Genomic DNA, 56,732 nt, shown 5'->3' with positions numbered 1-56,732 from the left:
GAGCAGTCCGCCGACTTCGGCGCGCTGCTCGACTCCACCGGCGCGCGGATCGCCGTGATCTGCACCCCGATCCCCACCCACACCGACCTGGCCCTGACCGCGGCGGCCAAGGGCGTGCACCTGCTCCTGGAGAAGCCCCCGGCCCCGTCGTACGCCGAGTTCCGGCGGATGGCGGACGGGGTCGCCGCGGCGGGCGTGGCCTGCCAGATCGGCTTCCAGTCGCTCGGCTCGCACGCTGTGCCCGCGATCCGGCGGCTCCTCGACGAGGGGGCGATCGGCGAGGTCGTCGGGGTCGGCGGGGCCGGCGCCTGGGCCCGCGCGGAGACCTACTTCCGGCGCGCGCCCTGGGCCGGCAAGCGGCGGCTGAACGGCGTCGACGTCATCGACGGCGCCCTCACCAACCCGCTCGCGCACGCCGTCGCCACCGCCCTCGCCCTGGCCGGCGCCACCCGTGCCGAGGACGTCGCCCGTATCGAGACCGAGCTGGCGCACGCCAACGCCATCGAGTCCGACGACACCTCCTGCGTCCGCGTCACCACCGCCGGCGACCTGCCCCTCGTCGTCGCGGCCACCCTGTGCGCCGAGGACCCCGACGACCCGTACGTCCTCGTCCACGGCACCAGCGGCCGGATCACCTACTGGTACAAGCAGGACCGCGTCCTGGTCCAGCGCGCCGGCCACGGCCCCGAGGAGATCGAGCACGGCCGCACCGACCTGCTGGAGAACCTCGTCGACCATCTCACCGACGGCGCCGGGCTGCTCGTCCCGCCGGCCGCGACCGAGGCGTTCATGCGGGTCGTCGAGGCGATCCGCGTCGCCCCCGACCCGGTGCGGCTGCCCGACGACGCCTGGCGTCCGGTGCCCGGCGAGGGCCGCCGGGCCGTCCCCGGCGTCGACGGGCTGGTCGCGGCCGCCGCCGACACCCTCGCGCTGTTCTCCGAGCTCGGCGCCCCCTGGGCGCGCACCACCACGTACCCGCCCGCGCATCCCGAAGAGGTGAGCACTTGATGACGGCACCCGACGCACCGGTCGTCCTGCGCGTCGCGGGCCGCCCCGTCGGCCGGTACGTCACCCGGCCGGAGCTGCCCGCACGGCTCTCCCCGCGCCCCTATCTGCACCCCGTGACCACCCTGGCCGGCACGGCGGTCACCGAGCTGAGCCCCGCCGACCACACCCACCACCTCGGCGTCGGTGTCGCCGTTCCCGACGTCGAGGGGTTCAACTTCTGGGGCGGACGCACCTACGTCCGCGACCAGGGCCCCACCGAGCTCGACAACCACGGCTCCCAGCGGCACACCGCGTTCCAGCTGTGCGACCCCGACGGGCTGGTGGAGGAGCTGCGCTGGGTCGCCGCCGGGGCCGAGCTGCTGCGCGAGCGCCGCACGGTCGCCGCCGGGGAGCTCACCGGCTCCGCCTGGGCACTGGACTTCACCTTCTCCCTCACCAACGTCACCTCCGGCCCGGTCACCATCGGCAGTCCCGCCACCAACGGACGCCCCGGCGCCGCCTACGGCGGCTTCTTCTGGCGCGCCCGCAAGGAGGCCACGGCGCCCGAGGTGTTCACCGCGGCGGCCGACGGCGAGACGGCCGTCCACGGTGAGCGCGCCGACTGGCTGGCCCTGACCGGCGCGGACTGGACCCTCGTCTTCGCGGGCGCCACCGACGCCACCCGCCGCGACCCCTGGTTCGTGCGCACCGCCGAGTACCCGGGCGTCGGCTCCTCCCTGGCCGGCGAGCGGCGGCTCGCGATCGCGCCCGGCGAGACGGCCGTCCGGCGGCTCGTCACCGTAGTCGCCGACGGCCGCCTGGACCGCGACGAGGCGGCCTCCCTCGTGCGGAAGGCGGTCAGCCAGTGAGCGGCGGGACGTACACCAACCCGGTGCTGAACGCCGACTGGTCCGACCCGGACGTCGTGCGCGTCGGCGGCGACTACTACCTCACCGCCTCCAGCTTCGGCCGCGCCCCCGGCCTGCCCCTGCTGCACTCGCGCGACCTGGTCAACTGGACGCTGATCGGCCACGCCCTCGAACGCCTGCAACCCGCCCGCGAGTTCGCCTCCCCGCGGCCCGACTGCGGCGTCTGGGCGCCCTCCCTGCGGTACCACGACGAACGCTTCTGGATCTTCTGGGGCGACCCGGACCAGGGCGTCTTCCAGATCAACGCGCCCGGGATCAGGGGCCCTTGGACCCGGCCGCACCTGGTGAAGAAGGGCAAGGGACTGATCGACCCCTGCCCCCTGTGGGACGAGGAGAGCGGCGAGGCGTACCTCGTGCACGCCTGGGCCAGGTCCCGCTCCGGCGTGAAGAACCGCCTCACCGGCCGCCGGATGCACCCCGACGGGACGTCCTTGCTCGACGAGGGCAAGGTCGTCGTCGACGGCGACCGCATCCCCGGCTGGTTCACCCTCGAAGGCCCCAAGCTCTACCGGCGCGACGGCTGGTACTGGATCCTCGCGCCCGCCGGGGGAGTGGAGACCGGCTGGCAGGGAGCCTTACGCTCCCGGGACTTCTTCGGCCCCTACGAGCACCGGATCGTCCTGGAGCAGAAGGACACCGGCGTCAACGGCCCCCACCAGGGCGGCTGGGTGCGCACCCAGGCCGGCGAGGACTGGTTCCTGCACTTCCAGCAGCGTGGCGCGTACGGCAGGGTCGTCCACCTCCAGCCGATGCGCTGGGGCCCCGGCGGGGAGTGGCCGGTGATCGGCGACGAGGGCGCGCCCGTCGCCGTCCACCGGCGGCCCGACCTGCCCCCGCAGCCGCCCGCCGCGCCCGCCGCCGACGACGACTTCCCCGGCGGACGCTTCGGCCGCCAGTGGAGCTGGACGGCCAACCCCCGCGACGGCTGGGCCACCCACCACTCGGGGGACGGGCTGCGGCTGACCTGTGTGAGCGCGCCCACCGTGCACGACCTGCGCACCCTGCCGCACGTCCTCACCCAGCGGCTGCCCGGCGACCCCTGCGCCGTGGAGGTCGAACTCACCCTGCACGCCGAGGAGTCCGGCGCACGGGCCGGACTCGCGGTCCTCGGCGACGCCTTCTCGTGGATCGGGCTGCAACGGGGGACCGACGGGACGGTCCACCTCGTGCACCGGTTCGCCGAGGCCGTCGCCGACCGGGAGCGGGACGCCGGCCATCCGCGGCCGGTGCCGCGGCAGGCGGCGCCCGACGGGCGGGCCCGGCTGCGCGTCGAGATCGGCGAGGGCGCGCGCTGCCGCTTCTTCTCCGACGTCGGCGACGGCATGCGCCCCTCCGGGCCCGTCTTCGCCGCCACCCCCTGGCGCTGGGTCGGAGCGCTGCTCGGCCTGTTCGCCGCCGCCCCGGACCGGCCGGGACACGCCGGGGCCGCCGTCTTCTCGCGCTTCCGGATCAGCCCCCTCTGACGCACCGCCGCCCCCCACGCCCGGCCCCCCACACCTTCACAGAAACCCTCGTTGGATCCCAAAGAAGAGAGCCGACCAATGAAGATCAGCGTTCACAGAAGCAGGCGTGCCGCCGTGGCCGTCGCGCTCGGATCCGTCCTCGCCCTGACCGCCACCGCCTGCGGTGACGACGGAAGTGGCAGCGGCGGCGACAAGGGATCCGACGGCAGCGGCAAGGGCAAGATCGTCTTCTGGGACAACAACGGCGGTGTCCGCACCGACATCTGGAAGGAGGTCATCGCCGACTTCGAGAAGCAGAACCCGGACATCGAGGTCGAGTACGTCGGCATCGCCTCCACCGAGTACCAGTCCAAGGTCGACACCGCCATCCAGGGCGGCGGCCTGCCGGACGTCGGCGGCGTCGGCGCCGCGATGCTCGCCGGGTTCGCCGCGCAGAACGTGCTGGAGCCGCTGGACGACCGGGTCGGCAAGTCCTCCCTCAACGGCAGGCTCAACGAGGACATGGTCAAGGTCCTCAAGGCGTCCGGCGGCGGCGACGGCACCCTGTACTCGGTGCCGACCTCCGCCAACAACGGCGTCCTGTACTACCGCACCGACCTGTTCAAGGCGGCCGGCCTGGAGGCGCCGACGACCTGGGACAAGTTCTTCGCCGCGGCGGAGAAGCTCACCGACGCGGGCAAGAACAGGTTCGGGTACACCATCCGCGGCGGCAAGGGCTCCATCGCCCAGGCGCTGGACGCGATGTACGGCCAGAGCGGGATCACCTCGTTCTGGAACGGTGACAAGACCACCGTCAACGACCCGAAGAACGTCGCGGCGCTGGAGAAGTACGCGGCGCTCTACAAGAAGGTCACCCCCGCGGCCGACCTGAACAACGACTTCACCAAGATGGTCGCGCAGTGGGACTCCGGCACCATCGGCATGCTGAACCACAACCTGGGCTCGTACCAGGACCATGTGAAGGCGCTCGGCGTCGAGAAGTTCCGGGGCATCCCGCAGCCGGCGGGCGCCGACGGCAAGCGGGTCCAGGTGTCCAACCCGGTCGACGGGCTCGGCCTGTTCAAGAGCTCGAAGAACAAGGACGCGGCGTGGAAGTTCATCGAGTTCGCCACCTCCAAGGCGGAGAACTCGAAGTTCAACGAGTCGGCGGGGCAGGTGCCCGCCAACAACGACGCGGCGAAGGACGCGTGGATCTCCAAGGCCGAGCCGACGAAGCTGGCCGCGCAGGCGCTGACGGACGGCTCGACGACGATCGTCCAGCTGCCGTACTACCTGCCGGACTGGAACACCATCTCCAAGTCGGACAACGAGCCGAACTTCCAGAAGGTGCTGCTCGGCAAGACCAGCGCGAAGGACTTCCTGGACACGCTGGCCGACCAGCTGAACAAGGCTCAGACCGAGTGGAAGAAGCAGCAGAAGAGCTGACGCCGCACGGGGCGGCCCGTGGTCCCGCGGGCCGTCCCCGGCTTTCGCGCCCACGCGACGGAGCCGCACATCGATACGGCCCCTGGCCCCTGAGGAAACCGCACCCCCTCTGTTGAAAGGTGCACCATCGTGTCCCTTACGCGCAGACAGGCCGCCGCTGCCGCCCTCTCCGTCCCCCTCGTCTTCGCGGGCGCCGGCGCCGCGCACGCCGGGCCCCGCCGGGGGAGGACCCTCTACATCGCCGGCGACTCCACCGCCGCCCAGAAGTACGCCGACGCCGCGCCCGAGACCGGGTGGGGGACGGCGCTGCCCTTCTTCCTGCGCGAGTCGGTGGCCGTCGCCAACCAGGCCGTCAACGGCCGGAGTTCGAAGAGCTTCGTCGACGAAGGGCGGCTCGACGCGATCCTTGCCGTGATCCGGCCCGGCGACGTACTGCTCGTGCAGTTCGCGCACAACGACGAGAAGGCGACCGACCCCACCCGGTACACCGAGCCCTGGACGACCTACCGGGACTTCTTACGGAGGTACGTCGACGGGGCCCGGGCGCGCGGGGCGCGGCCGGTGCTGCTGACGCCCGTGGAGCGGCGGCGGTTCGACGCGGCGGGCGACGCCGTGCCGACCCACGGCGAGTATCCGGCGGCGATGCGCGCGCTGGCGCGGGAGGAGGGCGTCCCCCTGCTCGACCTCCAGGCGCAGTCGCTCGCGCTGTGGCAGGAGCTCGGGGTGGAGGGGACGAAGACCTACTTCAACTGGACCGGGTCCGAGCAGGACAACACGCACTTCAATCCGCCCGGCGCGATCGCCCTGGCCCGGCTCGTCGCCGCGGGTCTGGCGTGCGACCGGGTGCTCGCGCGCCGGGACGTACGCCGGCTGGACGCGGAGATCCCGGTCTCCTGGATCACCTGGCCGCCGGCCGCTTCCTGAGAGTCATCCCCTTCGACGCCGAAAGAGAGCCGCACCGTGAACGCACAGAGATGGCATGGGCATGCCGTAAACATGGCCGTGGTCGGCTGCACCGCCCTCGCGCTGACCGCCACCGCCCCCACCGCCCAGGCGCAGCCCTTCCGCGACCCCGCCCGGCAGACCCTCCCGGCGGGCGACGGATGGGCGTCGTACGGCACAGGGACCACCGGCGGGGCCGCCGCCGACGCCCAGCACGTCTACACCGTCACCACCTGGGCCGAGTTCAAGGCCGCCCTCGCCGCCGGCGGCAGCGCGCCCAAGATCATCAAGGTGAAGGGCACGATCGACGCCGTGTCGCAGGGGTGCGACTCGCTCGCCGCCCCCGGCTACGACTTCGACGCCTACCTCGCGAAGTACGCGCCGGAGAAGTGGGGCCTGGACACCGACCTGAGCGCCGAGCCCGACGACAGCCCCGAAGGGCTGCGCCGCGTCTCCGCCGCCAACCAGGACCAGCGGATCAAGGCGAGCGTCCCCGCCAACACCACCGTCATCGGCGTCGGCCGCAACGCCGGGTTCAAGGGCGCCAGCCTGCAGATCAGGGCCGTCGACAACGTCATCGTCCGCAACCTCGCCTTCGAGAGCCCCGTCGACTGCTTCCCCCAGTGGGACCCCACCGACGGCTCCAAGGGCAACTGGAACTCCGAGTACGACACCGCCGTCGTCCATGGCTCCACCCACGTCTGGCTGGACCACAACACCTTCACCGACGGCTCCCACCCCGACAGCGCCGCGCCCACGTACTTCGGGATGCTCTACCAGCAGCACGACGGCGAACTGGACATCGTCCGCGGCTCCGACCACGTCACCGCCTCCTGGAACGTCTTCACCGAGCACGACAAGACGATCCTGATCGGCAACAGCGACAGCGAGTCCACCGCGGCGGGCGACCGGGGCAAGCTCAAGGTCACCTTCCACCACAACCTGTTCTCCCACCTGGTCGAGCGGGCGCCCCGGGTGCGGTTCGGGCAGGTCGACTCCTACAACAACCACTTCGTCGCCGACTCCTCCTACTCCTACAGCTTCGGCATCGGCAAGGAGTCCCGACTCGTCGCCCAGCACAACGCGTTCACCCTGCCCAGCGGGGTCAGCGCGGCCAAGGCGCTGAAGCGGTGGAACGACTCGCCGGTCACCGCCGACGACAACCACGTCAACGGCAAGCCCGTCGACCTGATCGCCGTGCACAACGCCGAGATCCCCGGCGAGACGCTCCGCTCCGGCGCGGGCTGGACGCCGACCCTGCGCACCAGGGTCGACCCGCCCGGGGCCGTCCCCGGGATCGTCCGCGCCGGAGCCGGCGCCGGGAAGCTCTGCTGACCCGACGCCGTCACGACGGGCCGGGACCCCGCGGTCCCGGCCCGCTCCCCTCGACCCGAGCCGCACGCGAAGGAGGACCCGCATGCCCTCGCCCCGTCCCCGGCCGCTCCCGTCCCGCAGGAGCATCCTGACCCTCGCCACCGGCGCGCCCGCCGGTACCTGACCGGCCCGACGCCCTCCCGCGCGTCCCGTCCTCGCGGCCCCGGCTGCCTCAGTCGTCGTCCTGGGCCGCGAAACCGCCGCCCACAAAGAGGTCGGCGGAGCCCGCCCTCGCGGTGACGGCGTAGTCGTCGTCCTTGGCGTCCCGGCCGCCGCGCTCGTGGCTGTACTGCCCCGCGAACACCCACTCGCCCTCGGGGACCGTACGGCCCTCCTTGAGCACCCAGGTGTAGACGAGACAGCCGTCCCGCTCGGCGACCGAGAACGTGAAGTCGGCTTCCGCCAGGGAGCGCCAGGCCCCGGCCGGGGACACGCCGCCGGTCTGCGCCACCTTCAACGTCACGGTGAGCGAGGTCAGTTGCTCGGCGGCCTTGAGGGTGATGTTGCTCTGCCCCCAGAAGGCGTTGCTGTGCGGGTCGACCGAGCCGTCCGACCACAGCGGGCCGTCCTCGGCGCCGCGGGAGGGCGGCGGAGTCGTGGTGACGGGCGGCGGGGCCGGGGCCGAGGGGGTGGACCGGGCGCTGTGCGACGGGGAGGCGCTCGGCTCGACCGGCTCCCGCCTCTCGTGCCCGGAACTCGGCGCCGGCTTCGGGGAGGCGGGCGGACGGCTGGTGGCCTCGGGGGAGGGGACCGGCGGCGAGGACACCGCCACCGTCTGCTGCTGCGGCGGGGTGTCGCCGCGTACGGCCGCCGCCACCGCGTAGCCGCCGACCGCGAGCATGCCCGCGACGGCCGCCGTGGCCCCCACGATCCGCGTCCAGCTCCACAAGGGCGGCCGGGCGTCCCGGCGTGCGGCCCGCTCCTCGCCGGCCATGCCGCGCTCGATCCGGGCGAGGATCCGCTCGCGGTTCGGCTCGTGCGCCCCGGCCGCCTCCCGCAGCCGGGCGCGCAGCTCGTCGTGCACGTCCCGCCGCATCGTCATCGGTTCCTTCCTCCGGCCTGGCCGGTGCGGACCGTGAGCACGGCGTGCTGCACCTTGCGCGGAGCGCCTTGTGGGCCGAGCAGCTTCTGCAACTCGGCCATTCCCTTGGAGGTCTGGCTCTTCACCGTACCCACCGAGACCCCGAGCGCGAGCGCGGTGTCCTTCTCCGAGAGGTCGAAGGCGTGCCGCAGCACCACACAGGCCCGCTTGCGGAACGGGAGTCTACGCAGCGCCGACTGGACGTCCACCACGCCCGCCACGTCGGGGTTCTCCGTCTTCTCCTCGCGCTGCGACCAGAACAGGGTGATCCTGCGGCGCTCGCGCACGGCGCTGCGGATCCGGGTGCGGGCGAGGTTGGCGACGACTCCGCGCGCGTACGCCACCGGGTGGTCGGCCGAGCGGACCCGGTCCCAGCGGTGCCACAGCGCCAGCAGCGCGTCCGCCGCCAGATCGTCGGCGGCGTCCGCCTCCCCGGTCAACAGATGGGCGAGCCGGGACAGTTCGGCGTAGTGGCGTTCGAAGAAGTCGTGGAACTCCACCGAGGCGGCGTCGTCGACGACTGTGCCCACGGGTGACCTCTTCTCGCTGCGGACTGCCGGCGTCCCGGCCGGGGGCGCGTGCATGTCATGTGAATGACATGAGGATGCCCCGGGGAGGACGTCGGGACGAGATCCGGAAGCGTAGCAGTGATCATCAGATCGGCCTGGCGCAGGGGTTCGAGTTGGCTCGAACGATGCGACGCGTTCTCACACGCCTTGGCGCCCTGAGTGCTCGACGGCCCCTCAGTCCTTCAGGGCCGCCTTCATCGCGGCCCTGGCGACCGGGGCGGCCAGGCCGTTGCCGCTGACCTCCGAGCGCTGCGCGTTCGACTGCTCCACCACCACCGCCACGGCGACCGCCTTGCCGCCGGCCTTCCCGTACGAGGTGAACCAGGCGTACGGCGTCTGGCTGTTGTTCTCGCCGTGCTGGGCGGTGCCCGTCTTCCCGCCGACGGCGACCCCGTCGATCCGGGCGTTGGTGCCGGTGCCCTGTTCCACGACCGTCCGCATCGCCGACTGCAGCTGCTCGGCCGTGCCGGCGCTGACGACCCGCGTCGTCGACGGCTTGTCGTACTCCTCCAGCGCGTCGCCGCCACCGTCGGTGATCTCCGAGACCATGTGCGGCTCGACGAGCACCCCGTCGTTGGCTATGGCGGCCGACACCATGGCCATCTGGAGCGGGGTCGCGGTCACGTCGTACTGGCCGATGCCGCTCAGCGCGGTCGACGACGCGTTCATGCCGGACGGGTACACGCTCGGGTAGGCCCGCACGGGCACGTCCTGCGACGTGTCGTCGAAGCCGAACTTCTCCGCCATGGCCCGCACCTTGTCCTGCCCCAGCTGGACGGCCATGTGGCCGAAGACGGTGTTGCACGAGTACTGGAGCGCCACCCGGATCGAGGCGTTCGCGCACGGGGCGGAGGCGTTCTCGTTGCGCAGGACCGTCCTCGTGCCCGGCAGCGGATAGGGGTCCGGGCTGTCCGTCGGCTGGTCCACCGACGTGTACAGGCCGCTCTCCAGCGCCGCCGCCGCGACGACCAGCTTGAACGTGGAGCCCGGCGGCAGCGGCTGCCGCAGCGCCCGGTTGGTGAGCGGCTTGTCCGGGTCGGCGGTGAGCTTCTTCCACGCGGCCCCGGCGGTGTCGGCGGCGGTCAGCGAGGACGGGTCGTACGACGGCGTCGACACGACCGCCAGCAGCTTCCCGGTGGCCGGGTCGACGGCGACGGCCGCGCCCTTCTTGTCGCCGAGCGCGTCGTAGGCGGCCTTCTGCACGGCCGGGTCGATCGTGGTGACCACGTCACCCGGAGCGGCCCGGGTGTCGGTGACCGCGTCCATCACCGTCCGCAGCCTCGGGTCGGTGCCGTTGAGCAGATCGGCGTAGACCCCCTCCAGCTGTGTGGGGGCGTAGCTCTGCGAGGCGTAGCCCGTCACCGCCGCGTAGAGCTTGCCGTCCGTGTACGTGCGCCGGTATCTGAGGTCGTCGCCCGCCGTGGCCGCCGAGCCGGTGATCGCCTTGCCGGCCACGACGATGTTGCCCAGCGGCGCCGAGTACGTCTCGATCGCGTTCCGCCGGTTGTCCTGGTCGTCCGCCAGCGCCCGGCCCTCGTAGAACTGCACCCAGGTCGCCCGGAGCAGCAGGGCGAGGGTCAGCAGCAGCGTGAAGAGCGAGGCGCGCCTGATCGTCTTGTTCATCGCACCCGGAAAGACGAACCGGCGGAAGGGGATCGTTCCCTTCCGCCGGTTTTCTCATCAAGCGCTCATGTTTCTTACCTGTTCACGCTTTTTCTCACCTGAGGCCTCTGCTCACCCCGGTTCACGCTTCCAGCCTCAGGACGACCTCCGGCGTCTCCTCGCCGCGCGCGTTGGCGAAGCCCGAGGCGTGGGCGGTGACGCGGAAGCCGCACTTCTCCAGCACCCTCAGGGAACCGGCGTTGTCGGCCGCCGCCCGGGCATACAGCGGACGCTCGGGAACCTCGGCGAGGAGCGCCCGCAGCGCGGCCGTCGCGATGCCCCGGCCCCAGTGGGAGCGGTCCACCCAGTACGTCACCTCGCGCTCGCCCGGCTCCCCGTACACCGCCGCATGACCGACGACGTCCCCGTCGGTCAGCACCGTGCGCACCAGGGCGCCGGACCTCACCCGTTTCCAGTGCTCCTCGAACTGGGACCGGTCGGACGGGTCCGGCGGGGTGAACGCGGCCATCCGCAGGGCCTCGGGGTCGTTCATCTGCCGGTAGAAGACCGGCAGATCGCTGTCATGGACGGGACGCAGGTCGATCTGCATGCCCCCGAGGCTACCGCCGCGTGTTCACAGCCGGCGGGTCGCCAGCGTCAGCCGGTCCCGCGCGTCGAACAGCGCGTCCTTGACCAGTTGCTCGTGCGCGGGCGTGAGCCTCGCCACCGGCACGGAGCAGCTGATCGCGTCCCGCGCGGGCGTGCGGTAGGGGATGGCGACGCCGAAGCAGCGCAGGCCGAGCGTGTTCTCCTCCCGGTCCACCGCGAAGCCCTGCTCGCGGATCTGGCGCAGCTCCTCGATGAGCTTCTCGCGGTCCGTGATGGTGTGTTCGGTCAGCGCGGGCAGCGCCTCGGGGAGCATCTTGCGGACCTGCTCGTCGCTGTAGGTGCTCAGCAGCGCCTTGCCCAGGGAGGTCGAGTGGGCGGGCAGACGGCGGCCCACGCGCGTGAAGGGGCGCAGGTAGTGCTGGGACTGGCGGGTCGCGAGGTAGACCACGTTGGTGCCGTCGAGGCGGGCCAGGTGGATGGTCTCGGTGGTGTCGTCCGAGAGCCGGTCCAGCGTCGGCCGGGCCGCCGCCACGACCTCGTCGCCGTCGATGTAGGAGGTGCCGACCAGCAGCGCCCGCACGCCGATGCCGTAGCGCGTGCCGGTGGCGTCGGTCTCGACCCAGCCCAGCTCCACCAGGGTGCGCAGCAGCATGTAGAGGCTCGACTTGGGATACCCGACGGCCTCCTGGACCGATGCGAGGGAGTGCATACCGGGGCGGCCGGCGAAGTATTCCAGCAGTTCAACCGTCCGCACCGCGGACTTGACCTGCGCTCCGCCCCCCGTCTCGCCAGCCGACATCGCCCTTGACCCCTTCGTTCGACGGGAAATAATCTCCATCGTATTCACCATCAGAGACGACGTTCAGTATATCGAACGCCTTCGAGGCAGAGCACGTGGAGGACCCGCGGTGGCAGCAGCACCAGTCTGGAGTGTCGACCCCCGAACCGGGAAGCAGCGCGAACAGGTTGCGGTGGAGGCCACGCCCCAGGAGGTGGACGCAGTGGTCCGCGCCGCGCACGCCACTCGCGACGCCCTCGCCGACCGCGGCGTCCGCGCGGCCTTCCTGCGCACCGCCGCCGACCGCCTGGAGGGGGCCAGGGACCACCTCGTCGAGGTCGCCGACGCCGAGACCGCGCTCGGCCCGGTCCGGCTGACCGGCGAACTCGCCCGCACCTGCTACCAGTTGCGCGCGTTCGCCGACATCGTCGACGAGGGCGCCTTCCTCGACGTCGTCGTCAACCACCCCGACGACACCGCCACCCCGCCGGTGCCGGACCTGCGCCGCTACAAGGTGCCGCTGGGCGTCGTCGCCGTCTACTCGGCGTCCAACTTCCCCTTCGCCTTCTCCGTCGCCGGCGGCGACACCGCGAGCGCGCTCGCCGCGGGCTGCCCGGTCGTCGTCAAGTCCCACCCGGACCACCCGGCCCTGTCCGAGCTGGTCGCCAGCCTGCTGCGGACGGCCGCCGCCGAACACGGCGTCGACAAGGGCGTCGTGGGCCTGGTCCACGGCTTCGAGGCGGGCGTCGAGCTGATCAAGCACCCGCTGGTCGCCGCGGCCGGCTTCACCGGCTCCGTGCGCGGCGGCCGCGCCCTGTTCGACGCGGCGGCGGCACGGCCCACACCGATCCCCTTCCACGGTGAACTGGGCTCGCTGAACCCGGTCGTGGTGACCGAGGCGGCGGCCGCCGAACGCGCGGAGACCATCGGCACCGGGCTCGCCGGCTCCATGACCCTGGGCGTCGGCCAGTTCTGCGTGAAGCCCGGACTCGTGCTGGTGCCGTCCGGCTCCGCCGGCGACGGCCTGCTGAAGTCGCTCACGGACGCCGTCAGCGACACCGACGCGGGCGTGCTCCTCGACCACCGGATGCGGGACAACTTCATCGCCGGGGTCGCCGAGCGGACCGCGCTGCCCGAGGTGGAGTCCCCGGTGACGCCGGGAGCGGGCGGCGAGCACACCGTCAGCGCCGGGTTCCTGACCGTGCCGGCCGCGCGCCTGGCGGCCCGGGGCGAGCACGACCTGCTGCTGGAGGAGTGCTTCGGGCCGGTCACCGTCGTGGCCCGCTACGACTCCGAGGACGAGGTGAAGGCCGTCCTGACCCGGCTGCCCGGCAACCTCACGGCGACGGTCCAGCTGTCCTCCGAGGAGGCGGCCGGCCAGGGGCGCGGCGCGGAGATCCTCGCCGAGCTGACGCCGCTCGCCGGACGCGTGCTGGTCAACGGCTGGCCGACCGGCGTCGCCGTCGCACCGGCCCAGCACCACGGCGGGCCCTACCCCGCGACCACGTCCACGTCCACGTCGGTGGGCGGGACCGCGATCGAGCGGTGGCTGCGGCCGGTCGCCTACCAGGGCGCACCCGAGGCGCTGCTGCCGCCGGAACTCCGCGACGACAACCCGCTCGGCCTGCCGCGGCGGTTCAACGGACGGCTGGAACGCTAGGCCCTGTCTGACAAACCCCCGCCTGCTCTGCGGGCGGACGATGATGGAGCCATGGACATCGAACTTCCCCAACTCCCCTTCCCCTTGCGGACCTACGGGCCCGAGGGGAACTGGTCCTACGAGGACGGTGTGCTCACCGGGTGGGCCGGCCCCCGGCAGGACCGGTTCGTGCCGCCCACGGGCGAGGCGCTCGACCCCGCCTCCGACGCGCCCCGGCTGCTCGGCGCGCCCGAGGGGGACTTCCAGCTCATCGCCCGTGTCACGGTCGGGTTCAACGGGGCCTTCGACGCGGGGGTGTTGTACGTCCACGTCGGCGAGCGGGCCTGGGCCAAGCTCTGCCTGGAGTACTCCCCGGACGTGCCCACCGTCTGCACGGTGGTCACCCGGGGACACTCCGACGACGCCAACTCCTTCACTGTGGACGGCAGTTCGGTCTGGCTGCGGGTGAGCCGGACCGGGCGGGCCTTCGCCTTCCACGCCTCCCGGGACGGCGAACACTGGACCTTCGTCCGGCTGTTCACGCTCGGCGGCGAGAAGGAGACCGGCGCGGCCCTGGTCGGCTTCCTGGCGCAGGCGCCGATGGGGGAGGGGTGCGTGGTCACCTACGACCACATCGAGTTTCGCCCCGGATGGCCCGACGACCTGCGTGACGGAAGCTGAGGCGTACAGATGACCCACACGATCCGCGAGGCCGTACCCGCCGACGTGGAGGCCGTGACCGCGCTGCACGGGCGGGCACGGGCCACGTACTACCCGGACGGGATCCCGCGGGACGGCAGCGACTGGCTCGCCAACTGGCGCACGGCGATCGAGCGGCCCGACGGACAGGTGCTGTGCGCCGTCGAGGGCGACCGGATCGTCGCCGTCGCCTCCTTCCGCACCCCGCCGGACGCGCCCGCCGACACGGTCAAGCTGTTCCAGTTCCACGTCGACCCCGACCGCTGGCGCGGCGGCATCGGCACGGCCCTGCACACGGAGTGCGTCGAGCGGTGGCGCGCCGAGGGCAGGGCCGCCGCCGTCCTCGACGTGCACGTCGACAACCGGCGCGCCCAGGCCTTCTACGCCCGCCGGGGCTGGGTGCCGGACCCCGAGAACCCGCCCGCCGAGGACGACCACCACCTCTTCCTGCGCTTCTTCGTGAAAGGCGAATGACAGGGGCGGGAATGCGCCGCGGCGCTTGAACGTTCACGTATCGGCGGGAGGACGTCTCCGCGGCCGACACGACGACCTGGAGAGAGCCGAGACATGCGCGTCGAGATCTGGAGCGACATCGCCTGCCCCTGGTGCTACGTGGGCAAGGCCCGCTTCGAGAAGGCGCTCGCGGCCTTCCCGCACCGCGACCAGGTCGAGGTCGTCCACCGCTCCTTCGAGCTGGACCCCGGCCGCGCCAAGGGCGACGTCCAGCCCGTGCTGACGATGCTGACCAGGAAGTACGGCATGAGCGAGGCGCAGGCCCAGGCCGGTGAGGACAACCTCGGCGCGCAGGCCGCCGCCGAGGGCCTCGACTACCGCACCCGGGACCGCGACCACGGCAACACCTTCGACCTGCACCGCCTGCTGCACCTCGCCAAGGAGCGGGGCCGGCAGGACGAGCTGATCCAGATCCTGTACCGGGCGAACTTCGCCGAGGAGCGCTCCTTGTTCAGCGAGGGCGACGAGCGGCTCGTGGAGCTGGCCGTGGAGGCCGGTCTGGACGCCGGCGCCGTCCGCGAGGTGCTCGCCGACCCGGCCGCCTACGCCGACGAGGTCCGCGCCGACGAACGCGAGGCGGCCGAACTCGGCGCGAACGGCGTGCCGTTCTACGTCCTCGACCGCGCCTACGGCGTCTCCGGGGCCCAGCCCGCCGAGGTCTTCGCCCAGGCGCTGACCCGGGCGTGGGGCGACCGCTCCCCGCTCACGCTGATCGACGAGGGCGGAGCCGAGGCCTGCGGCCCCGACGGATGCGCGGTACCGCAGAACTGAGACGGCCGGCGGCGGTGGCGGCCCGGCGCGATCTATAAGCGTTGCTTGGCACAACCGCTTAGAGACGCGCGATGGACGTGGACTTGCCCTGGCCCCACAGTGGAGTCATGGAGACCACGGAGACCTTCCAAGCCCTCGTCCGCTCCGAGTTCGCCCCGAAGGGCGTCTACCTCAACACCGCGAGCAACGGCCTGCTCCCGGCCCGTACGGTCGCCGCCCTGCACGAGGCGGCGCTGCTGCGGGCCGAGGGCCGGCCCACGACCCCGCTGTACGAGGACGTGGAGGCCTGCCGGGCCGCCTACGCCCGGCTCGCCGGCGTCCCCGTCACCCGGGTGGCGGTCGGCGCGACGGTCACCGCGCACACCGGGGTCGTCGCCGCCTCGCTGCCGGCCGGGGCCGAGGTGCTCACCGCCGAGGGCGACTTCACCTCCGTGCTGAACCCGTTCCATGTGCGGGGCGACCTCAAGGTCCGCTCGGTGCCGCTGGAGCGGATCGCCGAGTCCGTCCGCCCGGACACCGCGCTCGTCGCGGTCAGCGCGGTCCAGTCGGCGGACGGGCGGATCGCCGACCTGCCCGCCCTGCGCGAGGCCGCGCGCGCCCACGACGCCCGCACCTACGTCGACTTCTCCCAGTCGGCGGGCTGGCTGGCGATGGACGCCGGCGCCTACGACTTCACCGCCGCCGTCTCCTACAAATGGCTCCTCGGCCCGCACGGGGCCGCGTTCTTCACCGTCCCGGAGGACTTCGGCGCTCTGACGCCGGTGCTCGCAGGATGGGTCGCCGCTGAGCGGCCCTGGGACAGCTGCTACGGCCCCGTGGCCGAACTCGCCCACTCGGCGAGGCGGTTCGACCTGAGCCCCGCGCTGTTCGCGCTCGCGGGACTGCGGCCCGCGCTCGACCTGATCGAGGAACTCGGCGTGGCCGCCGTGCACGCCCACGACATCGCGCTCGCCGACCGGTTCCGGGACGGGCTCACGGAGCTCGGCCACGAGCCGGTGCCCGCCCCCGGCTCGGCGATCGTCGCGGTGCCCGGACTGGGCGTGCGCCAGCCGGAGTTGAGCCGCGCGGGCGTCGAGGTCTCCGACCGGGCCGGCAACCTGCGCGCGAGCTTCCACCTCAACAACACCCCGGCCGACGTGGACCGCCTGCTCGACGTCCTGTCCGGCTGAGCGCACAGGACCGGGCCGGGTCCCCCGTCCCACACGAGGGGGCCCGGCCCGGTGTCCCTGAGGGTGGTGCCTACCTCACCGGGGTGAAGTCGCGGGCGCCGATGAACTCGGGCCGCCTGACGGGCGCCGAGAACGGCTCGACGGCCTCGTTCTCCACGCTGTTGAACACGATGAAGACGTTGCTGCGCGGGAACGGCGTGATGTTGTCGCCGGAACCGTGCATGGCGTTGCAGTCGAACCAGGTCGCCGAACCGGCGCGGCCCGTGAACAGCTTGATGCCGTACTCGGAGGCCATCGCGGTCAGCGCCTCGTCGGACGGTGTGCCCGCGTCCTGCATCTGCAGCGACTTCTTGTAGTTGTCCTTGGGCGTGGCGCCGGCACAGCCCAGGAACGTCTTGTGCGAGCCCGGCATGATCATCAGGCCGCCGTTGGTGTCGTAGTTCTCGGTCAGCGCGACCGAGACGGACACCGTCCGCATCCGGGGCAGACCGTCCTCGGCGTGCCAGGTCTCGAAGTCGGAGTGCCAGTAGAAGCCGGAGGCGCCGAAGCCCGGCTTGACGTTGATCCGCGACTGGTGGACGTACACGTCGGAGCCGAGGATCTGGCGGGCCCGGCCGACGATCCGCTCGTCGCGCACGAGACGGGCGAAGACCTCGCTGATCCGGTGCACCTCGAACACGGACCGGATCTCCTGGGACTGCGGCTCGACGATGGACCGCTCGTCGGCCCGGATCGTCGGGTCGGTCACCAGCCGGTCCAGCTCCTGCCGGTAGACGCCGACCTCGTCGTCGGTGAGCAGCTGGTCGACCGCGACGAAACCGTCACGTTCGAACGACTGCAGGTCCAGCGGCTCGAACGGGCCGGGCGCGTCCGGTGCGCCCCAGACGACCGGGTCCTGGCGCGGCGTGATCACCTCGGTGGCGCCGCGGCTCGGGTAGAGGTCGGGGACGGTGGCGGCCGGGGTCTGGGCCGGGCTGGTCAGGTGAGTGGTCATGGGGTCTCACACCTCCTCGGGCTCGGTGAGCAGCGGGTAGACGCCGTTCTCGTCGTGGTCCTCCCGTCCCGTGACGGGCGGGTTGAACACGCAGAGGCAGCGGAAGTCCTCCTTGACGCGCAGCGTGTGCCGCTCGTGGCCGTCGAGGAGGTACATGGTCCCGGGCGTGATCGAGTACGTCCGGCCGGTCTCGTGGTCGGTCAGCTCGGCCTCGCCCTCGACGCAGACGACGGCTTCGATGTGGTTCGCGTACCACATCGACGTCTCGGTGCCGGCGTACAGGACCGTCTCGTGGAGGGAGAAGCCGACCTTTTCCTTGGCCAGCACGATGCGTTTGCTCTCCCACGTCCCGGACGCCGCCTTGACGTGCCGGTCGGTGCCTTCGATGTCCTTGAACGAACGGACGATCACGGTGGTGCGATGCCTCCTAGGTGGATGGTGTCTCTGACGGAGCGGGCCGCTCGGGCGGTCGGCCGGCCGGCGGGGGAGCCGGACGGCCGGGCTGCCGGGAAGCCGGGATGTCAGACGGTCTCCCGGACGGCGCGGGCGAGGATGCGCAGGCCCTCGTCCAGCTCCTCCGGGGTGATGGTGAGGGCGGGCAGCAGCTTGACGACCTCGCTCTCGGGACCGGACGTCTCGATGAGCAGCCCGAGCTCGAAGGCGCGCTTCGCGACCCGGCCCGCGCGCTCCTTGTCGTGGAACTCCAGGCCCCAGACCAGGCCGCGGCCGCGGTACTCGCGGACGTCGGCGAGGTTCTCCTCGGTGATCGAGATCAGCGCCTGCTCGACCTGCTCGCCGCGCTTGCGGGTCTGCTTCTCCATGGCCGAGCCGTCGGCCCAGTACGTCTCCAGCGCGGCGGTGGCGGTGACGAAGGCCGGGTTGTTGCCGCGGAAGGTGCCGTTGTGCTCGCCCGGCTCCCACACGTCCAGCTCGGGCTTGAACAGGCACAGCGACATCGGCAGGCCGTAACCGCTGATGGACTTGGACACGGTGACGATGTCCGGCGTGACGCCCGCCTCCTCGAAGGAGAAGAACGCGCCGGTGCGGCCGCAGCCCATCTGGATGTCGTCGACGATCAGGAGCATGTCCTGGCGCCGGCACAGCTCGCTGAGGGCGCGCAGCCACTCCGGACGGGCGACGTTGATGCCGCCCTCGCCCTGCACGGTCTCGACGATCACGGCGGCGGGCTTGTTGAGGCCCGAGCCCTGGTCCTCCAGGAGCCGCTCGAACCACAGGAAGTCCTGGACGGTGCCGTCGAAGTAGTTGTCGAACGGCATCGGCGTGCCGTGCACCAGCGGGATGCCGGCCCCGGCCCGCTTGAAGGCGTTGCCGGTGACGGCGAGCGAGCCCAGCGACATGCCGTGGAAGGCGTTGGTGAAGGACACGATCGCCTCGCGCCCCTTCACCTTGCGGGCCAGCTTCAGCGCGGACTCGACGGCGTTGGTGCCCGTCGGGCCCGGGAACATGACCTTGTACGGCAGGTCGCGCGGCCGCAGCACCAGGTCCTGGAAGGTCTGGAGGAAGGACCGCTTGGCGACGGTGGACATGTCGAGGCCGTGGGTGACGCCGTCACGCGACAGGTAGTCGATCAGCGCCCGTTTCAGCACCGGGTTGTTGTGGCCGTAGTTGAGCGAGCCGGCGCCGGCGAAGAAGTCGAGGTACTGGTGGCCGTCCTCGTCGAACATACGGCTGCCCTGCGCCCGGTCGAAGACGACGGGCCAGCCACGGCAGTAGCTGCGAACCTCGGATTCGACGGTCTCGAAGACGCTGAGGTCGGGCTGAGTGATGGTCACGCGAAACGCTCCTCGTTGCGGGGTGTGGGGGATGTGCCCGGGGCGGGGCGGAAGCTTGGGGCGTACCGGCTGTCAGGGCCGGGCGGCGAGGGGGCCGATCCGGTACAGGACCTCCGGGTCGTGCGGGCCGTCGGGGAACTGGTCCGCACCGAACAGCACCTCGCGGGTGACACGGGCCCCGTGCCGGGAGGCGAAGGACGTGAACAGCCGCTCGGAGGCGGTGTTGCCGGGGGAGATCGTCGTCTCCACGGCGGTGACGGGGCGTTCGTCGGTGACCCGGGCGATCAGCCCGTCGAGCAGGGCCGCGGCCAGTCCGCGGCCGCGGTACGCGGCGTCGACCGCCACCTGCCAGACCAGAAGGGTGTGCGGGTCCTCGGGGCGCGCGTATCCGGTGATGAACCCGACGGGGGTGCCGTCCTCGGCACGCGCCACCGCCGAGGTGCCGGCGAAGTCACGGCACCACAGCAGGTAGCTGTAGGACGAGTTCAGGTCGAGGGTTCCGGAATCCTTGGCGATACGCCAGAGCGCGGCCCCGTCCGCCACCGTGGGGCGGTCGATCTGCAGGTCTGCTTGCGTGGCAGTCATGCGGATTGAATTTACCGAGTGAAATCAAAAAATGCGTGGAGAGGCGGCGTCGGTTTGGTGATGCACTCGTGGCTGGAGGTGACTGTGTCCCGATTTGCACCGGTCAAATCAGGACAAAGGTAAACCTCTGTGCAATGCGTCACCCGAAGGTAATCAGCTCGAAATTTGCCTGTGTTTAGAGCTGGGAAACCGGGGCAGAAGAACCTGGGAAAGCTATCTGTATAAGGAATCAAGGAATTCCTGAATCCCTTGAATTCAGACTCCCGTCATCTCGCCCTCACGCTCGCGGGAAACGGGCGTCAGATCCAGGCCTCGTCCGCCGCCCGGAGAGCCGACGCCAGGTCCACCTCGCGGCCGTGCGCGGTGAGGGCGGAGGCCAGGGCCGTCAGGGCGCCACGCACCGTGCCCGGGGCCGCCGCCGGGCCGTAGTGGTTCACGCGGATCATCTCGCCCGCCGGCGCGCCGCCGCCCGCCGCCAGCGGCAGCGTCGGGTCGCTCGCCAGGGCCCGGGCCACCAGCTCCGAGGCCACCGTGCCCGACGGTGCGCGCAGGGTCGTGGCGACCGGCGCCGCCTCCCGGGCCTCGTGCACGTACGGCTCCAGACCGCCGCCCAGCGCCGCCGCGCCCGCACGGGTCGCCGCGGCGGCCGACGCGTGGCGGGCCATCACCGTCTCCAGGCCCTCCGCCTCGATCCGTTCCACGCACGCCTCCAGCGCCAGCATCTCCAGCTGCGCCGGCGCGTGCAGCAGCGCCTTGCGGCCGCCGTCCACCCAGCGCTCCTTCCAGTCGAGCAGCGACAGGTACGAGCGGCGCGGCGCCCTCGGGTTCGCCGCCATCAGCGCCCACGCCCGCTCGCTCACCGACACCGCCGACACGCCTGCCGGGCCGCCCATCGCCTTCTGCGCCCCGATCACGCACAGGTCCACGCCCCACGCGTCCGGCAGCACCGGCTCCGCCGCCACCGAGGCGACCGCGTCCAGGTAGAACAGCGCGCCGTGCTCGCGCACCACCGCGCCGATCTCCGCGACCGGGTTGGTGTTGCCGGTGGCGGCCTCGGCGTGCACCAGGGAGACGAAGTCGATCTCCGGGTGCTCGGCGAACGCCGCCCGGACCTGCTCGGCGGTGACCGCCGTGTGGAAGGGCACCGCCAGGTCGATCACCGTGGCGCCGCAGTCCCTCAGCCAGTCCCCGAACGTCTGCCCGTACGGCCCGGTGACGATGTTCAGCGCGGTGGTGCCGGGCCCCGCCGTGCCGCGGATCGCGCCCTCCAGCGGAAGCAGCGCCTCGCCCTGCATGATCACGACGTCCTGCCGGGTGTTCAGCAGCCGCGCCACCCGGTCCTCGATCGACGCGAAGCGGGAGGCACTCAGCGGGGCAAGGTCCAGGAACGGGTGTGTCACAGCGGTGCTCTTTCGGCTCATGGGGGTAGAGGTGACGAGAGTAACCGGCGGCCGTCCCACCCCCTCGAAACGCCCATCGGCCCGCCCCGAGGGCCGACTTCGCAGGTCGCGCGGCCCTGTGGCCATCGGTTTGGTTTGAGTACCTCAAACCCATCCTTATAATCTGAACGACGATCGCGTACCACCCCACGACCCCCTGCACAGGAAGGCCCGCCGTGACCACGCTTCCCGGGCGCCGGACCCCCCGCATCCTGGCCGCCGCCACCGTGACGGCCGGCCTGCTGTTCATGACCGCCTGCACGAAGACCGACGACTCGGGCGGCGCCAAGACCGCCGGCGGCGTCCAGCTCGTCAAGGCCGGACAGCTCACCACCTGCACCCACCTGCCGTACCCGCCGTTCCAGTCGGAGATCGACGGCAAGGTGCAGGGCTTCGACGTCTCCCTCATCGACCTGGTCGCCAAGAACCTGGGCGTGAAGCAGGCGATCCTCGACACCCCGTTCGAGAACTTCAAGACCGGCGCGTTCCTCAACTCCGGCGAGTGCGACCTGGCCGCCGCCGGCATGACCATCACCGAGGAGCGCAAGAAGAACGTCGACTTCTCCGACCCCTACTTCGACGCCACCCAGGCCGTCCTCGTCGACAAGAGCGCCGGCGTCGCATCCCTCGCCGACATCAAGGCCAAGAAGGTCAAGCTCGGCGCCCAGGCGCAGACCACCGGCGAGGACTACGTCAAGAAGCAGGGCTTCGACCCGGTCTCCTTCGAGTCCTCCGACGCCGTCCTCAACGGCCTGCGCACCGGCCAGGTCAAGGCCGTCGTCATCGACTACCCCGTCGTCCAGGGCTGGCTGAAGGACAAGGCCAACGCGAACGCCTTCAAGGTCGTCGACAACCTCAACACCGGCGAGCAGTACGGCTTCACGGTGAAGAAGGGCAACGCCAAGCTGGTCGCGGCCATCAACAAGGCGATCGCCGACGCCAAGGCCGACGGCACGTACAAGAAGCTCTACGAGCAGTGGATCGGCCCGTACGACCCGGCGGCGGCCGCCCCGTCCGCACCCGCCGCCTCATGAGCGACACCGAACCCGCGGCGGCCGCCGAACCCGACGCGACACCCCGCCGCAAGGGCCTGACCCGGCGGCAGAAGCGCGGCGTCTCCCGCGGCGTCCAGTACGCCGTCTTCGTCGCCGCCGTGATCGCCTTCGCGCTCTCGGCGGACTGGGACCGGCTCCAGAACCAGTTCGCCCAGGCCGACATCGCCGAGCAGATGTTCCCCGAGGTCATCACGCTGGCGCTGAAGAACACCGTGCTCTACACGGTGTCCGGGTTCCTGGTCGGGCTGGCCCTCGGCATGGTCATCGCCCTGATGCGGCTGTCGTCCGTCGGCCCCTACCGCTGGCTCGCCGGGATCTACATCGAGATCTTCCGCGGCCTGCCCGCCCTGCTGATCTTCATCTTCATCGGCGTGGCCGTGCCGCTGGCCTTCCCCGGCACGGAGATCATCGGCGGCACCTACGGCAAGGTCGCCCTCGCCCTCGGCCTGGTCGCCGCCGCGTACATGGCGGAGACGATCCGCGCCGGCATCCAGGCCGTCCCCAAGGGCCAGATGGAGGCGGCCCGTTCGCTCGGCTTCTCCCCGGCCCGCGCGATGGTCTCGATCATCATCCCGCAGGCGTTCCGCGTCATCCTCCCGCCGCTCACCAACGAACTGGTCCTCCTCTTCAAGGACTCCTCGCTGGTGCTGTTCCTCGGTGTCACCCTGGAGGAACGCGAACTGTCCAAGTACGGCCGCGACCTGGCCAGTACGACCGCCAACTCCACGCCCATCCTCGTCGCCGGCCTGTGCTACCTGCTGGTCACGATCCCGCTCGGCTTCGTCGTGCGCCGTATGGAGGCCAAGGCCCAGGAGGCCGTGAAATGAGCCGACCGGAGATCGAAGTACGCGGTCTGCGCAAGTCGTTCGGCGACAACGAGGTCCTGCGCGGCATCGACCTGGAGATCCGGCGCGGCGAGGTCGTCTGCGTCATCGGCCCGTCCGGCTCGGGCAAGTCGACGCTGCTGCGCTGCGTGAACCTGCTGGAGGAGCCGACCGGGGGCCAGGTCTTCGTCGGCGGTGCCGAACTCACCGACCCGGACGTCGACATCGACGCCGCCCGCCGCCGGATCGGCATGGTCTTCCAGCAGTTCAACCTCTTCCCGCACCTGACGGTCACCGAGAACCTCACCCTGCCGCAGCGCCGGGTGCTGCGGCGCGACAAGGCGGCCGCCGCGAAGGTGGCCGCGGCCAACCTGGAACGGGTGGGCCTCGCCGACAAGGCGGACGCCTACCCCTCCTCCCTCTCCGGCGGCCAGCAGCAGCGGGTGGCGATCGCCCGCGCCCTCGCCATGGGCCCCGAGGTGATGCTGTTCGACGAGCCGACCTCGGCCCTGGACCCCGAACTCGTCGGCGACGTCCTCGCGGTGATGCGCGGGCTCGCGCGGGAGGGCATGACGATGATGGTCGTCACGCACGAGATGTCCTTCGCCCGCGAGGTCGCCGACCGGGTCGTCTTCATGGACGGCGGCGTGGTCGTCGAGGACGGCGCCCCCGACCGGGTCATCGGCGCCCCCGCCCACGAACGCACCCGCCACTTCCTCTCCCGCATCCTCGACCCGGCGATGGCAGAGGTCGAGGAAGAGGCACCGGCCGAGGTGAAGAAGACGCAGTAGCCAGCGCCCCGGCAGTCAGCGTTCGCCCGGGCGAACGCCGCCCGCCGCGGCACTAGGGTGCCGTACATGAGCGATCGCGCGGTGCTGCACGTGAAGGGCAGGGTCCTCGCCGGACCCGGTGACGACCAGGTCCACGACGAGGTGTGGGTCGTCGACGGGCGGATCTCCTACGACCGTCCCGCCGGCGCCCGTGACGTGCGCACGGTGACCGGCTGGGCCCTGCCCGGCCTCGTCGACGCCCACTGCCACGTGGGCCTGGGCGCACACGGCCCGGTCGACCGCGACACGGCGGAACGGCAGGCCCTCACCGACCGGGACGCCGGAACCCTCCTGATCCGCGACGCAGGCTCCCCCTCCGACACCCGCTGGACCGACGACCGCCCCGACCTCCCGAAGATCGTCCGGGCGGGCCGGCACATCGCCCGCACCCGCCGCTACCTCCGCGGCTACGCCCACGAGATCGAACCGGACGACCTCGTCGCCTACGTCGCCCAGGAGGCCCGGCGCGGCGACGGCTGGGTGAAGCTGGTCGGCGACTGGATCGACCGCGAACTCGGCGACCTGTCCGCCTGCTGGCCCCGGGAGGCCGCCGAGGCGGCGATCAAGGAGGCCCACCGGCTGGGCGCGCGGGTCACGGCCCACTGCTTCGCCGAGGACTCGCTGAAGGACCTCGTCGAGTCCGGCATCGACTGCGTCGAACACGCCACGGGCCTCACCGACGAGCTGATCCCCCTCTTCGCCTCGCGCGGCGTCGCCATCGTCCCCACCCTGGTGAACATCGCGACCTTCCCCGACCTCGCCGCCGGCGGCGAGGCCAGGTTCCCCGCCTGGTCCGCCCATATGCGCCGCCTCCACGCCCGCCGCTACGACACCGTCCGCAACGCCTACGACGCCGGCATCCCGGTCTACGTCGGCACCGACGCCGGTGGCAGCCTGCCCCACGGGCTGGTCGCGGGGGAGGTCGCGGAACTCGTCACGGCCGGCATCCCCCCGGTGCGTGCCCTGGCGGCGACCACCTGGGCGGCGCGCGCGTGGCTGGGCCGGCCGGGCCTGGACGAGGGCGCCCCGGCCGACCTGGTGGTCTACGAACAGGACCCGCGCACCGACGTACGCGTGCTGGCCGCCCCGCGACGGGTCGTGCTGAACGGACGCGTGGTGGGCTGACCCCGCGGCGGCGGTCCGGGGGCTCCGCCGGCTTCCCGGACCGCTTACTCCGGGGGCTCCGCCGGCTGCCCGGACCAGCCAGTGCCCGCACCGGCCGGCTCAGCCGGTGGCCAGCGCCCGTCCCAGGGCCTCCAGGAACCCGTCCACCGTCCTGCGGTCCCGCACCGCCACCCGCACCCATTCCTCCCCGAGCCCGGGAAACGTGTCCCCCCGCCGCACCGCGTAGCCCAGCTCCCGCAACCGCCCGCGCACCACCCCCGCGTCAGGCACCCGCACCAGCACGAACGGTCCCTGCGCCGGTCCCGCCACCCGCACCCCGTGCCCCGCGAACCGCTCGAGCCCCGCCACGAGATACTCCCGGTCCGCGGCGCCCCGCCGCGCCGCGTGCGCCGCCTCCGCGACCGCCCGCCCCGACACACACGCCCGCGCCGCCGCCAACGCGGGCGTGGACACCGGCCACAGCGGCTGCGCCCGCTCCAGCTCCCGTATCGTCTCCGGCGCGCCGAGCACATAGCCGATGCGCAACCCGGCCAGCCCCCACGTCTTCGTCAGACTGCGCAGCACGACCAGTCCGGGCACGTCCGTCCGCCCGGCCAGCGACTCCCGCTCGCCCGGCACCGCGTCCATGAACGCCTCGTCGACGACGAGCGTCCGCCCGGTCCGGGCCAGGCACGTGACGTCCCGCGCGGGATGCAGCACCGACGTCGGGTTCGTGGGGTTGCCGATCACCACCAGGTCTGCGTCCTCGGGAACGGCCGCCGGGTCGAGGCGGAAGCCGTCTTCCTCCCGCAGCAGCACCCGGTCCACGCTGTGCCCGGCGTCGCGCAGCGCCGCCTCCGGCTCCGTGAACTGCGGGTGCACCACCACCGGCCGGCGCACCTTCGAAGCGCGGGCGAGCAGCACGAACGCCTCCGCCGCGCCCGCCGTCAGCAGCACCCGCTCCGGCGGCAGCCCGTGCCGCTCCGCCACCGCGGCCCGCGCCCGCCGCCCGTCGGGGTAGGCGGCGAGACCGGTCAGGGAGGCCGCGATGTGCTCGCGCAGCCAGTCCGGCGGCGTGTGCGCGCGGACGTTCACCGCGAGGTCGACCAGCGCGGCGCCGTCGTCCCGCACCTCGGAGTCCCCGTGGTGGCGCAGGTCGTGTCCGTCAGTGTGCATGGCAGTCCACATGCCCTTCGTGCTGATGCTGCCCGGAACCGTCGCGTCGGACCACCGCACAGGTCGCCCTGCCCGGCCGCCCGTCCCTCCGCGCCGACTTCCTTTTGGGTACGAGGAGTTCGCCCCCGCCCGCGAGCGCCGCGGCCTCCGCGACGGACGGCGTGCCCAGCGCGGCGGCCGGCGCGTCCGACGGGTTCGGCACCGGCACGGCGGCCAACTCCGCGGCGGAGTACGTCACCACGGGCACCCCGAGCCGCAAGGCCGCCCCGACGACGCCGGGTTCGCCGCGCCTGGCGTCCACGGTGGCGAGCTCGGCCACATCGCGCGCGGACAGCCCCGCTTCCCGCAGCGCGTCCTCGATCACGCCCAGCACTTCCTCCACCGGCACGCCCCGGGACGCGCCGACGCCCACCACGAGGCTCACCGGCCTTCCTCCCCGCTGCTCGGGGTACGGAGGTGCGCGGACGGGCCCTGATCGGATACGAAGGGGGCATGGCGGTGTTCGTCGCGCTCGGCGCGTTCCTGATGACGTTGGCCGGCGGCTGGACGGCACAACGCGTGACCGACCGCCGCCACCTGGTGCTGGGGCTGGCCGGCGGCCTGATGCTGGGCGTGGTCGGTCTGGATCTGCTGCCGGAGGCCCTGGAGGCGGCCGGCACGGAGGTGTTCGGCGTCCCAGCCGCGCTGCTGCTGTTCGTGGCAGGCTTCCTGCTGGCCCATCTGGTGGAACGGCTGCTGGCCCTGCGCCGGGCGGCCCACGGCGCGGGGGAGCACGACGGCCGCACACCCCAGGTCGGCCTGACGGCGGCCGCGGCGATGGTCGGCCACAGCGCCATGGACGGCGTGGCGATCGGCGCGGCCTTCCAGGTCGGCGGCGGCATGGGCACGGCGGTCGCGCTGGCGGTCGTCGCCCACGACTTCGCCGACGGCTTCAACACGTACACGATCACGAGCCTGTACGGGAACGCCCGCCGCAAGGCCCTGATCATGCTGTTCGCCGACGCGGCGGCGCCGGTCCTCGGCGCGGCCTCGACCACGTTCGTCACCATCCCCGAGCACCTGCTCGGCGGCTATCTCGCTCTCTTCGCCGGCGCGCTGCTCTACCTGGCGGCGGCCGAGATCCTGCCCGAGGCCCACCACGATCACCCCGCCCGCTCCACCGTGCTGTGCACGATCGCGGGCGCGGCCTTCATCTGGCTGGTGGTGGGCCTGTCGGGCTGAGCCGCCGCCGTTCACGGCGTACGGCACCTCTCCACGAAGCGCAGGGCCACGCCCGGCTCGGCCGCCCAGTGCGTGTGCAGGTAGCTCGCGTGCACACCGCCCTGGACGAAGCCCTCGACCCGCCGCTGCGGGCTCCGCATCCCCCACGCCGGGGCCGTCCCCGCCCCCGGTTCGACGACGGTCCGGTGGAACTCGTGGCCCCGCATCCGCGTCCCGGCCGCGGCCAGCGCGCTGTCGCTCACTGCCACCGCGTCCCGGTAGCCGAGGGTGAGCCGCCCGGACATCCGCGCCGAGGCGTCGAGCACCCCGCACATGGGCTGCCCGTCCAACTCCCGGCACAGGTACAGCAGTCCGGCGCACTCCGCGGCGATCGGCGCGCCGCTGAGCGCCAGTTCGGCGACGGCCTTGCGCAACGGCTCGTTGGCGGACAGCTCCGCGGCGTACATCTCGGGGAACCCGCCCCCGACGACCAGCCCGGCGCTCCCGTCGGGCAGCCCCTCGTCCCGCAGCGGATCGAAGGTCACGACCTCGGCCCCGGCGGCGGCGAGCAGCTCGGCGTGCTCGGCGTAGGAGAAGGTGAACGCGGGCCCCCCGGCGAGAGCGACGACCGGCCTGTCACCCCGGCCCCTCGCGCCCGGCCCGGACGGCTCGCCGAGAGCCCCGGCCGCGTCCCATGCCGCACAGGACAGCACCCCGGCACCGCGCGCCAGCGACATCACCGCGTCCAGATCGCACCCGTCGGCGACCTGCGCCCCCATCGCCGCCACGGCGTCCAGCGCCGCGGCCCTCCGCTCCGCCACCGGCACCAGCCCCAGATGCCGTGACGGGGTGTCCACCTGCGCCGTCCGCCGCAGCACCCCCAGCACCGGCACCCCCGCCGACTCCATCGCCTCCCGCAGCAACGCCTCGTGCCGGTCGGAGGCCACCTTGTTCAGGATCACGCCCCCGACCCGCACCTCCGGGTCCCACGACACGAACCCGTGGACCAGGGCCGCCACCGACCGCGACTGCGACGAGGCGTCCACCACCAGGACCACCGGCGCCCGCAGCAGCTTCGCCACATGCGCCGTGGACGCCAACTCCCCTTCCCCGGCCGCCCCGTCGAACATCCCCATCACGCCCTCGACGATCGCCAGATCGCAGCCGCGCGCCCCGTGCGCGAACAGCGGCCCGACCGACGCCGGTCCGCACATGTACGCGTCGAGGTTGCGTCCCACCCGCCCGGTCGCGAGCCCGTGGTACCCGGGGTCGATGTAGTCCGGGCCCACCTTGTGCGGGGACACGGCGAGCCCCCGCGCGGCGAACGCGGCCATCAGGCCCGTCGCGACGGTGGTCTTGCCGCTGCCGGAGGACGGCGCGGCGACGACCAGCCGGGGCACCGACACCGAGGAGGACACCAGCGAGGACAACGAGGCGGACGTCACCACTCGATTCCCCGCTGCCCCTTCTGCCCCGCGTCCATCGGGTGCTTGACCTTGGACATGTCGGTGACGAGGTCGGCGAAGTCGACCAGCTCCTGCGGCGCGTTGCGCCCGGTGACGATGACGTGCTGGGTCCCGGGCCGGTCCCGCAGCACGGAGATCACCTCGGCGGTGTCGATCCACCCCCAGTGCAGCGGGTAGGCGAACTCGTCCAGCACGTACAGCTTGTAGCGCTCGGCGGCCAGGTCGCGCTTGACCTGCTCCCAGCCCTCCCGGGCCTTCTCCTCGTTGCTGGCGTTGTCGCCGTCGGGGTCGCGCTGGATCCACGACCAGCCCTCGCCCATCTTGTGCCAGTCGACAGAGCCGCCCTCACCGCTGGCGCCCAGCACCCGCAGCGCGTTCTCCTCGCCGACCTTCCACTTCGCCGACTTGACGAACTGGAACACCCCGATCGGCCAGCCCTGGTTCCAGGCCCGCAGCGCCAGCCCGAAGGCGGCGGTCGACTTGCCCTTCCCGACGCCGGTGTGCACCATCACGAGCGCCCGGTTCCGTCGCTGACGTGTCGTCAGTCCGTCGTCGGGTACGACGCTCGGCTGTCCCTGCGGCATCTACGCGGCCCTCCTGTCGCCTTGAACTTCCCTGACCAGCCCGGCGATCGAGTCCGCCCGCAATTCGTCGAGCGTCACCGCCGTACCTCCCAGCTCACCCGCGAGCCGCCCGGCGAGCCCCAGCCGCACCGGTCCCGTCTCGCAGTCCACGACCACCGACGCCGTGCCCTCGGCGGCGAACAGCCGGGCCGCCCGCCCCGCGAGCGCCACCGGCTGGGGGCCGCCCGTCGCCCGCCCGTCGGTGACCACCACGACCAGCGGCCGCCGCGCGGGATCCCGCAACCGCTCCACCCGCAGCACGTCGTGCGCCTTTAGCAGCCCGGCGCCGAGCGGGGTGCGCCCGCCGGTCGGCAGCGCCTCCAGCCGGGCCGCCGCCGCGTCCACCGACGAGGTGGGAGGCAGCGCCACATCGGCGCCCGAGCCCCGGAACGTCACAAGACCCACCTTGTCCCGGCGCTGGTAGGCGTCCAGCAGCAGCGACAGCACGGCGCCCTTCACGGCGCTCATCCGCTGCCGCGCCGCCATCGACCCGGAGGCGTCGACCACGAACAGCACGAGGTTCCCCTCACGCCCCTCACGGGTCGCCTGCCGCAGATCGTCCCGCCGCACCACCAGTCCCGGCCCCGACCGCGCCCGCGCGTGCTGATGGGGCGCGGCGGCCTGCACGGTCGCCGCCAAGTGCAGCTTGGTGAGCGCCCCTCGGGGACGCCGGGCCCCCGTGGTACGCCCGTGCTCGGTCCGGGCCCGCGAGCGCCGCCCGGCGGCTCCCTCCCCGAGACCGGGCACGCTCAGCACCTTCGCACGGAAGGGCTCGGCGGCCCGCACGGCGGACTGCTCCCCGGCGCCGGCCGGCCGGCCGCCCTCGCCCTCGCCCTTGCTCCCGGCGGGGTCCGCCGGCGCGGGCGCCTCACCGGACGGCGGCTCGCCGCCCTCGGGCCCGTCCTGCGGCGGCAGCCCGCCGCCCCCGCCGGGACCGCCCGGTCCGTCGGGGTCGGGGTCCTCGTCGCCGTCGTCGCCGTCGGTCGGGTCGTTCTGGCCGCCTCGCTCGTCGAGGTCGTCGTCGGGGAACCGGTCCAGCGTCTCGTCCAGCTTGTCCTCGTCCAGGCCCGGCGCGTCGAACGGGTTGCGGCGACGGCGGTGCGGCAGCGCGAGCAGCGCCGCCTGCCGTACGTCCTCCGCCAGCACGTCGGTCCGTCCGGCCCACGCCGCCAGCGCCGTCGCCGTCCGCGCCATCACGATGTCGGCCCGCATGCCGTCCACCTCGAACGCGGCGCAGGTCGCCGCGATCCGCAGCAACGCACCGTCGCCGAGCCGCACATGCGGCAGCAGTTCCCGCGCCGCCACGACCCGCGCCCGTACGTCGGCCTCCTCCCGCGCCCAGCCCGCGGCGAACCCCGCCGGGTCGTCGTCGTAGGCGAGCCGCCGCCGCACGACCTCCACCCGCTGCTCGGGCTCGCGCGACGCGGCCACCTCGACGGTCAGCCCGAACCGGTCCAGCAACTGCGGCCGCAGTTCGCCCTCTTCGGGGTTCATCGTCCCAACGAGCAGGAAGCGGGCGGCGTGCCGCACCGACACGCCCTCACGCTCCACGTACGAGGCGCCCATCGCCGCCGCGTCCAGCAGCAGGTCGACGAGATGGTCGTGCAGGAGGTTGACCTCGTCGACGTAGAGGATGCCGCGGTGCGCGTCCGCGAGGAGACCCGGCTCGAACGCCTTCACGCCCTCGGCGAGCGCCCGCTCGATGTCCAGCGCGCCCACGAGCCGGTCCTCCGACGCGCCGACGGGCAGCTCCACCATGCGCGCGGGGCGCGTCGCACCCGCCGCCGCCTCGTGCGGCCCGTCCGGACAGCCCGGGTCCGGCGCCGCCGGGTCGCAGGAGAAACGGCACCCCGGCACCACCGCCACCTCCGGCAGCAGCGCCGAAAGCGCCCGCACCGCCGTCGACTTGGCGGTGCCCTTCTCGCCGCGCACCAGGACCCCGCCGACCGCAGGACTCACCGCGTTCAGGAGCAGGGCCAGCCGGAGGTCGTCCTGTCCGACGACGGCCGTGAACGGAAAGGGGGCGGTCACGTGACGATCACTCCTTCGGACGCCGGGTCGGCGCAGGCGGTCGGCGAAGACGGGGGCGGGGACAGGGGCGGAAGGCTCATACGGGCGCCCCCGGCGGGACGAACGGCAGTCCCGGCGGCGCGCCCGACTCGATGAGCCGCCACAGCGCGTCGGTGTCCGCGTGCTCCTCGATCAGGTCGCCGAGCCGGTCGAGCTGTTCCTCGCGCAGCGCGGCGAACGAGGTGTCGGGGGCCGGCACGAACCGGCGGCCCGCGGCGGTGGCCACCTCGCGCAGGAACGCCCGCCGGAAACCGTCCGACTCCAGCGAGCCGTGCCAGTGGGTGCCCCAGGTCTGCCCGACGCGACAGCCGTCCAGGAAGGGCTCGCCGCCCTCGACGGTGGCCACGCCGTGATGGATCTCGTACCCCTCGACCCGCTCGCCGAGGGCCTCGCCCACCGGCCGGGTGAGGGTCTTCTCGCGGGCGAACCGCACCCGCACCGGCAGCAGGCCGAGCCCCTCCACCTGCCCGCGCCGGCTCTCCACCTCGTCGTCGATGTGCTCGCCGAGCACCTGGAACCCGCCGCAGACGCCGAGCACCGGCCGCCCCTCGGCGGCCCTGCGCCGCACGGCGTCCGCGAGCCCGCGCTCGCGCAGCCACTCCAGCGCCCGCACGGTCCCCCTGGTCCCCGGGATCACCACGAGGTCGGCGTCGGCCAGCTCCTCCGGCCGGTCCACGAACCGCACCACGACACCCGGTTCGGCGGCCAGCGCGTCCACGTCGGTGAAGTTGGACATGAGGGGGATCGCGCAGACGGCGACCCGCAGCACGTCCTCGCCGACGGGCGGGGCGACGTTCGACTCCCGCACGGTGCCCCGCAGCGAGACCCTCAGCCCGTCCTCCTCGTCGATGCCGAGACCGTGCCGGAACGGCAGGACCCCGTACGACGGCCGTCCGGTGAGCCCGTGCAGCATGTCCAGGCCCGGCTCCAGCAGCGAGACGTCACCGCGGAACTTGTTCACGAGGAACCCGGCGACGAGTTCCTGGTCCTCGGGGGAGAGCAGGGCGACGGTCCCGAAGAAGGAGGCGAAGACGCCCCCGCGGTCGATGTCGCCCACCACCAGCACCGGCAGCCGGGCGCCCCGCGCGAGCCCCATGTTCACGATGTCGGTCCGCCGCAGGTTGATCTCGGCGGGACTGCCCGCCCCCTCGCAGATCACGGCGTCATACGTGCCCCGCAGCTCGGCCAGGCAGTCCAGCACCGTCTCCAGCAGCCGCTGCCGCCGCCCGCCGTGGTAGCCGCGGGCGCTCATCTCGCCGACGGGCTTGCCGAGCAGCACGACCTGGCTGCTCTGCTCGCCGCCCGGCTTGAGCAGCACGGGGTTCATCAGCGCGGTCGGCTCGACCCGGCAGGCCTGGGCCTGCATCGCCTGGGCCCGCCCGATCTCGGCGCCCTCACGCGTCACGAACGAGTTCAGCGACATGTTCTGCGCCTTGAACGGCGCCACCTTCACGCCCTGCCGCACCAGCCACCGGCAGATCCCGGCGGTCACGACGCTCTTGCCGGCGTCGGAGGTGGTGCCGGCGACGAGGAGCCCCCCGCTCATGACGCACGCCCTTTCGATCCCGCTGTGACTGTGGCTGTGGCTCTGGCTGTGCTTGCGGCCATAGCTGTGCTTGTGGCTGTGGCTGTGGCTGTGCTCGTGGCCTTCGCTTTCGCCGCGACGGCGCGTGCGGCCACCGTGACGCCGAGCGCGAGCAGGCCGACGCGGCGGGAGAGCCGCGCGGCACGTTCGATGTCCCCGGGCACGACGGCCCGCCCGGCCGCCCCGTTGAGCACGGGCCGGTGCTCGACGCGGCCGCCGTAGGAGAGCGTCCCGCCCAGCCGCACCCCGAGGGCGCCCGCGAAGGAGGCCTCCACGGGCCCGGCGTTGGGGCTCGGGTGCTTGCCGGCGTCGGCGCGCCAGGCCCGTACCGCGCCCCGCCGGTCGTCCCCGGCGAGGGCCGCCAGGACGGCGGTCAGCCGCGCCCCCGGCCAGCCGGCGACGTCGTCGAGGCGGGCCGAGGCCCACCCGAAGCGCCGGTAGCGCGGCGACCGGTGCCCGACCATGGCGTCCAGCGTGTTGACGGCCCGGAAGCCGAGCAGCCCCGGCACTCCGCCGACGGCCCCCCACACCAGAGCCCCGACGACGGCGTCGGAGGTGTTCTCGGCGACCGACTCCACCACCGCTCGGGCGATCCCGTCGGCGTCGAGCGACTGCGGGTCCCGCCCGCACAGATGGGGCAGCCGCTCCCGCGCGGCCTCGACGTCGCCCGTCTCCAGGGCCCGCCCGATGGCCCGCGCCTCGCGTACGAGGGACGTCCCCCCGACGACGGCCCAGGTGGCGGCCCCGGTCAGCGCGACGGAGACGGCGGGGGAGGAGCGTACGGTCCGGGAGGCGAGCGCTCCGAGCGCCACGGCGCCCCCGGCGCACACGGCGGTGTGCAGTGCGCCCCAGCCGCGGTGATCCCGGTACAGCACCTGCTCCACACCGGCGGCGGCCCGGCCGAACACGGCCACCGGATGCCCGCGGCGCGGATCGCCGAGGAGCAGGTCCCCCAAGAGGCCGGCGGCGGCGCCGTACGCGTGGACGCGATCGGCACCCATGGGCTCAGCCGGCCGCGGGGGCGGGGAGCGGCCTGGTGCTGGTCCTCGAACGGCAGCCGGGCATGGCGTTATGTCCTCACTCAGGGTGTCCGCGCCCTGGTTCGACGAGACCGACGGCGAGAGTTCCTGGCTCCCGGGGATCGTGACCGCCCCCGGTGACAGTGGCGGGACCGCGCCGGATTCGCACCGGCTTCCTCTCCTGCCGCCGTACATGGCGTGGGCAGTCCACCACGGGCGCGGAAGGGCCGTCAACTTGCTGTTGACCTGCGACGGGGGTGTGTGCAGAAGCCCACACGCCCCCTCGCGCCCGGGTGCGCGCCCGCGCGCGACCTGTACGCACGTGTGGGGCGCGGGGCGGACGGGTGTGGGCGCGGGGCGGACGCGTGTGGGGCGCGGGACGGCGAACCGTCCCGCGCCCCGGATGCGCGTCCCTCAGGGGGTGCTAGGCGACGATCAGCGAGATGCCGTACGCCACCGCCGCCGCGCACGCCGCGAAGCACGCGTACGCGCCGGTGACCGCGAGGGCGGCCGAGTCGCCCTGGGCCACGGCCCGCTCACGGCGGGAGAGGCCCATGATGCCGAGGGTGAACAGGCCGACGAGGGCCACGGTGACCACCAGGCTGACGCCGAAGACGGAGCCGAGAGCCGCCCAGTCGATCTTCATACGATTTCTTCCTTCGTACCGGAGTGGGCGGGGCTCAGACGGTGGTGGTCGCGGCCGGCGGGGCCGACTCGGCGGTGGGCGCCGGGATGGTGGCCGACAGACCGTCGGCGACCGTGCCCGCCGGGGGCGGGGTCACCGCGGCGATCGCCTGGGTGACGACGCCGGCCGGCTCCTCGGACTCGTTGACGTTGGTGTGGTCGACGACCTCGCGGCGGGAGATCTTCCAGATGGCGGCGCTGGAGCCGATCAGGAAGAGCGCGACGACCGCGGTGCCCCAGTCGCCGAGGCCCGTGACGTACTCGGCGAGAGCGCCGACCAGGGCCGCGGCCGGGAGCGTCAGGCCCCAGGCGACGAACATGCGGGTGGCGGTCGACCAGCGGACGACGCCGCCCTTGCGGCCCAGGCCCGCGCCCATCACCGCGCCGGAGACCGAGTGGGTGGTGGAGAGGGAGAAGCCGAGGTGGGAGGAGGCCAGGATGACCGTGGCCGCGCTGGTCTGGGCGGCGAAGCCCTGCTGCGGCTGGAGGTCGGTCAGGCCCTTGCCCATGGTGCGGATGATGCGCCAGCCGCCGAGGTAGGTGCCGAGCGCGATCGCGATGCCGGCGGACAGGATGACCCACAGGGGCGGGTCGGAGTCGGGAGCGACGGTGCCGCCGGCGACCAGGGCGAGGGTGATGATGCCCATCGTCTTCTGGGCGTCGTTGGTGCCGTGGGCGAGGGAGACCAGGCCCGCGGAGGCGATCTGGCCGGCTCGGTAGCCCTTCTCGGCGGCCTTGCCGTCGGCCTTCTTGCCCATCGTGTACGACAGGCGGGTGGCGAGCATCGCGGCGATGCCGGCGACGATCGGGGCCGCGACCGCGGGGAGGAGCACCTTGGTGACGAGCACGTCACCGTGGACGGCGCCGACGCCCGCGGAGGCGATGGTGGCGCCGATCAGGCCGCCCATGAGGGCGTGCGAGGAGCTGGAGGGCAGCCCGACCAGCCAGGTCAGCAGGTTCCAGAGGATGGCGCCGACCAGGGCCGCGAAGATGACCTCGGGACGGATACCGGTCTCGTCGACGAGCCCCTTGGAGATCGTGTTGGCGACCTCCACGGAGAGGAAAGCACCCACAAGGTTGAGCACGGCGGACATGGCCACCGCGACCTTGGGCTTGAGCGCACCGGTCGAGATGGTGGTGGCCATCGCGTTGGCGGTGTCGTGGAAACCGTTCGTGAAATCGAACGCGAGTGCGGTCACAACCACAATCGCGAGGATCAGCGAGAAGCTTTCCATTTACCCAGGCAATCGTTCGAGCGTCATTGGCTCGAAGAACGTAAGTAACCAGGGTGAACGGAAGGTGAACTGGGGCGGGCGTCGTGGTGTCAGCACACGGCGGACCGCATTCCGCTTGTGCGTCCGCGGGCCCGAAGGGGCGCGGCCGCTGGGAGGATCACGGCATGGATCACGGTATGGACCACGAACGGGTGATCGAGGAGCACGCCGCCCCCGGCGCCGGTCATGACGCGGCTCAGGTGGCGGCCGCCTGGGAGGAGCTGGTGGCGACGGCCCGCCGCACGGTCGCCGACGGCCTGGTCGTCGGCACCTCCGGCAACGTCTCCGTCCGCGTCGGCGACACCGTCCTGGTCACCCCCTCGGGCGTGCCCTACGACCGGCTGACGCCGCACGACGTCACCGGCGTCGACCTCGACGGCCGGCAGGTGCTCGGCACGCTCGTCCCGACGAGCGAACTGCCCATGCACCTGGCCGTGTACGGCGCCACCGACGCCCGCGCCGTCGTCCACACCCACGCCGTGCACGCCACGGCCGTCTCGACCCTCGTGGCCGAGCTCCCGACCGTCCACTACATGGCCGCCGCCCTCGGCGGCCCCGTACGGGTCGCCCCCTACGCCGCCTACGGCACCGACGAGCTGGCCGCGAACGCGCTGCGCGCCCTCGCCGACCGCACCGGCTGCCTCCTGCGCAACCACGGCGCCCTCACCTACGGCGCCACCCTCGACCAGGCCTACGACCGCACGGCCCAGCTGGAGTGGATGTGCCGCCTGTGGCTGACCGCGTCCAGCGTCCCCGGCCTCACCCCGAGCCTCCTCACCGCCGAGCAGATGACCGAGGCGGGGGAGCGGCTGCGGGGGTACGGCCAGCGGGGGACGGGCGACGGCTCGGGTGAGGCGGGCGCCGGGGGCGCGTGAACCGGTGTCCGTGCGCCGGGGGCGCCGGTGTGCGTCCAGCACTGGCCGGTACGGGAATCCGCCGGGACACTGGACGGGTGCGCACTGTCACCGCGACGGCCGCCGCCGTCACCGCAGCCCTGGCCGCCGGCGCCGTCAGTGTCGCCGCCGGCAGACTCGCCAGCGACGCCGCGCTCAAGGCGCCGCCCGGCCGGCCCCTGCCCACCGAACCCCGGCTCACCGTGCACGGCACGGCCCCCGGCCGGATCACCCTCACCCGCGACCTCGCCAGCCTGCGCCCCGGAACGTACGGCCTCGCCGGCAACGGCTCCCACGCCGTCGTCGGGCCGGTCCTGACCGACGCCCCGCACTCGGCCGACAGCGTCGTACGCCGCCTCGAACGCGTCACCCACGGCAGCCTGAGCGCCGGCGACGCCGTCTGGCTCACGCCCAACCTGTACGTCGGCAACCCCGGCAGCGCGCTCGGCCTCGACCACGCCGACGTCGACGTGCCCGGCGAACTCGGCGCGCTGCCCGCCTGGTTCGTCCCCGGGGCGCGCCGCACCTGGGTCATCGCCGTGCACGGCCTGGGCGCCACCCGGGAGCACGCCCTCAATCTCACCGGCTTCCTGCACAGCCGCCGCTTCCCGGTCCTCGCCCTCGCCTACCGAGGCGACCTCGGAGCGCCCCGCTCCCCGGACGGGCTGAACCACCTCGGCGAGACCGAGTGGCGCGACGTGGACGCGGCGATGCGGTACGCCGTCCGCTACGGCGCCGAGCGCTTCGTCCTGCTCGGCTGGTCCACCGGCGCGACCATGGCCCTGCGCGCCGCCACCCGCTCGGGCCTGCGGCATCTGATCTCCGGGCTGGTGCTCGACTCCCCGGTCCTCGACTGGCAGGCGACCCTGCGCGCCCTCGCCGCCGCCCGCCACACCCCCGGCCCGCTGCTGCCGCTGGCGGTCCGCGCCGCCCAGGGCCGCACCGGCCTGCACGCCGACCCGGCCTCGGACCCCTCCCTCCTGGCCGCCCCCACCCTGATCTTCCACGGCCCCGACGACCGGGTCGCCCCCTGGGCCCCGTCCCGCACCCTGGCCGCCCGACGCCCCGACCTGGTCACCCTCCACCCGATCCCCGACGCCCCCCACGCAGCCATGTGGAACACAACCCCCACGCCCTACGAAGAATCCCTCCGCCGCTTCCTCACCCCCCTGATGTAACCCCCACCCCCCGGCACCAGTCCCGGTTCACGCACCCCCGACGCCCACCTCACCCACCCGCCCCCCCACGACGCCCCACGTTCCGTTAAACGCCGTACCACTGGCCAGATCACATCTCCACACCCCCTCCCACCCCCACCCGTTGACCGCCCCCATAGCCCCCCGTGGCATTCCGTTTGGGTTTTCGGACCGTCAACCGGAAGACTGCACCCGTGACGTCCCGTATCCCGCGCGACTCCAGGCTTCGACTCGTCCGCCCCCGACCCCTGGCCGCCGCCCCCTCAGCAGTGAACCAGCGGCGCACGCGCCGCCCCGCGCCCCGCCCGCCGGAGGGCACCCCCGCCCCGGCGGAGCTGGCCAGAATGGCGCGCTCGGGTCTGGCCGCCGCCGCCCGCGTCGCCCGCTGGGCCGACAACGCCCTCGGCCCCGGCAGGGACGCGGCGACCGACGGCAAGGCCACCCTCTCCGACACCACGGCCGAACGGGCGGCGAGCGACCTCGGCCTGAGCCTCTCTCAGGTCCGCGCCGACTGGGACACCGCCCGCCTCGCCGGCCTCGTCGAGGTCCACGGCGACAGCGCCCGCCCCGGCTGGCGCCTGCGCGCCTGGGACCGCGACGACAGCGCCGTCCTGCGCGGCTGGGTCGCCCTCTTCGACGCCTGGTCCCTCGCCCTGCCCGAACCCCGGGACCAGGAGTCCGCCGCCGTCGCCGAGGTCGTCTCCGCGATGCCCCAGGTGCTCTCCTTCCTCCAGCTGTCCGCCGGCCCCGTCCCCGTGGACCAGCTCCTCGACCTCCTGTGCCAGCGCGTCACCGAACTGCGCACCGAACGCTGCGAGGTCTCCTACGGCCCCGAAGCCGTCACCGCGCGCCCCAAGGTCCCGCGCCCCGCCGCCGTCGCCGGCCAGGCGGAGCCCGCCCAGGACGCCGAACTCGCCCCCCTCCTCGACTGGGCCCTGCGCGCCCTCGCCTCGGTGGGCGCCCTCACCTGCGGCGACGGACAAGCCACCCTCACCCCGCTCGGCAACTGGGCGGTCTGGGTCAAGCTGGAGCAGATCTGCGTCGCCGCGCAGAGCCCCGCCGGCCACATCGAGCAGTCCGCCGAGGACATGCTCCGCGGCTGCGCCCAGCTCCGCCCCAACGCCGCCCGCGCCGAGTACCGCGCCTGGCTCGCCGCCCGCCCCGTCGGCAGCGCCGTCACCGAGCTGCTGAACGCCGCCCGCGGCGAGGACGCCCTGCTGCGCGGCCTCGCCTTCGAGGCGCTCCGCGTGGTCGGCGCCCCCGCCGAGCACGACGTCCGCGCCGTGGTGGACGAGCCCGCCCTCAGGCCGTACGCCCTGCTCTGGCTCGCCGAGCACGACGGAGTGGACCCCGAGGACGCGCACGAGGTGCTCACCCGCGAGGAGGCCACCTGGCTGTGGGTCGACACCGCCGCGGCCGTCGCCGACCACGGTGAGGCCCCGATGCTCGTCAGACACCTGGAGTCCGCGCTTCAGCCGACGGTCCCCGCGCTCCTCGCCGAGGTCCGCGCCGTCGGGCATCCGCGCACCGTGCAGGTGCTGGTGGCGCTCGCTGCCGCGCACCCCGACCCGGCCCTCGCCAAGGCCGTCCGCCGCGCCGCCTTCCAGGTGCACACCGGAGGCAGCTGAACCACGGGCGGCAGCTCGACCACGGGGCGGCCCCGCCGGCCGCCCCGCACGGCAGGCCCTCAGCCCGGCACCGACGGCTGGTACGTCCCGAAGCTCCAGACGTTGCCCTCGGTGTCTGTGGCCATGTAGTCGCGTGAGCCGTAGGCCTGGTCCGTCGGCGGCATCAGGATCTCCGCGCCGTGCTCCACGGCCCGCCGGTGGTGAGCGTCCACGTCGTCCACCACGACGTACACCCCGACCGGGCCCGCGTCCTTCATCGCCGTGTCGAAGGCGCTGCCGGTGCCCTTCGAACCGAGCATCACCACCCCGCCGGACTGCGTCAGCTCGGCGTGCGCCACCGCCCCGTCCGCGCCCTCGTACACCGCCAGCTCGGTGAAGCCGAAGGCCTCCGTGAGCTGACGGATCGCCGCCTTCGCGTCCTTGTACAGCACCGTCGGGCTGATGCCCGGACGCCCGCCGCCCGTCCCCGTCATGCCGATCACTCCCTCGTGGTCCCCGCCGGTCGTGTCACTCGCTCCCTCATGGGCGCCCTTGTCGGGAATATCACCCGTCGCCCAGTCTGGCACCCGCCACTGACAACGCCCCGGCAAGCCGCTGACCTCGACTCGGACGGGTGCACCGCCGGCCGGACGCCGAAGCCCGGAAAACTGGTTGCACCACCCCGTTAGAATGGCTCCATGGCCATTCTCCTCGCGCATTAGACGGCGGGAACGCCCTCAGCCGTCCATCCCGCCTCCCACCCGCCCTGGAGTCTGTCCGTGATCTCCGCCTCCGGCATCGAGCTGCGCGCCGGCGCCCGCATCCTCATCGAGAACGCCTCCTTCCGCGTCGCCAAGGGCGACCGCATCGGCCTCGTCGGCCGCAACGGCGCAGGCAAGACCACCCTCACCAAGGTCCTCGCCGGCGAGGGCATGCCCGCCGGCGGCACCGTCACCCGCTCCGGCGAGGTCGGCTACCTCCCGCAGGACCCCCGCACCGGCGACCTCGACGTCCTCGCCCGTGACCGCATCCTCTCCGCGCGAGGCCTGGACGTCCTGATCCGCAAGATGCGCGAGAACGAGCAGCGCATCGCGGTCGGCCAGGGCGCCACCCGCGAGAAGGCCCTGCGGCAGTACGAGCGCCAGGAGACGGAGTTCCTCACCAAGGGCGGGTACGCCGCCGAGGCCGAGGCCGCCACCATCGCCGCCGCGCTCAACCTGCCCGACCGGGTGCTCGGCCAGCCCCTGCACACGCTGTCCGGCGGTCAGCGCCGCCGGGTCGAGCTGGCCCGCATCCTGTTCTCCGACGCGGACACCCTGCTCCTCGACGAGCCGACCAACCACCTCGACGCCGACTCCATCGTCTGGCTGCGGGACTACCTCAAGACCTACCGCGGCGGCTTCATCGTCATCAGCCACGACGTCGACCTGGTCGAGACGGTCGTCAACAAGGTGTTCTACCTGGACGCCAACCGCTCCCAGATCGACGTCTACAACATGGGCTGGAAGCTGTACCAGCAGCAGCGCGAGGCCGACGAGAAGCGCCGCAAGCGCGAGCGCGCCAACGCCGAGAAGAAGGCGGCGGCCCTGCACTCGCAGGCCGACAAGATGCGCGCCAAGGCCACCAAGACGGTCGCCGCGCAGAACATGGCCCGCCGCGCCGACAAGCTCCTCTCGGGCCTGGACGCCGTCCGCGTCTCCGACAAGGTCGCCAAGCTCCGCTTCCCGGAGCCCGCGCCCTGCGGCAAGACCCCGCTGATGGCGGAGGGCCTGTCGAAGTCGTACGGCTCGCTGGAGATCTTCACCGACGTCGACCTGGCCATCGACAAGGGCTCCCGGGTCGTCATCCTCGGCCTGAACGGCGCCGGCAAGACCACCCTGCTGCGGCTGCTCGGCGGGGCGGAGCAGCCGGACACCGGCCAGGTCGTCGCGGGCCACGGCCTCAAGCTCGGCTACTACGCGCAGGAGCACGAGACCCTCGACCCCGAGCGCACGGTCCTGGAGAACATGCGGTCCGCCGCCCCCGACCTGGACCTGGTCGAGGTCCGCAAGGTCCTCGGCTCGTTCCTGTTCTCCGGCGACGACGTCGACAAGCCCGCCGGGGTCCTCTCCGGCGGAGAGAAGACCCGTCTGGCCCTCGCCACCCTGGTGGTCTCCTCGGCGAACGTGCTGCTGCTCGACGAGCCGACCAACAACCTCGACCCCGCAAGCCGTGAGGAGATTCTCGGCGCGCTGCGCACCTACAAGGGCGCCGTCGTGCTGGTCACCCACGACGAGGGCGCCGTGGAGGCGCTCCAGCCCGAGCGGATCATCCTGCTCCCCGACGGCGTCGAGGACCTGTGGGGCGCCGACTACGCGGACCTCGTCGCCCTGGCGTGACCTCAGGGGTGTTTCACGGCATGCTCATGTCGTGATCCACGGAGTATGGATCATTCGGCTTACCGGTGATCCATCATCTGAGTGATATCCCCTCGTATCGAGGTGTGTCCTACACCGATTTCACGGCCGATCCCCCAAGTGACGGGGGGTCGGCCGTGGCACGTCTCTGACCTGCGGATTCATGAAACAACCCGTTCGGCCGTACGAACATCACAGTCCGGAACATGAGCTTCCGTTCGTGGGTACGCGCTCCTGTCGTCAAAACCATGTCGCACGGACCTTGCCGAATGGGTGGCCATCCAGGCCCGGAGGGGTGATCATGAGGGGACCAGAGCGCACTTCCCATGAGGAGGCACGGGTGGCCGAGACTCTGAAGAAGGGCAGCCGGGTGACCGGCGCCGCGCGCGACAAGCTCGCGGCAGACCTGAAGAAGAAGTACGACTCCGGTGCGAGCATCCGGGCGCTGGCCGAAGAGACCGGCCGCTCGTATGGCTTCGTGCACCGGATGCTCAGCGAGTCGGGCGTCACGCTCCGTGGGCGTGGCGGGGCGACGCGGGGCAAGAAGGCCGCCTCGTCCTGAACCGGGCGCGGTCCCACCGCCTTCGACGGTGACCACACGGCCGGTCGCTCCCCGGCCCCGCGAGGGGCCCGGGGCGACTGATGGCCGGCCGGGTGGTTACTGTGCAGTCACTTAGCACCGCTCACAGCATGCTCTGCTGACCGCACCCCTCGGAGGCGCCCCATGGCTTCGCCCGACCAGGAACTCGTTCCCCTGCTCGACAAGGACGGCGTACGGCTCACCGTCGACGACGCGCTCGCCACGGTGACGCTGACCAACCCGGCCAAGCGCAACGCGCAGAGCCCCGCGATGTGGCGCGCGCTCGCCGAAGCCGGGCGGCAGCTGCCGGGCTCCGTCCGCGTGGTCGTGCTGCGCGGCGAGGGCAAGTCCTTCTCCGCCGGACTCGACCGGCAGATGTTCACGCCCGAGGGGATCGAGGGCGAACCCTCCTTCATCGATCTCGCGCGCAGTGGCGACGCCGAACTCGACGGCGCCATCGCGGAGTTCCAGGAGGGCTTCACCTGGTGGCGGCGCAACGACCTCGTGTCCGTCGCCGCCGTGCAGGGCCATGCCATCGGGGCGGGATTCCAGCTCGCGCTCGCCTGTGACCTGCGCGTCGTCGCCGACGACGTGCAGTTCGCGATGCGCGAGACGAGCCTCGGCCTGGTCCCCGACCTCACCGGCACCCACCCGCTCGTCTCGCTCGTCGGTTACGGCCGCGCCGTCGAGATCTGCCTCACCGGCCGCTTCGTGCACGCCGAGGAGGCGGTGAGCTCCGGCCTCGCCAACATCGCCGTGCCCGCGGCGGACCTCGACGCGACCGTCGGCGAACTGGCGGCGGCGCTGCTGGCCGCGCCGCGCGAAGCCGTCATCGAGACCAAGGCGCTGCTGCGGGGCGCGGGCGAGCGGACCTACGACGAGCAGCGCACCGCCGAGCGAGCCGCCCAGGCCCGCCGACTCCGCGACCTGGCCGGCCTCGGCGACTAAGAGGTCCTTGCACTGTGCCCGTCCGGGTCGCGCGGCCTGGCACCGCACCTCGCCGCGTTGCCGAAGAGCCCAGGCAGCTCCTCCCCCGCTCCCGGCTCCGCTCGAGCGGGGGGACCCCCGTCCAGGGCTCTCCGGCGCCTTGCGATGCACGGCACCAGACCACGCGCCCTGATCGGACGCTCACAGTGCAAGAACCCCTGAGCCGACCGCACCGGGACGACCGGGGCCGGGTCATCGCACGGCGGTGACCAGCACCGTCACCGTCGGGTGATCCGGCAGTGCCGTCGTCACCGCCTCGCGGACCCGCCGGGCCACCTCCAGCGCCCGGTGGGCCGTGCTCACCGCGAGCTCCACGCGCACATGGCGGCGGGGGAGTGCGGCGTCGGTGAGCTGCCGCTCCTCGATGTGGACGCTCCGCCCGAGCGTCGCCGTCAGCCCCGCCACACCCTGCACGGCGAGCGCCGCGACGCTCACCCGCAGCTCGTCGCCCTCCCGGGCGGGCTGATCCGGCGCGGTCGCCGGCGGCGGCGGCCCGGGGGCCGGCTCCCGCTCCCCGTCGGCCCCTTCCTCTCCTGCCTCCAGCAGTGCCGTCACCCGCAGATCCACCTCCGAGACCGCGAGCCCCAGCCCCTCCGCCGCCGCGGCCAGCGCCTCGCGCAGACGGGACGCCGCGGCCGGCAGCGGCTCGGACGCCGTCGACGCGAAGTCGGCCGTCACCCGCAGCGCCCCCGGCGGGAGCCCGCTCGGCGGTGGCGGCACGGCCGGCTCGTACACCCCGGACGGATCCGCGAGCGCGATCCGCAGTCCCCCCAGATGTACGCCCGGCACCTCCCGCACCGCCCGCCTCAGTTCCGTATCCGCCGCGCTCTCCGCGATCCACACGCCGTCCCGCGGCCCGCCCAGCGGCAGCAGTCTGCCCAGCCCCAGCTGCTCCCGCACCGCACGCGTCCACCGTTCAGCCGTCATTCCTCCAGCCTGCCGCATTCCCGGAGCGAGTTCAGGAAACGGCGCTTAACGTGGCAATAAGGACGACAATTGACTTAGAGGGTAAATCGCATAAGAAGGACGTGCGGCGATGAGCGAGACGACGGAGCAGAACCGGGCGCAGACACCGGACGGCGGCACCGACCCGACGCAGACCCGCAGGACCACTCGGAAGGGCGGCGGGGACCCGGGCAGCCGCGGGCGGACCACCATCGCCGACGGAGTCGTGGAGAAGATCGCCGGGATGGCGGCGCGCGACGTCTTCGGCGTCCACGCCATGGGCAGCGGAGTCAGCCGCACCTTCGGCGCGGTACGGGACCGCGTGCCCGGCGGCGGCAAGTCGGTGACCCGGGGCGTCAAGGCGGAGGTCGGCGAGGTGCAGACCGCGCTCGACCTGGAGATCGTCGTCGACTACGGCGTCTCCATCTCCGACGTCGCCCGGGACGTGCGGGAGAACGTCGTCGCCGCGGTGGAGCGGATGACCGGCCTGGAGGTGGTCGAGGTCAACATCGCGGTGAGCGACGTGAAGCTGCCCGACGAAGAGGACGAGGAGCCGGAGCCCCGGATCCAGTGACGCGACGGCGGCCGGGTGACCGGACCGCTGAGGGGAGTGCATCTTGAACATGGCCGTGGTCGGCATGATCGCCGGCATGGCACTGGGCTTCGCCGGATACTTCGGCGGGTTCGGGGCCTTCGTGCTGGTGGCGGCGCTGGGCGCCGTCGGCTTCGTCGTGGGCCGGTTCCTCGAGGGGGACCTGGACCTCGGCGACTTCTTCCGCACCCGTGAGCAACGGCGCAGGTGACCGCTGTGAACGAGGGGACCGGCGCCCCCGGCGGGCGCCCAGCGGCAACGGGCGTCCCGCCCGGAGAACGCGGCGCGACCCGGATCGCCGACCGGGTCGTCGCCAAGGTGGCCTCGCAGGCCGCCCGCGAGGCCGTCGGGCCGCTGCCGCCCGAGGCCGCCCGCCCGCACGCCACCGTCGTCGTGCAGCACCACGAGGCGGCCCGCGTCCGTGTCCACCTCGAACTCGGCTACCCGACCGACATCGGCCCCCGCTGTCACGCGGTGCGTCGTCATGTCACCGAGCGGGTAGGCGCGTTGGTGGGAATGGAGGTGCCGGAAGTCGCCGTGCAGGTCGAACGGCTGCACCTGACGGCGGCACACGGCCCGGCGCACGGGAGGACTCGATGAGCGAGCCCCGGAGTTCCGAGGGCACCACACGACGACTGCCGGTCCTGGACAAGTCCCCCCAGGACCCGCAGCACCCCGACGACTCCCACGACCCGCACGAACCGCAGGGCCCGCCGGACGCCGGCCCGGGGCCCGCCCCGACCGCGCGCGGCGGCCGCTTCTGGTCCGCGCGGCGCGTCCCGGCGGCCCTCGTCGCGCTCCCGCTCCTGGTCCTGGCGGGCGCCCTCCTCTACGACGTCGCCGCCGTCCGCGCCCACCGGCCCGCCCTGCGCGCCCGGCGCGAACTCGCCCGGCAACTCGCCGAACGGCCCCTGGACGACACCTGGGTGCTCGTCGGCGCGGGCGTCGCCGCCGCCCTGGGCCTGTGGCTGGTCCTCCTCGCCGTCACACCCGGCATGCGCCGCGTCCTGCCCATGCGGCGCACCCACCCCGACGTGCGCGCCGGGCTCCACCGGGGCGCCGCCGCACTGGTGCTGCGCGACCGGGCCATGGAGGTCGCCGGCGTGCAGTCGGTCCGGGTGCACGCCGGGCGCCGCAAGGCCGACGTGCACGCGGTCTCCCACTTCCGCGACCTGGACGACGTACGCGCCGACCTCGACACCGTGCTCGGCGACGCGATCCGCGGACTGGGCCTGGCCCGGCCGCCCGCGCTGTCGGTGCGCGTGCGCCGGCTCGGCAGGAAGGGATGAGGCGATGCTCAGGACCGTCAACCGCGTCGCGATCGGACTCGTGGGACTCGTCCTGCTGGCCGTCGGCGCAGCCGTGCTCGCGGTGGGTCTCGGCGCCCCGCCGCCCTCCTGGTGGATCCACGACGGCAAGCGGGACGTGCTGCTCAGCACCGCCGAACGCACCCACTGGCGGGACGAGGCCTGGTGGTGGCCGGCCGTCATCGCCGCACTGGCGCTGCTCGTGCTGCTCGCCCTGTGGTGGCTTATCGCGGACCTGCGCCGCCGGCGGCTGGGCGAGGTCCTCGTCGACACCGGGGACGGCGCGGGCGCCCTGCTGCGCGGCCGGGCCCTGGAGGGCGTGCTGAACGGAGACGCCGCCCGCCTGGACGGCGTCGCCCACGCCCGGACCCACCTCGTCGGCCGCAGGGACGCCCCCGAGGCCCGCGTACGCCTCACCCTGGAGCCCCATGTCGACCCGGCGGACGCCCTGGACCACCTGACGCACCAGTCCCTCGCCCACGCGAGGGACTCCGCCGCCCTCCCGGCACTCCCTGCCGAGGTGCGCCTCAAGACCGCCAAGCACCCGGCGGAGAGGGTGAGTTGATCGCCTGGTGCGCGCGGCTCACGGCTCAGAAGCCGTGCCGCATCCCGCCGTCCACCGGGAGCATGATCCCGGTCAGGTAGGAGGCGCCCGGCGAGAGCAGGAAGGCGGCCACCCGGCCGAACTCCTCAGGGCTGCCGTAGCGGCGCAGGGGGATACGGGACTCGTTGGCGGCCCGGGTGGCCTCCGGGTCGGCGGACAGCCCGTCCAGTTCGCGGACGCGGTCCGTGTCGATGCGTGAGGGGAGCAGCCCCACCACCCGGATGCCCCGCGGCCCCAGCTCGTCGGCGAGGGACTTCGCGAAGCCGGCGAGCCCGGGGCGCAGCCCGTTGGAGATCGTCAGCCCCGGGATCGGCTCGTGCACCGACCCGGACAGCACGAACCCGATGACGCCCCCGGCCTCCAGCTCGGCCGCCGCCGCCCGCGCCAGCCGCACCGCGCCCAGGAACACCGACTCGAACGCCGTCTGCCACTGCTCGTCCGAGTTGTCGGCGACGAACCCGGGCGGCGGCCCGCCCACGCTCACCAGAATCCCGTCGAAGCGGCCGAAGGCCTCCCGCGCGGCGGCGATCAGCCGCTCGGCCGCCTCCGGATCGGCGTTGTCGACGGCGACGCCGAGCGCGTTCGGCCCCAGCCCGGCCGCCGCGTCGGCGACTCCCTGCTCGTCCCGCCCGGTGACGACGACCTTCGCGCCGTCCGCGACCAGCTCGCGCGCGGCGGCGTTGCCGAGCCCGCGCGTGGCTCCCGTGACGATGTACACCCGGTCCCTCAGTCCAAGATCCATGGCCCCTATCCTGCCTTCTCGCCGTCGAACAGGGTGAGGGCGGTGTTCACCAGGCCGATGTGACTGAAGGCCTGCGGAAAGTTCCCCAGGTGACGGCCCGCCACCGGGTCGTACTCCTCCGCCAGCAGCCCCACGTCGTTGGTGAGGCCCACCAGCCGTTCGAACAGCTCCCGCGCCTCGTCGGCGCGGCCCGTCAGATGCAGGGCCTGCGCGAGCCAGAACGAGCAGGCCAGGAACGCGCCCTCGTCACCCGGCAGGCCGTCCACGCCGGCCCGCTCGGTGCTGTAGCGGCGCACCAGCCCGTCGTGGCCGAGCTCCGCCCGGACCGCGTCCACCGTGCCGATCACGCGCGGATCGTCCGGGGGCAGGAATCCGACGCGCGGGATGAGCAGCAGGGACGCGTCCAGTTCCCGTGAGCCGTAGTACTGCGTGAAGGTGTTCCGCTCGGGGTCGTAGCCCTTCTCGCACACCTCGCGGTGCACCTCGTCGCGCAGTTCCCGCCACCGCTCCGGCTCCCCGTCGAGCGCCGGATAGCGCTCCAGCGTGCGCACCGCCCGGTCGGCTGCCACCCACACCATCACCTTGGAGTGCGTGAACTGCCGCCGGCCGCCGCGCACCTCCCACAGGCCCTCGTCCGGCTGCCGCCAGTGCTCGCACAGCCACTTCATCAGCGCGCACTGCAGCGACCACATGTGCGGCCGCGGCGTCATCCCCGCGACCCGGGCCAGCGACAGCGAGTCCATGACCTCGCCGTACACGTCCAGCTGGAGCTGGTCCACGGCCCCGTTGCCGATGCGTACGGGCGCGGAGCCGGCGTAGCCCGACAGCCACGGCAGCTCGCACTCCGGGAGCCGGCGCTCACCCGCCAGCCCGTACATGATCTGCAGGTCGGCCGGGTCGCCCGCGACGGCGCGCAGCAGCCAGTTCCGCCAGGCCTCGGCCTCCTCCTCGTAGCCGACGGCGAGCAGGGCGCCGAGGGTGAGGGTGGAGTCACGCAGCCAGCAGAAGCGGTAGTCCCAGTTGCGCACCCCGCCCAGCTCCTCGGGCAGGGAGGTGGTGAGCGCGGCGACGATCCCGCCGGTGGGAACGTAGGTGAGCGCCTTCAGGGTGATCAGGGAGCGCACGACGACGTCCCGGTGCGGCCCGTCGTAGCGGCAGCGCGCCGACCAGGCCTGCCAGTCGGCGACGCTGACGCGCAGCGCCTCACGCGGGTCGACCAGCGGCGGACGCGGGTGGTGCGAGGGGTGCCAGGTCAGGACGAACGCGACGGACTCGCCCTCCTCGACCGTGAACTCGGAGAACGTGCAGAAGTCCTCGCCCCAGGTGAGCACCTCCGGTTCGCTGCGCAGCCACACCGCGTCCGGCCCGGCGACCGCCACCCGGTGCCCGTCGGACCGCCGCATCCACGGCACGACCGAGCCGTAGTCGAAGCGCAGCCGCAGCGTGCTGCACACGGTGACCCGGCCGCGCAGACCCTCCACGACGCGTACGACGTCGGGGGCCCGGTCGCGCTGCGGCATCAGGTCGGTGACCCGGATCGCGCCGTCGGCCGTCTCCCACTCGGTGTCCAGCACCAGGGTGTCGGGGCGGTAGGCGCGGCGGGCGCAGGGGCCCTCGGCGCCGGAGGGCGCGATCCGCCAGTGGCCGTTGTCCTCGTCGCCGAGGAGGCGGGCGAAGCACGCGCCGGAGTCGAAGCGGGGCAGGCACAGCCAGTCGATCGAGCCGTCCCTGCCGACCAGGGCCGCGGTCTGTTCGTCGCCGATGACGGCGTAGTCCTCGATGCGGGGATGCACGGGGTGCGGGTTCCCGGCGGGCCCCGGGGGCAATCAGGATGCGGCCGGGGGAGTGACACGCGGAGTGACGCAGGAGTGACGCGTGGCCCCCGCCGGCTACACCGCCGCCGGTTCCGTCCGCTCCGCCTGCTCCTGCGCGCTCTCCCGCCGGTCGCGCAGCTCGCGGCGGACCAGCACGACCCAGCCGACCGGCACCGCGGCGGAGAACAGCCACCACTGGATGGCGTACGCGTAGTTCAGCGCGGCGTCCTCGTCGCCGGGGCGGCCGATGAGCTGCGGGGTGTCGCCCCGGGGCGCGGGCGAGGTCAGCGCGATGTAGCCGCCGAGCACCACCGCGCCGAGGCGGCGCGCCTCCTGCTCGCTGTTGATCAGCATGACCTGCCGGTCGGGGAGGCCCTTGAGGTCCTTGATGCCGCTCGCCTCGGTCGTCTCGTCGGGCATGAGCCGCCCGGTGACGGTGATCCGCCCGGCGGGCGGCGCGGGCACCTTGGGGAACGCGGTCTGCGTCGGGGCGTCGGCGGGGACCCAGCCCCGGTTGACCAGCAGCACCTTGCCGTCCGTCAGCACGAACGGGGTGAGGACGTGGAAGCCGACCGCCTCGTCGGCGTTGACGCGCCGCCGGACGACGACTTCCCGCGAGGTGTCGAAGCGGCCCGTGGCGCTCACGTTGCGGTACCGCTCGTCCCTGGTCACCACGTGCCCCGGGGACGTCATGCGCTCCACCGGCACCGGCGCGGAGGAGAGCGCGTCCGAGACCAGCTGGTTGCGGGCGGTGCGCTCCTCGTAGCGGTGCATCTGCCAGATGCCCAGCCTGATCATCGTGGGGATGAGCAGCAGGGCGACCAGCGTGAGGATCACCCACTGCCGGGACAACAGGAAGCGGTACACCCCACGACCGTACAACTCGGTCGTGGGGCGCACGCGGGTGGGGGCGGTCTCAGACCCGGTCGACGATCCCCACCTTCCCCTCCGCGCGAGCGCAGTGGGCGCCGCAGTACCAGTGGCCCTCGACGTCGACGCCCTGCCCGATGATCTGCACACGACAGTGCTCGCAGATCGGTGCCATGCGGTGGATCGCGCAGGAGAAGCAGTCGAAGACGTGCACCGCGCCCTGCGCGTGCACCTCGAAGGTCATGCCGTAGTTGTTGCCGCAGACTTCACATGTCGCCATGCGCCACAGGGTGAGCCGTCGGCGCGGCGCGGGCGAGTCGGCTCCAGGCGAGTCGCCCGTCAATCACCCGTCCGTACGGTCACCCCCGCGAGGCCGGCTCCACGTCGCCCAGCAACTGCCCGAACGCCGCCTCGTCGACCACCGGCGTGCCGTACTGCCGGGCCTTGACCACCTTCGAGGTGCCCGAGTCGGGATCGTTGGTGACCAGCAGACTGGTCAGCCGCGAGAGGGACGTGGCCACGTGCAGGCCCGCCTCGGTCGCGCGGTCCTCCAGCAGCTCGCGCTCGACGGAGGTGTCCCCGGAGAACGCGACCCGCATGCCCTGCTTGAGTCGTTCGCCCGGTTCGTACCGTCCGGGGTTGGGGTAGGGGCAGGCGGGCCGCTTGCGGGACGGCCGCCAGCTGCCCGGCCGGTACCCGCCGGCCCCGTGGTCGCCGGGCCCGCTCGCCTGCCGGCCGATGCGCGGCACGGGCCGGTCCTGCCACTCCGTCAGCGGACGGCACTCGAGCAGCGGCAGCCGCACCCCGCCCGCCGCCGCGGCCCGCAGACTCGGCCGGAACGCCTCCGCGAGCACGCGCGCGTCGTCCAGCGCGTGGTGCGCCCGCTGCTGGACGACGCCGAAGTGGGCGGCCAGCGACTCCAGCTTGTGGTTGGGCAGCGGCAGCCTCAGCTCCTTGGACAGCGCGATGGTGCACAGCCGCTGACGCACCGGCGCCTCGCGCTCCGCGCGCGCGTACTCCCGCGCGATCATCTGCCAGTCGAAGACCGCGTTGTGCGCGACGAGCACCCGGCCCGCGAGCCGCTCGGCGAACTCCTCTGCCACGTCCCGGAACAGGGGCGCCCCTTCGAGCGCCTCGCTCGTCAGACCGTGTATCCACACCGGCCCCGGATCGCGCTCGGGGTTGACCAGCGTGTACCAGTGGTCCTCGACCTCGCCCCGCCCGTCCAGCCGGTAGACGGCGGCGGAGACGATCCGGTCGTCGCGGGCCAGTCCGGTGGTCTCCACGTCGACGACCGCGTACCCCTGGGGATAGGCGGCCGGCCACTCCATGGGGGAGGGCGCTGTGGTCGTACGGTCTTCGAGCATGGTCACTGAGGATACGGTCCCCCACCGACACCCCCGGCACACCGCCCGCCGCAACTCATGGGTGAAGACGATCCGCTGCCGCGTGACCTGTTCGCTGTGCCATTCTGACCCGGTGTGCGAGGACCGACGGGGAGGGCCGCCGCCATGGGGAGCCGACAGGCGCTGATCATCGCCGTCCCGCAGTGCGAACTCATCGACCGCTTTGCCGACTTGACGAATGCCGTGAGGCACGACGTCGAGCTGATGACCGCGGCGCTGCGGTCCTCCGGATACAGCGTGGAACACCTCGGCGTCACCCCGGACGAGCCCGCGTTGCGGTCGAGGATCCGCAGCGCGATCAGCAGGGTCTGCGCCACCGCCCCCGAGGACGGAACGGTCCTCATCCACTTCACGGGCCACGGCATGACCGTGGACGGCGCCGACCATCTGGTACCCGCGGACGTGCAGTTGACCTGGGCCACCGACCCTCCGCAGGTCGCCCCCGACACCCTCGTCGCACTCGACCTCGCCGAACTGCTCCGCGGCTGCCGCGCCGGCACCGTCCTGCTGACCGTCGACGCCTGCCGTGACACGGCGGGTTCGGACACCCCCTCCCAGGGCGGGGCCGCGACGACGTTCCCGGCGCTGCGGGACCAGGTGGCCGTCGTCTTCGGCTGCGGACCCGGCCAGACCTGCGGATCCGACGAGGAACGCGGCAGCCACTTCACCCGGGCGCTGGCGGACGCCCTCCACTCCGACACCGGGCCACGCACGGTCGCCGACGTCATTGCCCACACCATCCGCAGAACCGCCGAGTTCGCCCGCGCCGCACGCCATGCGCAGACCCCCACCGTCCACTACGCGCCCAGCGGCCCCGACGCCGTCCTCCAGGTGGAGCTCTGCGCCGGCCGCAAACTCCACGAGGAATGGGCCACGGCGGTCCACGACCCCGAACTGTGGGCGGCCGTGCCGAGCGACGACGCGCGACGAGCCCGACTCCAGCGCGCACTGGCCGAGTTGGCGAACACCTGCGCACACTGGCGTGCCTCCGCCCTCGCCGACTGCCCCGACCCCTGGGCCGACGACGACTACCCCCTGCGCGTCCTCGTCCACGGACTGCGCCCCCTGCTCGCGCCCTCACGGACCCAGGGCGGCCCGCTCCTGGACGCCGCCGAGCTCGCCGCGCTCCTCGCCGCGCCGTTCGTACGCGAGGCCGTCCACGCGATGGGCGTCAAGGAGACCACCGCCGTGCATCCCTTCCGGCTCGACCCGGAGACGGGCCGGCTGGGCCGCGAACCCGAACGCGTCGACCTGGAGCACACGTTCGCCGCGCACTCCCTGCTGTGGCGCAAGGGCCGTGAACTGGCCGGCCGGGACCGCGAAGAGGACGCGCGAGCCGTCGCCGCCTGGCTGCTGAACCGGCACGTCAGCGCCAAGGAACAGCTGTGGGACGTCTACGCGCCCCAACTGCTCTCCCCCCTCGCAGAGGCGCTGCTCGGCCCGGGCACGGCCCGCGGCAGGCGGGACGAACTCGTCGACGAACTCGTCCGTGTCTGCCGCTGCCTCGCGCTCGTCCCCTCCGAGCCGTACCAGGGTGAGCGGACGACCGCCGAGACCCAGTGGCGTGTGGACGACATCGTCCGTTCGGACGGCGCCACGGAACGCTGGCGCCCGAGGGAGTTGTCCTGGCTCATCGGCGTGGCCGGACTGCTCGGCGGTGACCTGCGGCAGCTCCCCGGGGTGTTGGTCGACAACATCGGCATCACCGACGGTCTGACGCCCGGTGATGCCGTCGCGAGCGTACGGGAGCTGCGCTGGGCCCGGGACCGGCTGAGCGGAACGCTCGACCTGGACCTGCCCTGCCCGCACCCCGCCGTGCACGCCGCGCTGGAGACCCTGGTCGCCTGGTCGGACGAGGCGGTGCAGAACATCCGCCGTCACCTCGGCACGGCAGAACCCGCCGCTCTCCTCGCCCACCTGCCTGAGCGGATCACCTGCCGCAGGCTGCGCCCGCGCTACGACGGCGCCGGCAAGGGCGACGCGTACAGCCTGCCGCTCATGCGGTTCGGTCTCGCCGAGGACGAGATGCGCGAACTCCTCATGGGCACCCAGCTGTACGGGGATCCGGCCCTCGCTCTGCGGGAGCTCTACCAGAACGCCCTCGACGCCTGCCGCTACCGTCAGGCCCGGCTGCGCTACGGCAAGGCCGCCGGGAACGTCCCGTACTCGTGGGAGGGCGACATCGTCTTCCGGCAGGGCACGGACGACGACGGCAGACCGTACGTCGAGTGTGAGGACAACGGTGTAGGCATGGACCGGCAGGCCCTGCGGGGCACGTTCTCGCGGGCCGGCCGCCGCTTCGAGCAGTCGCGGGAGTACCGCAGGGAGCAGTCCCGCTGGCGACGCGCCGATCCCAGCCTGCGGATCTACCCCAACAGCCGTTTCGGCGTAGGCGTGTTCAGCTACTTCATGCTGGCGGACGAGATCAGCGTCTGGACGCGGGCGACGGACGAGTACGGACGGGCCGACCCGGCCGGCGGGCTGCGCGTCGACGTGGCGTCCACGGGCAGCCTGTTCCGCATCCGCCGCAGCGAGGAGGCGCAGCCGGCGGGGGGCACACGCGTGCGGCTCTACCTCCAGCAGGACGACATCGACGTGGCGGAGGAACTCGGCCGGCGGGTCTGGCGGTCGGAGTTCGGGATGCGGGTGGAACGCGACGGCGGCGTTCCCCGGGCCTGGGAGAAGGGGACGTTGTACTACCTCGGGGATGCGACCCGTCCGTGCCCCGCTGGTCAGGACGCCTGGTGGGTGGAGGGCAAGGGCTGCCTGCTGGCGGACGGGATCCTGGTGAACCCGGTGTCGATGCCTACCGTCCGCGACCCTGCCGGGCAAGCCTGGCACGAAGCGGGCAGCGTGAGGGTCCTCATCGAAGAGGGCCGCAGCTCCGACCTGCGCGAGGGGCACCCCTACGGCTATGTGATCGACCTCCGCGAGATGCACGCACCCGACATCAGCACGGACCGGACCCGGATCCTCGCATTCGACACCGAATGGGTGGAGCACCGGATCCGGCAGGCGGCGGAGAACTTCGAGGCACCTGAGTGGCTCACGCTGAAGTGGCTGTGGAACTTTGCCCGCGTGCACCCGGACGCAGCCACCCGGTTGACCGAGCAGCTCCTGACGGCTGGCACCCGGGTCGCCAGCAGGACCGAAAGGAACCGGTCCACGGATTTCGACTTCCGCCGTGTGGGCTGTTTTCCGCCCGACTTCCTGATGTCGCGACTGGCCGAGCACTCCAGCGGCCGCACGTCCGGCCACCTGTCGCACGACTGCGGCATCTTGTCCTGGCGCGCGGTCGTGCTCCGCGATGCGGACGTCGAATTGCAGGTCGGGTGGCGGGAGAGCCTCGCCCTGCCAGACACGGTGGACGGCTATCCGGAGCCCGAGGCATGGGAGGCGCGTATCACGCAGCAGCGCGCGAATCTGTCGGAAGCGGTAGTGGACGCCGTTCTGTCCCAGTCCTGCGACGAGCGGATCAGCCTGGGCGAAGTCATGCGCCGGTTGCGACGGTACGTCATCGCCGGTCTACGGGTCCCCGAGATCACCGACCACGACGTGGCTCACCGCACGCTGCTCGACGCCACGGACGCCCGGCTGTTGTGCGGTTCCCGCGGCCGATCAGGGCTCCTCGCGGACGGACTGCGCAGATTCGACGTGGTCGGCGTGCTTCAGCACTTCAGCGCGGACGCGGAACTCCCCATACGGGAGGCGCTCACCAGAGCGCGCCGCTTCGCCGAGGCCGGATTCGCACTCGAGGTGCCGGACGGGGCTGACACCGCCCCGGCGGATGCCGTCGCCACGGGCGAGGAACTCTCCGTACTGCGCTGGCACCCCCGGTTTCACGACCCCGCCGACGAGACTGTGGGGAGCCCGCCGGAACAGGAGGTGTACGACGACGTACTGCGTCGGTACGCGTTCCTTGGGTGGCCCGTGGACGGGGTTGTGGCCCCCGCCTGTCCGCTCGGGTGCGACCCGGCGCCGGGGACGCCGAACGTCGCCGGGACATGGACGGGAGAGCTGGCGAAGGAGTACGCCGAGAGCCTCGGCATCCACGCGTACGCCTCACACGAGAACCTGTCGCACCGCCAGTTGGCCCAGGCGGCGGGCATGCTGTCCCTGTCCCCAAGACAGTTCGTCGACCGCTTCGCGCCCATGCTGGAGTTTCGGGCGCTCAACGTTCCCGACCTTGGTGATCTGGCGCACAAGGTCTTCACCAGGTTGGACAGCGACTTGCTGGGTGCCGCCCTCGACCACGTAGGGGACGGCAAGTGGCTGCCGGACCCGACCGCGTGTCCCGCACCGCTGCTTGAGACAGCGCAGGCGGTGGTCCGGACACAGGCCGACGAAACGCTGGTGGCCGAACGACTGGCCGTCCTCGCGGAGTCAGGGCTCGTGGACGACCGCGCGTCGGCCCTCGTCCCGCAGTGGCGTGCCGTTACCACCAGGGACTGGGACCTGCTCTTGGGCAAGCATCACGATGTGTGGGCGCGGGACATGTTCGAGACCGGCCCCAGGATGGGGC

At 72.9% G+C, this 56,732-nt stretch carries 53 protein-coding genes, 1 pseudogene and 1 riboswitch (2 of these 55 cut by a window edge); of the genes and pseudogenes, 28 read left to right on the top strand and 26 right to left on the bottom strand.

What is annotated here, in order from left to right; translation table 11 throughout:
• The 6 genes from ACFYXA_RS13310 to ACFYXA_RS13285 form a co-directional block, all read left to right on the top strand.
• Positions 1-1,008, top strand: partial view of a Gfo/Idh/MocA family oxidoreductase gene (locus ACFYXA_RS13310; RefSeq protein WP_352247611.1) — the 3' portion only. The gene continues 165 nt to the left of window position 1, outside the view; the window shows 1,008 of its 1,173 coding nt (coding positions 166-1,173); the start codon falls outside the window, past its left edge; the stop codon is at positions 1,006-1,008.
• Positions 1,008-1,856, top strand: a complete 849-nt coding sequence (locus ACFYXA_RS13305; protein WP_352247612.1) for a PmoA family protein — start codon at positions 1,008-1,010, stop codon at positions 1,854-1,856. Before ACFYXA_RS13310 ends, ACFYXA_RS13305 begins: the two co-directional genes overlap by 1 nt.
• Positions 1,853-3,379: a family 43 glycosylhydrolase gene (locus tag ACFYXA_RS13300; protein WP_389031968.1), complete on the top strand. Its 1,527-nt coding sequence runs from the start codon at positions 1,853-1,855 to the stop codon at positions 3,377-3,379. Before ACFYXA_RS13305 ends, ACFYXA_RS13300 begins: the two co-directional genes overlap by 4 nt.
• Before the next feature lie 78 nt (positions 3,380-3,457).
• Entirely contained in the window at positions 3,458-4,804 is a 1,347-nt protein-coding gene (locus ACFYXA_RS13295) for an ABC transporter substrate-binding protein (RefSeq protein WP_389031965.1), read from the top strand.
• Positions 4,805-4,933: 129 nt separating this feature from the next.
• Positions 4,934-5,728, top strand: a complete 795-nt coding sequence (locus tag ACFYXA_RS13290) for a rhamnogalacturonan acetylesterase (RefSeq protein ID WP_389031962.1) — start codon at positions 4,934-4,936, stop codon at positions 5,726-5,728.
• Positions 5,729-5,764: 36 nt separating this feature from the next.
• The gene (locus ACFYXA_RS13285; protein ID WP_389031959.1) at positions 5,765-7,081 is read left to right on the top strand and encodes a polysaccharide lyase family 1 protein; all 1,317 of its coding nucleotides are present in this window, start codon (positions 5,765-5,767) and stop codon (positions 7,079-7,081) included.
• Positions 7,082-7,292: 211 nt separating this feature from the next.
• Here ACFYXA_RS13285 and ACFYXA_RS13280 read toward each other — a convergent pair whose 3' ends face one another.
• The 5 genes from ACFYXA_RS13280 to ACFYXA_RS13260 all read right to left on the bottom strand — a co-directional run bounded on the left by ACFYXA_RS13280 (position 7,293) and on the right by ACFYXA_RS13260 (position 11,780).
• A complete protein-coding gene (locus tag ACFYXA_RS13280; protein WP_389031956.1) occupies positions 7,293-8,162 on the bottom strand; it encodes a hypothetical protein in 870 nt (289 codons plus the stop codon).
• The gene (locus tag ACFYXA_RS13275) at positions 8,159-8,731 is read right to left on the bottom strand and encodes a SigE family RNA polymerase sigma factor (protein WP_351096876.1); all 573 of its coding nucleotides are present in this window, start codon (positions 8,729-8,731) and stop codon (positions 8,159-8,161) included. Before ACFYXA_RS13275 ends, ACFYXA_RS13280 begins: the two co-directional genes overlap by 4 nt.
• Positions 8,732-8,944: 213 nt before the next feature.
• Positions 8,945-10,393 carry a peptidoglycan D,D-transpeptidase FtsI family protein gene (locus ACFYXA_RS13270; protein ID WP_389031953.1) on the bottom strand — a complete coding sequence of 483 codons (1,449 nt, stop codon included), beginning with the start codon at positions 10,391-10,393 and terminating at the stop codon, positions 8,945-8,947.
• A 121-nt stretch (positions 10,394-10,514) separates the two neighbouring features.
• Entirely contained in the window at positions 10,515-10,982 is a 468-nt protein-coding gene (locus ACFYXA_RS13265; RefSeq protein ID WP_351340818.1) for a GNAT family N-acetyltransferase, read from the bottom strand.
• A gap of 24 nt (positions 10,983-11,006) precedes the next feature.
• Positions 11,007-11,780 (bottom strand): IclR family transcriptional regulator, encoded by a 774-nt coding sequence (locus ACFYXA_RS13260; protein WP_130437426.1) that lies wholly within the window; start codon positions 11,778-11,780, stop codon positions 11,007-11,009.
• Between the two features lie 109 nt (positions 11,781-11,889).
• Here ACFYXA_RS13260 and ACFYXA_RS13255 point away from each other — a divergent pair, with 109 nt between their 5' ends.
• From ACFYXA_RS13255 to ACFYXA_RS13235, 5 genes are all read left to right on the top strand, one after another.
• Positions 11,890-13,419 carry an aldehyde dehydrogenase (NADP(+)) gene (locus ACFYXA_RS13255; RefSeq protein ID WP_389031948.1) on the top strand — a complete coding sequence of 510 codons (1,530 nt, stop codon included), beginning with the start codon at positions 11,890-11,892 and terminating at the stop codon, positions 13,417-13,419.
• 51 nt (positions 13,420-13,470) lie between these two features.
• Entirely contained in the window at positions 13,471-14,079 is a 609-nt protein-coding gene (locus ACFYXA_RS13250; protein ID WP_352247622.1) for a DUF1349 domain-containing protein, read from the top strand.
• 9 nt (positions 14,080-14,088) lie between these two features.
• Positions 14,089-14,571, top strand: a complete 483-nt coding sequence (locus ACFYXA_RS13245) for a GNAT family N-acetyltransferase (RefSeq protein ID WP_389031943.1) — start codon at positions 14,089-14,091, stop codon at positions 14,569-14,571.
• 93 nt (positions 14,572-14,664) lie between these two features.
• Positions 14,665-15,381 (top strand): DsbA family oxidoreductase, encoded by a 717-nt coding sequence (locus tag ACFYXA_RS13240; protein WP_389031940.1) that lies wholly within the window; start codon positions 14,665-14,667, stop codon positions 15,379-15,381.
• Positions 15,382-15,488: 107 nt separating this feature from the next.
• Positions 15,489-16,550 carry an aminotransferase class V-fold PLP-dependent enzyme gene (locus ACFYXA_RS13235; RefSeq protein WP_389031937.1) on the top strand — a complete coding sequence of 354 codons (1,062 nt, stop codon included), beginning with the start codon at positions 15,489-15,491 and terminating at the stop codon, positions 16,548-16,550.
• Between the two features lie 70 nt (positions 16,551-16,620).
• Here ACFYXA_RS13235 and thpD read toward each other — a convergent pair whose 3' ends face one another.
• The 5 genes from thpD to ACFYXA_RS13210 all read right to left on the bottom strand — a co-directional run bounded on the left by thpD (position 16,621) and on the right by ACFYXA_RS13210 (position 21,322).
• A complete protein-coding gene (gene thpD / locus ACFYXA_RS13230; protein ID WP_352247626.1) occupies positions 16,621-17,544 on the bottom strand; it encodes an ectoine hydroxylase in 924 nt (307 codons plus the stop codon).
• 6 nt (positions 17,545-17,550) lie between these two features.
• Positions 17,551-17,955 carry an ectoine synthase gene (locus tag ACFYXA_RS13225; protein WP_130437432.1) on the bottom strand — a complete coding sequence of 135 codons (405 nt, stop codon included), beginning with the start codon at positions 17,953-17,955 and terminating at the stop codon, positions 17,551-17,553.
• Between the two features lie 110 nt (positions 17,956-18,065).
• Entirely contained in the window at positions 18,066-19,337 is a 1,272-nt protein-coding gene (ectB, locus tag ACFYXA_RS13220) for a diaminobutyrate--2-oxoglutarate transaminase (RefSeq protein ID WP_130437433.1), read from the bottom strand.
• A gap of 72 nt (positions 19,338-19,409) precedes the next feature.
• Positions 19,410-19,922 (bottom strand): diaminobutyrate acetyltransferase, encoded by a 513-nt coding sequence (ectA, locus tag ACFYXA_RS13215; RefSeq protein WP_389031932.1) that lies wholly within the window; start codon positions 19,920-19,922, stop codon positions 19,410-19,412.
• Between the two features lie 299 nt (positions 19,923-20,221).
• Positions 20,222-21,322 (bottom strand): aminotransferase class V-fold PLP-dependent enzyme, encoded by a 1,101-nt coding sequence (locus ACFYXA_RS13210; protein WP_352247628.1) that lies wholly within the window; start codon positions 21,320-21,322, stop codon positions 20,222-20,224.
• A 215-nt stretch (positions 21,323-21,537) separates the two neighbouring features.
• Between ACFYXA_RS13210 and ACFYXA_RS13205 the strand changes: the two genes are divergently transcribed.
• The 4 genes from ACFYXA_RS13205 to ACFYXA_RS13190 all read left to right on the top strand — a co-directional run bounded on the left by ACFYXA_RS13205 (position 21,538) and on the right by ACFYXA_RS13190 (position 25,195).
• Positions 21,538-22,395: a transporter substrate-binding domain-containing protein gene (locus ACFYXA_RS13205; protein WP_352247629.1), complete on the top strand. Its 858-nt coding sequence runs from the start codon at positions 21,538-21,540 to the stop codon at positions 22,393-22,395.
• Entirely contained in the window at positions 22,392-23,243 is an 852-nt protein-coding gene (locus ACFYXA_RS13200; protein WP_352247630.1) for an amino acid ABC transporter permease, read from the top strand. The genes ACFYXA_RS13205 and ACFYXA_RS13200 overlap by 4 nt, the downstream gene beginning before the upstream one ends.
• Positions 23,240-24,031 carry an amino acid ABC transporter ATP-binding protein gene (locus tag ACFYXA_RS13195; protein WP_389031927.1) on the top strand — a complete coding sequence of 264 codons (792 nt, stop codon included), beginning with the start codon at positions 23,240-23,242 and terminating at the stop codon, positions 24,029-24,031. Before ACFYXA_RS13200 ends, ACFYXA_RS13195 begins: the two co-directional genes overlap by 4 nt.
• A gap of 66 nt (positions 24,032-24,097) precedes the next feature.
• Positions 24,098-25,195, top strand: a complete 1,098-nt coding sequence (locus ACFYXA_RS13190) for an amidohydrolase family protein (RefSeq protein WP_389031924.1) — start codon at positions 24,098-24,100, stop codon at positions 25,193-25,195.
• Positions 25,196-25,294: 99 nt separating this feature from the next.
• Here the strand turns inward: ACFYXA_RS13190 and cobC are convergent, their stop codons facing one another.
• Both cobC and ACFYXA_RS13180 read right to left on the bottom strand, forming a co-directional pair.
• Complete coding sequence (cobC, locus tag ACFYXA_RS13185; RefSeq protein WP_389031922.1) at positions 25,295-26,350, bottom strand: Rv2231c family pyridoxal phosphate-dependent protein CobC; 1,056 nt, start codon at positions 26,348-26,350, stop codon at positions 25,295-25,297.
• Between the two features lie 28 nt (positions 26,351-26,378).
• A pseudogene (locus ACFYXA_RS13180) lies at positions 26,379-26,780 on the bottom strand (cobalamin biosynthesis protein); the annotation flags it as partial.
• Positions 26,781-26,842: 62 nt separating this feature from the next.
• Between ACFYXA_RS13180 and ACFYXA_RS13175 the strand changes: the two are divergent.
• Complete coding sequence (locus tag ACFYXA_RS13175; RefSeq protein ID WP_351096844.1) at positions 26,843-27,571, top strand: ZIP family metal transporter; 729 nt, start codon at positions 26,843-26,845, stop codon at positions 27,569-27,571.
• Between the two features lie 11 nt (positions 27,572-27,582).
• Here the strand turns inward: ACFYXA_RS13175 and ACFYXA_RS13170 are convergent, their stop codons facing one another.
• The 7 genes from ACFYXA_RS13170 to ACFYXA_RS13140 all read right to left on the bottom strand — a co-directional run bounded on the left by ACFYXA_RS13170 (position 27,583) and on the right by ACFYXA_RS13140 (position 36,232).
• Positions 27,583-28,968, bottom strand: coding sequence for a cobyrinate a,c-diamide synthase (locus ACFYXA_RS13170; protein WP_389033369.1), 1,386 nt, complete (start codon positions 28,966-28,968; stop codon positions 27,583-27,585).
• A 23-nt stretch (positions 28,969-28,991) separates the two neighbouring features.
• Positions 28,992-29,600, bottom strand: a complete 609-nt coding sequence (cobO, locus tag ACFYXA_RS13165; protein ID WP_130437442.1) for a cob(I)yrinic acid a,c-diamide adenosyltransferase — start codon at positions 29,598-29,600, stop codon at positions 28,992-28,994.
• On the bottom strand, positions 29,601-31,670 hold the full coding sequence (locus ACFYXA_RS13160; protein WP_389031917.1) for a putative cobaltochelatase: 2,070 nt from the start codon (positions 31,668-31,670) through the stop codon (positions 29,601-29,603).
• Between the two features lie 76 nt (positions 31,671-31,746).
• The gene (locus ACFYXA_RS13155; RefSeq protein ID WP_352247637.1) at positions 31,747-33,255 is read right to left on the bottom strand and encodes a cobyric acid synthase; all 1,509 of its coding nucleotides are present in this window, start codon (positions 33,253-33,255) and stop codon (positions 31,747-31,749) included.
• Positions 33,252-34,295 carry a cobalamin biosynthesis protein gene (locus tag ACFYXA_RS13150; RefSeq protein ID WP_389031913.1) on the bottom strand — a complete coding sequence of 348 codons (1,044 nt, stop codon included), beginning with the start codon at positions 34,293-34,295 and terminating at the stop codon, positions 33,252-33,254. The genes ACFYXA_RS13155 and ACFYXA_RS13150 overlap by 4 nt, the downstream gene beginning before the upstream one ends.
• Positions 34,296-34,415: 120 nt before the next feature.
• Positions 34,416-34,493, bottom strand: a riboswitch (cobalamin riboswitch).
• 244 nt (positions 34,494-34,737) lie between these two features.
• On the bottom strand, positions 34,738-34,959 hold the full coding sequence (locus ACFYXA_RS13145; RefSeq protein ID WP_130437446.1) for a hypothetical protein: 222 nt from the start codon (positions 34,957-34,959) through the stop codon (positions 34,738-34,740).
• A 34-nt stretch (positions 34,960-34,993) separates the two neighbouring features.
• A complete protein-coding gene (locus ACFYXA_RS13140; protein WP_389031910.1) occupies positions 34,994-36,232 on the bottom strand; it encodes an inorganic phosphate transporter in 1,239 nt (412 codons plus the stop codon).
• Between the two features lie 164 nt (positions 36,233-36,396).
• Here ACFYXA_RS13140 and ACFYXA_RS13135 point away from each other — a divergent pair, with 164 nt between their 5' ends.
• The 3 genes from ACFYXA_RS13135 (at position 36,397) to ACFYXA_RS13125 (ending at position 39,988) form a co-directional block, all read left to right on the top strand.
• Positions 36,397-37,146 (top strand): class II aldolase/adducin family protein, encoded by a 750-nt coding sequence (locus ACFYXA_RS13135; RefSeq protein ID WP_389031906.1) that lies wholly within the window; start codon positions 36,397-36,399, stop codon positions 37,144-37,146.
• Between the two features lie 77 nt (positions 37,147-37,223).
• The gene (locus ACFYXA_RS13130; protein WP_389031903.1) at positions 37,224-38,342 is read left to right on the top strand and encodes an alpha/beta hydrolase; all 1,119 of its coding nucleotides are present in this window, start codon (positions 37,224-37,226) and stop codon (positions 38,340-38,342) included.
• A gap of 212 nt (positions 38,343-38,554) precedes the next feature.
• Complete coding sequence (locus ACFYXA_RS13125; RefSeq protein ID WP_389031900.1) at positions 38,555-39,988, top strand: hypothetical protein; 1,434 nt, start codon at positions 38,555-38,557, stop codon at positions 39,986-39,988.
• Between the two features lie 59 nt (positions 39,989-40,047).
• Here ACFYXA_RS13125 and ACFYXA_RS13120 read toward each other — a convergent pair whose 3' ends face one another.
• On the bottom strand, positions 40,048-40,461 hold the full coding sequence (locus ACFYXA_RS13120; RefSeq protein WP_389031897.1) for a VOC family protein: 414 nt from the start codon (positions 40,459-40,461) through the stop codon (positions 40,048-40,050).
• 285 nt (positions 40,462-40,746) lie between these two features.
• Between ACFYXA_RS13120 and abc-f the strand changes: the two genes are divergently transcribed.
• From abc-f to ACFYXA_RS13105, 3 genes are all read left to right on the top strand, one after another.
• A complete protein-coding gene (abc-f, locus tag ACFYXA_RS13115; RefSeq protein WP_352247646.1) occupies positions 40,747-42,345 on the top strand; it encodes a ribosomal protection-like ABC-F family protein in 1,599 nt (532 codons plus the stop codon).
• Positions 42,346-42,703: 358 nt separating this feature from the next.
• On the top strand, positions 42,704-42,925 hold the full coding sequence (locus ACFYXA_RS13110) for a helix-turn-helix domain-containing protein (protein WP_004002281.1): 222 nt from the start codon (positions 42,704-42,706) through the stop codon (positions 42,923-42,925).
• Positions 42,926-43,087: 162 nt separating this feature from the next.
• Positions 43,088-43,891, top strand: coding sequence for an enoyl-CoA hydratase/isomerase family protein (locus ACFYXA_RS13105; protein WP_352247647.1), 804 nt, complete (start codon positions 43,088-43,090; stop codon positions 43,889-43,891).
• Positions 43,892-44,122: 231 nt separating this feature from the next.
• Here ACFYXA_RS13105 and ACFYXA_RS13100 read toward each other — a convergent pair whose 3' ends face one another.
• The gene (locus ACFYXA_RS13100; RefSeq protein WP_389031891.1) at positions 44,123-44,857 is read right to left on the bottom strand and encodes a nucleopolyhedrovirus P10 family protein; all 735 of its coding nucleotides are present in this window, start codon (positions 44,855-44,857) and stop codon (positions 44,123-44,125) included.
• A gap of 109 nt (positions 44,858-44,966) precedes the next feature.
• On the opposite strand from ACFYXA_RS13100, the gene ACFYXA_RS13095 reads away from it, so the two are divergent.
• From ACFYXA_RS13095 to amaP, 5 genes are read left to right on the top strand one after another with little or no spacing between them, the layout of a single operon-like run.
• Positions 44,967-45,449 (top strand): Asp23/Gls24 family envelope stress response protein, encoded by a 483-nt coding sequence (locus tag ACFYXA_RS13095; RefSeq protein WP_389031887.1) that lies wholly within the window; start codon positions 44,967-44,969, stop codon positions 45,447-45,449.
• Between the two features lie 43 nt (positions 45,450-45,492).
• Positions 45,493-45,678 (top strand): hypothetical protein, encoded by a 186-nt coding sequence (locus tag ACFYXA_RS13090; protein WP_352247651.1) that lies wholly within the window; start codon positions 45,493-45,495, stop codon positions 45,676-45,678.
• Entirely contained in the window at positions 45,675-46,067 is a 393-nt protein-coding gene (locus tag ACFYXA_RS13085) for a hypothetical protein (protein ID WP_389031882.1), read from the top strand. The genes ACFYXA_RS13090 and ACFYXA_RS13085 overlap by 4 nt, the downstream gene beginning before the upstream one ends.
• The gene (locus tag ACFYXA_RS13080) at positions 46,064-46,756 is read left to right on the top strand and encodes a DUF6286 domain-containing protein (protein ID WP_389031878.1); all 693 of its coding nucleotides are present in this window, start codon (positions 46,064-46,066) and stop codon (positions 46,754-46,756) included. Before ACFYXA_RS13085 ends, ACFYXA_RS13080 begins: the two co-directional genes overlap by 4 nt.
• Before the next feature lie 4 nt (positions 46,757-46,760).
• On the top strand, positions 46,761-47,339 hold the full coding sequence (gene amaP, locus ACFYXA_RS13075; protein WP_389031875.1) for an alkaline shock response membrane anchor protein AmaP: 579 nt from the start codon (positions 46,761-46,763) through the stop codon (positions 47,337-47,339).
• Positions 47,340-47,364: 25 nt separating this feature from the next.
• Here amaP and ACFYXA_RS13070 read toward each other — a convergent pair whose 3' ends face one another.
• The 5 genes from ACFYXA_RS13070 to ACFYXA_RS13050 all read right to left on the bottom strand — a co-directional run bounded on the left by ACFYXA_RS13070 (position 47,365) and on the right by ACFYXA_RS13050 (position 52,171).
• Positions 47,365-48,120, bottom strand: a complete 756-nt coding sequence (locus tag ACFYXA_RS13070; RefSeq protein ID WP_351096814.1) for an SDR family oxidoreductase — start codon at positions 48,118-48,120, stop codon at positions 47,365-47,367.
• 5 nt (positions 48,121-48,125) lie between these two features.
• On the bottom strand, positions 48,126-49,913 hold the full coding sequence (locus ACFYXA_RS13065; protein WP_389031871.1) for a glycoside hydrolase family 15 protein: 1,788 nt from the start codon (positions 49,911-49,913) through the stop codon (positions 48,126-48,128).
• A 96-nt stretch (positions 49,914-50,009) separates the two neighbouring features.
• Positions 50,010-50,801 carry an SURF1 family protein gene (locus ACFYXA_RS13060; RefSeq protein WP_389031868.1) on the bottom strand — a complete coding sequence of 264 codons (792 nt, stop codon included), beginning with the start codon at positions 50,799-50,801 and terminating at the stop codon, positions 50,010-50,012.
• 49 nt (positions 50,802-50,850) lie between these two features.
• Positions 50,851-51,084, bottom strand: a complete 234-nt coding sequence (locus ACFYXA_RS13055; protein WP_130437465.1) for a hypothetical protein — start codon at positions 51,082-51,084, stop codon at positions 50,851-50,853.
• 79 nt (positions 51,085-51,163) lie between these two features.
• Positions 51,164-52,171 carry a DEDDh family exonuclease gene (locus tag ACFYXA_RS13050; RefSeq protein ID WP_352247657.1) on the bottom strand — a complete coding sequence of 336 codons (1,008 nt, stop codon included), beginning with the start codon at positions 52,169-52,171 and terminating at the stop codon, positions 51,164-51,166.
• A 144-nt stretch (positions 52,172-52,315) separates the two neighbouring features.
• Here ACFYXA_RS13050 and ACFYXA_RS13045 point away from each other — a divergent pair, with 144 nt between their 5' ends.
• Positions 52,316-56,732, top strand: the 5' portion of a protein-coding gene (locus ACFYXA_RS13045) for a caspase family protein (RefSeq protein WP_389031864.1). Its footprint extends 848 nt past the window's final position; the window shows 4,417 of its 5,265 coding nt (coding positions 1-4,417); it begins with the start codon at positions 52,316-52,318; the stop codon falls past the right edge of the window.

The sequence above is a fragment of the Streptomyces sp. NPDC002566 genome (genome assembly GCF_042889585.1).
In the GTDB taxonomy this organism is placed as follows: domain Bacteria; phylum Actinomycetota; class Actinomycetes; order Streptomycetales; family Streptomycetaceae; genus Streptomyces.
The sequence above is the reverse complement of the archived record's forward strand: the minus strand, read 5'-3'. Positions and strand labels throughout refer to the sequence as shown.

Coding starts and splice junctions, on each gene's coding strand:
- ACFYXA_RS13305 (WP_352247612.1), top strand. CDS start 1,008: ATGACGGCACCCGACGCACCGGTCGTCCTGCGCGTCGCGGGCCGCCCC.
- ACFYXA_RS13295 (WP_389031965.1), top strand. CDS start 3,458: ATGAAGATCAGCGTTCACAGAAGCAGGCGTGCCGCCGTGGCCGTCGCG.
- ACFYXA_RS13280 (WP_389031956.1), bottom strand. CDS start 8,162: ATGACGATGCGGCGGGACGTGCACGACGAGCTGCGCGCCCGGCTGCGG.
- ACFYXA_RS13270 (WP_389031953.1), bottom strand. CDS start 10,393: ATGAACAAGACGATCAGGCGCGCCTCGCTCTTCACGCTGCTGCTGACC.
- ACFYXA_RS13265 (WP_351340818.1), bottom strand. CDS start 10,982: ATGCAGATCGACCTGCGTCCCGTCCATGACAGCGATCTGCCGGTCTTC.
- ACFYXA_RS13260 (WP_130437426.1), bottom strand. CDS start 11,780: ATGTCGGCTGGCGAGACGGGGGGCGGAGCGCAGGTCAAGTCCGCGGTG.
- ACFYXA_RS13250 (WP_352247622.1), top strand. CDS start 13,471: ATGGACATCGAACTTCCCCAACTCCCCTTCCCCTTGCGGACCTACGGG.
- ACFYXA_RS13245 (WP_389031943.1), top strand. CDS start 14,089: ATGACCCACACGATCCGCGAGGCCGTACCCGCCGACGTGGAGGCCGTG.
- ACFYXA_RS13240 (WP_389031940.1), top strand. CDS start 14,665: ATGCGCGTCGAGATCTGGAGCGACATCGCCTGCCCCTGGTGCTACGTG.
- ACFYXA_RS13235 (WP_389031937.1), top strand. CDS start 15,489: ATGGAGACCACGGAGACCTTCCAAGCCCTCGTCCGCTCCGAGTTCGCC.
- thpD (WP_352247626.1), bottom strand. CDS start 17,544: ATGACCACTCACCTGACCAGCCCGGCCCAGACCCCGGCCGCCACCGTC.
- ectA (WP_389031932.1), bottom strand. CDS start 19,922: ATGACTGCCACGCAAGCAGACCTGCAGATCGACCGCCCCACGGTGGCG.
- ACFYXA_RS13200 (WP_352247630.1), top strand. CDS start 22,392: ATGAGCGACACCGAACCCGCGGCGGCCGCCGAACCCGACGCGACACCC.
- ACFYXA_RS13195 (WP_389031927.1), top strand. CDS start 23,240: ATGAGCCGACCGGAGATCGAAGTACGCGGTCTGCGCAAGTCGTTCGGC.
- ACFYXA_RS13190 (WP_389031924.1), top strand. CDS start 24,098: ATGAGCGATCGCGCGGTGCTGCACGTGAAGGGCAGGGTCCTCGCCGGA.
- cobC (WP_389031922.1), bottom strand. CDS start 26,350: ATGCACACTGACGGACACGACCTGCGCCACCACGGGGACTCCGAGGTG.
- ACFYXA_RS13175 (WP_351096844.1), top strand. CDS start 26,843: ATGGCGGTGTTCGTCGCGCTCGGCGCGTTCCTGATGACGTTGGCCGGC.
- cobO (WP_130437442.1), bottom strand. CDS start 29,600: ATGCCGCAGGGACAGCCGAGCGTCGTACCCGACGACGGACTGACGACA.
- ACFYXA_RS13155 (WP_352247637.1), bottom strand. CDS start 33,255: ATGAGCGGGGGGCTCCTCGTCGCCGGCACCACCTCCGACGCCGGCAAG.
- ACFYXA_RS13150 (WP_389031913.1), bottom strand. CDS start 34,295: ATGGGTGCCGATCGCGTCCACGCGTACGGCGCCGCCGCCGGCCTCTTG.
- ACFYXA_RS13145 (WP_130437446.1), bottom strand. CDS start 34,959: ATGAAGATCGACTGGGCGGCTCTCGGCTCCGTCTTCGGCGTCAGCCTG.
- ACFYXA_RS13140 (WP_389031910.1), bottom strand. CDS start 36,232: ATGGAAAGCTTCTCGCTGATCCTCGCGATTGTGGTTGTGACCGCACTC.
- ACFYXA_RS13135 (WP_389031906.1), top strand. CDS start 36,397: ATGGATCACGGTATGGACCACGAACGGGTGATCGAGGAGCACGCCGCC.
- ACFYXA_RS13120 (WP_389031897.1), bottom strand. CDS start 40,461: ATGACGGGGACGGGCGGCGGGCGTCCGGGCATCAGCCCGACGGTGCTG.
- ACFYXA_RS13105 (WP_352247647.1), top strand. CDS start 43,088: ATGGCTTCGCCCGACCAGGAACTCGTTCCCCTGCTCGACAAGGACGGC.
- ACFYXA_RS13100 (WP_389031891.1), bottom strand. CDS start 44,857: ATGACGGCTGAACGGTGGACGCGTGCGGTGCGGGAGCAGCTGGGGCTG.
- ACFYXA_RS13095 (WP_389031887.1), top strand. CDS start 44,967: ATGAGCGAGACGACGGAGCAGAACCGGGCGCAGACACCGGACGGCGGC.
- ACFYXA_RS13080 (WP_389031878.1), top strand. CDS start 46,064: ATGAGCGAGCCCCGGAGTTCCGAGGGCACCACACGACGACTGCCGGTC.
- amaP (WP_389031875.1), top strand. CDS start 46,761: ATGCTCAGGACCGTCAACCGCGTCGCGATCGGACTCGTGGGACTCGTC.
- ACFYXA_RS13070 (WP_351096814.1), bottom strand. CDS start 48,120: ATGGATCTTGGACTGAGGGACCGGGTGTACATCGTCACGGGAGCCACG.
- ACFYXA_RS13055 (WP_130437465.1), bottom strand. CDS start 51,084: ATGGCGACATGTGAAGTCTGCGGCAACAACTACGGCATGACCTTCGAG.
- ACFYXA_RS13050 (WP_352247657.1), bottom strand. CDS start 52,171: ATGCTCGAAGACCGTACGACCACAGCGCCCTCCCCCATGGAGTGGCCG.